This is a genomic window from Cobetia sp. UIB-001 (assembly GCF_044789135.1).
GTDB classification, from domain to species: domain Bacteria; phylum Pseudomonadota; class Gammaproteobacteria; order Pseudomonadales; family Halomonadaceae; genus Cobetia; species Cobetia amphilecti.
On sequence record NZ_CP058244.1, the window covers coordinates 3,914,200 to 3,971,870 of the forward strand.

Genomic DNA, 57,671 nt, shown 5'->3' on the forward strand with positions numbered 1-57,671 from the left:
GCGCTGGCCGTGATGGTCGAGGGCTATCTGGGCCTCGGTCTGCGTGACCGTGCCAGCGAGACGCTCAAGGTGCTGATCCAGAATGATCCGGACAACGAACGTCTGGATGGCCGCACCTTCGAGCCGCGTTACGTGAAGGCTGACGACCTGACGGTCTGACGACCGGCAGGCGTCACCATCGAAAAGCCCGTGATCATCGATCACGGGCTTTTTCGTGCTGCCAGCATGGCCAGAATCGTCGGATTCAGGCACTTTCAGCGTCTTGCGCAAAGAATCCGCAATCCGTCATTCGCCGGCTACCCAGCCATTGACGATCGGGTAGCGGCGGTCCCGCCCGAAGCCGCGCGGCGTGACGCGCACGCCTACCGGTGCCTGACGACGCTTGTACTCGGTACGGTCGACCAGACGCACCACGCGATAGACATCCTCTTCCTCGAAGCCTGAGCGGATGATCGCCTCGGCGCTCATGTCACCCTCGATGTAGTGGGTGAGAATCGCATCCAGGGTGTCGTAGTCCGGCAGCGAATCGCTGTCGAGCTGGTCTTCGGCGAGCTCGGCGGACGGCGGGCGCGTGATGACGCGCTCCGGAATCGCCGGGCCCATGGTGTTGCGCCAGTTGGCGAGACGGAACACCCAGCTCTTGTAGACATCCTTGAGCGCGTTGTAGCCGCCGACCATGTCGCCGTAGAGCGTGGCGTAACCCACCGCCATCTCGCTCTTGTTGCCGGTGGTCAGCACCATCAGGCCCTTCTTGTTGGAGATGGCCATCAGCAGCACGCCACGGCACCGCGACTGCAGGTTCTCCTCGGTGGTGTCGCGCTCGCTGCCGGCGAAGCTCTCCGCCAGGGTCTCGGTGAAGGCCTCGACCATCGGCGCGATGGGCATCACCTCGTAATTCACGCCCAGCAGCTTGGCCTGCTCGGCGGCGTCTTCCTTGGAGATGTCCGCGGTGTAGTGATACGGCATCATCACGGCATGCACGCGGTCCGCGCCCAGCGCATCGACGGCGATGGCCAGCGACAGACCGGAATCGATGCCCCCGGAAAGCCCCAGCACCACACCCTTGAAGCCGCTCTTGTTGACGTAGTCACGCAGCCCGGTGACCAGCGCACAGTAGAGCGACTCCTCCGGCGACAACAGCTCGGCGATCTCGCCACTCTGCGGCACCCAGTTGCCACCCTCTGCCTTGAGGAACTGCACCGGCATCAGGCCGACATCCCACCACGGCGCCTGCACGCAGGTCTTGCCGTCGGCATCGATGGCGGCAGAGCCCCCGTCGAAGACCAGCTCATCCTGACCGCCGATCTGATTGACGTAGACCAGCGGGCAATTGACCTCGGCTGCCCGCTCGGCGAACAGCTGATTGCGCTCGGCCGGCTTCTCCAGGTGATAGGGCGAGGCGTTGAGGCTGACGAGAATCTCGGCCCCGGCATCGCGCGCCTGACGGATCGGCGCGCCGTCCCACAGGTCTTCGCAGATGACGATACCCAAGCGGGCACCACGGCACTCGACCACACACGGCTCGCTACCCGGCGTGAAATAGCGCTGCTCATCGAAGACCTGATAGTTGGGCAAGGCCTGCTTGGCATACTCGGCGATCCACTCACCATCCTTGAGCACGCCGGCCAGGTTGTAACGCTTGCCGTCACGCATGCCGGGGTAGCCGACGATGACCATCACGCCCGGCGCGACCTTCTTCGCCATATGGGCGCGCGCCTCCTCGAGGCGGGATTCCATGGACTCGCGCAGCAGCAGGTCTTCCGGCGGGTAGCCGGTCAGACACAACTCGGGCAGCACTACGACATCGGCCTTGTGCTCAAGACTCGCTTCACGCACCGATTCGATGGCACGCGCAGTGTTGCCGGGAATATCACCGACCAGCGGGTCGAGCTGGGCCATCACCAGAGTCAGATCTTGCATGCGGTAAGGATCTCTCGATTGGCGGTTCGATAAGGGGCCAGTACACTGTGGCCAGACATCTGGCTCAGATCACTGAGCCGTGCACCGGCCCACCTGTCATCATGTTGGCCGCCATTGTCCCGCAAGGCCGCGCCGCTGGCAAAAGCCACGCGCGCCGCCTCATCTGGGAGTCATATAGGAATGAGCCTGTTGATCATCCGTCTGCTGGTTTTCGTCGCCCTGTTCTGGGCCGGCCTGCGCCTTTACCGCATGTATCGCCAATGGAAGCTGAGCCAGGACGACTACGGCAACGACAGCCCCGCCGAACGCGAGGCGCAGAACATGGTGCGCTGCGCCTACTGCGACCTGCATCTGCCGGAAAATGACGCCATCCGCCATGAGGCGCTGCACTTCTGCTGCCAGGAACACCAGCAGCACTTCCTCGACGAAGGACCGCGCAAATGATTCGCCACCGAGACGAGATGCTCGATGGCGAAAGACGGCAACCAATCCCTCAGGCCCAGCGGGTCTCACCGGCATCTGACGACGTATCCAGCGCAGCGATCTCGGCCAGCAGGGCCTCGGGCTGGTAGGGGGCGGGGTCGATGATCGGCGTACGCCCGAGCAGTTGATCCGCCAACAGACGGGTCGAGGCCGGCGCCAGTACCAGCCCATTGCGGTAATGGCCGGCATTGACGTGCAGGTGGCGGCGTTCAGGCACGGTACCGATGAAGGGCGTGCCGGACGGCGAACCGGGGCGCAGTCCCGCCCAGTGGTGCTCGACCTCACACTCCGCCAGCGCGGGGATGATCTCGCAGGCGCTCTTGATCAGTGACTCACGCGCCTCGGCGGTGGTCGCCTTGTCGAAGCCGACCTCCTCCAGCGTCGAGCCGGCCACGATGCGGCCATCGCCTCGCGGTATCACGTAGCGACCATTCTTGAGCACCACGCGCTCCACCAGTCCCTTGGGCGCCTTGAACAGCACCATCTGGCCGCGTACCGGCCGTACCGGCAGCGCAAGTCCTGCCTCACTCAGAATCTCTCGACTCCAGGCACCACCGCAGACCACGACCTGCCCAGCAGACAGCACCGAATTGGCGGTCTGTACGCCGATGGCGGTGTCGTCCTGCAGCAGAATGCCCTGCACCGCGACATTCTCCAGCAGGCGCACGCGCGGGTGAGCGTCGAGCGCGGCGCGCAGTGACTTGCCCAGACGCGGATTGCGGATGCTGCCCAGCGTCGGCATCCACAACGCCGACTCGCAACCGGGCGCGACCGCCGGAGCCTTGTCATAGACGAAGTCGGCGTCCACGCGCGTCAGCGGCTTGGCATATTCCCGGGACCAGGCCAGTGCCTGCTCGGCATCCTCGACATTCAGGTACAGCAGGCCCTGCTGGCGATATTCGGGGTCGATGCCGGTGGTCTCGATCAGGCGCTCGGCCAACGTGGGGTAGAAGCCTTCCGACCAGGCAGACAGGCGTGAGATCGGCGCGCTATAACGCCACGGATACAACGGCGAGACGATACCGCCGCCCGCCCATGACGCCTCACGCCCACACTGGCCTCGCTCGACCAGCGTGACCTCGGCACCGCCATCCGCCAGCTCCAGCGCGGTCAGCATGCCGATCACGCCACCGCCTACCACCACAAAGTCATTCACGCCTGTTCGCTCCTGCCATCAGCCCGGGAAAGGGATCAAGAATACGCCGCCCGCAAGGCGGTGCAAGCGAGCCGCGTGCAATCCAGCATTGCGCAGAGCCGAGCGCTTCACGGCTACCAGCAATCGCCATCGCCGGTCGTATCGCGGACACCGGTATTGGTGAGGGTCAGCGCGGGGCAGTCGGCATCGGCGCTTTGAGGCGCCACCGCGGTCGCGATGAGCGTGAAGCGCGTGGTCGTGGCGCCATCCTCCAGGCTCAGGGCGTAATAGCCTTCCGGCGACTCGGTGGCACGCCCCAGTCCTTCCTCATCACAATCACTGTCGCCGGCGATGCTGGTCGCGTAGCCACCGCAACGCGCCATGTAGCGCTCCTGGGCCTGGGCCAGTGACATCAGCGCCGCCTGCCCATCGGCACGACGCGAGCGGATCACCTGGTCCTGATAGCTCGGGTAGGCAATCGCCGCGAGAATGCCGACGATGACGATCACGATCATGATTTCCGTCAGCGTGAAGCCTGAGGCGAACCGACGCCGAGAAAGACGCGAACGGGAAGAGAGAAGACTGGCCATGAAGTGCTTCCTTGAAGAACGTGAATGAAGGGCTTGGGTGAAAGGCTTGGGAGAAAGACTTCAGTGAAAGACTCGGGCGCAAGACTCGGGCGAAAGACTCAGCCAAAAGGCATCGAGCAAGCCTGCCTGAAGGAAGTAAACCCTGATGAAAGGCAAGGCGCCGCCACCCGGGGAAGGCGTGGCGGCGCAGCGTGTCATCCTTGCCTCATGTCCGAGACGGGCTCAGCGCAGCTGATACCAGGAGACACGACCGGTGTCCGTCGAGCTGGACACGTTGAGATCATAGGAGGAGACACCACCCTCCTCGCTGCCCAGCGAACTGGTGCCCACGTAGACCGTATCGCCGACACTGACACTGGACGTCGGTGTACCGCTCAACTTGACGCTGACGATGACATTGCCGACGGCGACGGTGTCATCAACGAGGGTACCGACCAGGTCATCAGCGCTGAAGGCCTCATCCTGATTGAAATCGAAGATGGTCACGTAGCTGCCTTCGCTATCGTCGTAGGTCGGCAGACCTGTCTCGGTGTCCAGCGCGACCAGCCAGCCACCGCCGGTACTTTCACAGAAGTTGGTTCCAGTACTGGACGTGCTGGTGGAGAAGACCACCAGGTTGGAGAGCAGATTGGCCGGCTCGACCAGCTCTTCCTGCTCGGAGGCGTCCAGATCCAGATACCAGCCGAAGCGATCCGTGTCTTGATCCTCGAGCTGGCTGGGATAGTAGGCAAAGCTGTCGCCGCCAAGGGTCCGGCCTGTCAGCTCGCCGTTGGTGTAGCTGCCGCTGACGAAGTTGCGTGCCTCAAGGTCACTGCGCGTCAGGCTGGTATGACTGCCACCGGTATCCAGCACGGTGTAGAGGCTCTGCGTGACCCAGGCTTCATCTTCGGCGTCGGCGTACATGTCCTGGCCGGTCCCGAAGGACACCAGCAGATTGGGCGAGGTCATGGTGTGCGTCTCGCCGGAGTAGCGACTGAGTGTCGGCTTGACGGTGATCGGCTGCAGCGCGTCCGTCTGGCACTCCCCGCCGGTCAGGCTGGTAGCACAGGCCGTGAACAGGCGCGTGACATTCCACTTGCTGCTGTCGTCGTCACTGAGGTCAAACTTCCACAGTCGCCCCTGCAGGTCTCCGCCATAGGCGAAATCGACGGTGCCATTGCTGTCGAGGTCCGCGACCTGCAGGTTTGCCAATCCGCCGGTCACTCCGCTGGGGGACAGCTTGGCGATCACGCCGCCGGCATTGACTCCATCAAGCTCCAGCGCGAACAACGTCGGCGCGGCGTTCTCATCGGCCGTTTCCAGCCCGTTGCCGACCAGCACCGCGCTGTCGCCGTTGTTGAGGGTGACGATATGCGCGCTGCCGTAGACATGCCCCATGTCATCATCGTCGCTGGCACCGAATTCCCAGCGCACCACATCATCTTCATCAAAGTCTTCGCCTGCCACGGCCTTGGTGACATTGAGCGCGAACAGGCCGCGCCCACCGCCGGCGAGACCGGATACCAGCCACTCCTCACCATTCAGGCTGGCCAGACGCAGTTCACCGTCGACGTAGTAGCGATGCTGATAGCCCGGGTCCGTCAGATACCCCAGCCCTGCATCGTCCTCTTCGCTGTAGAGCAGTTCCGGAATATAGGCGAACTGTTCGTTGCCGGTCTTGAGGTCGAAGGCATGCAGCATGCCGTCGTTGGCCCCGACGAAGACACTGCCCTCTGTCGTCGAGTCTTCTTGAGTCACGACGACAGGCGACGAGCCGATGATGTCGCCCAGCTGGACGCCAGTGCGATTGCGCAGGCCATCACCTTCGTATTCATCGCTGCCCCGCAGCCACTCGATCGCCGCCTCCACATGGTCATCAGTGGAGTTGCCACCGACCTCCATGCGCGCGAGATCATTGCGCTGGCTGGAGCTCAGGCGGCCCGCGTTGTCGGTCGTGAACTCGACTCCGTTGCCGCCGGACATGGTGAAGACCGTCCGCGACTCAACACCATCCTTCTCTTCCAATGCCTCACTCAACTGGGTGGCAGCACTCCAGACCTGGTCGTCATCCTCGACATCCTTGCCCTCCTGTACCGACGAGGCCACCACATCCCCCGTCCAGGTCGAGGCGGAATAGCGGCTCTCGATCAGCTGGCTATCCGTCTCGACACTGGCCGTCGTCAGGTTGGTGGAGAGGCCGCTGACACTGTTGCCTACCGCGACGATCTCGGAGGCGATCGCCGCCAGGGCCGAGACGAGGTCCGTCGGACTGGAGGCATTGAAGTAGGAGCCCCCGCCATCGATCGCCGCCTGCTCCAGGTCATCAATGGTGCTGGAGCTGCTTTCGGTGACACGCTTTTTGCTGCTCCACTCATCACTGTCGGAGTCCACACCAAAGGCGACGGTATACGTCGTCATCACCTGCTTTTCATAGGTGCCACTGCCAAGGTTTTTGCGTAAATCAATATTGGCATAATAATAAGCGACATCCGCCAAGGTGGCATCGCCACCAGATCGGCCATTGCTTTGACGCCAGGTACGACCATCACCATTGGCATCACGAATATCTTTTTCAATCGCAGTGGAGTATGAAGAGTCCTCGGAATTCCAGAAACCATCGGTTATGAGGACAGTGAAATTCTGCTGACACATACCGCCTTCATCTGCAGAAATTATGGGGGAATCCCCGAGCCCCCTATAATCACCCTGGTAATATTTACCGGCACGATGAAGAGCCTCACGCAGTGGAGTTCCACGATAGGAATTATAATTGTATTCAGTATTCGGTATGATTTTGGAGCCAACGATAGCATCCTTCACTTCATCCAGATGATCATTACCACTGTCAGAGCTTGTTATTATTGAGACTATTGTTCCGATAGAATTGATGACCTCGCTTATCAATGTATCATATATATCATCAACTTCAGCTTGCTTGGCAGTAACAGAGTCTGGATTGATAGTCAAAAAGCCAGTGCGAAAATTAGTGCCTGCCAACAACTCCAAGGCAGCAGCCTTACCGACACCCAAACGATCACGATAGTAGGTAAACCAATTGGCGTAATTGATTTTTTCTTGTTCCGAAAGACTGTCACCTGAGAGTTTTACCTCAGTATCCGAATTACAGTTACTTCCAGTGTAGTAACGATAGTTCAAATCTGGATCGGTGAGATCAACCAGGTTACTGGTAACATCTCCTAAGTTGAAATCAACCCAGGTAGCAGTAGGATCCATATTGTCATAGCGTTCATCCCCATCCCCCTTTTTCCAAGGAAGATAAGTCTGATGAGGGTTATATGCTTGAGTATTTTGTGTGTAGCAGAAATACTTTCTATCCAAGTCAAGAGGTTTGAAAACAGTCTCACATTTCTTTTGTTTTCCCCACCACCTCTGTACCCACTCACACTCTTTCTGTTCGGCATAGACCAGGTCATATTTCTGAACAGAATCCCCACCCTCAAAAGTGTCTTCAAAAGACATCGAGCCCGAATCATCCAGCACCAGCAGGACGTTGGGAGTGACGCCGACACTCTGGGTGGTGGGCAACTGAAGTAGTGTGTCGCTGTCTGCCAGCACGGGCAATGCGACCAGCAGCCCGCCTGACAGCAAGGCCGGCAGGTGAATACGACGCAAGCCGCTGTGGCGGGGTGAGTGCTTCGATTTCATCGATAGATTCCCTTCAATCGGCCATCATGATTTCGCTTTGCACCACTGCCAGTGCACGCTTCTTGCTGTCGGGGTCACCTGCGCTCTCAAGACTCCAACCGGCGGCCGTGATGCGGAAGGCATTCAACAACTGACTGCTGCTCAGGTTGTCGTCATTCAGAACGCCTTCCGTCGTCTCCCCGAGATACTCGATGACATAGTTGCCGTTGTCCGCCGCATCACCGCTCAAGACCCCCTCTCCCTCCCAGGCGTCTGCCTGCAGAGGATCGAAGCCCAGCTCCTCCCCCGCCGTCACGTCGTAGAAGCCGTCCCCACCGAAATCATCCAGGGTCAGCTCCCCCTCGAGCAGACGACTCTCCGCCTGTTGCTGAAGGCTCTCAGCCTCCGCATAGGCGTTGTCGTAGAACTGGGTATTCATCAACATGCGGGTCTGCAACTGGGTATCTTCATTGCCCGTCACCGCCATCACGCCCACCACGATCAGCATGATCAGCACGACCAGCAATGCCATGCCTTGCTGGCGTGGCGGCCTGGGAGAACTTGCCTGGTTCATAGACCGATATTCCTCGGGCTCAGGGTGATATCGAAGGTGCGTTGCAACTCACCGTTCCCCTCTTCCTCGACATTGATCGTCGGCGGCGTCTTGAGGGTCAGGCTGATGTGGATCCGTCTGACGCTGCTCCAGTCGTTCGCGGCTTCCACTTCCGCCACGCTGCGCTCCACGGCAAAGCGACTCGCGCTACCGCTGCCGGAGGCCGTATCGAAGGTCAGGTCCAGCGCTTCGACGTATCGCGCCACTTCTTCGCCACAGCCTGCTGCCGGATCGCCAGCGACATCCTCGCCGTTCAGGCAGAGCCGAACGGGGGAGTCGTCATCGGCCTGTGACAGCAACAGGTACCAACGCTGCAGCGGATAGACATATGCCTGGGTCTGTATGGTGCCGCCATAGCCGTGCTCGACGGCGCTCGACAGATCAAGCGAGTTGTTGCCATCGCCCGAGAGGCGTGCGATATCGCCGCTCTCACAGTCGCTGATCAGCACGACGCTATCCGTCTCCAGCGTGCCGGAGGTGTAGTCCTCCAGGGTCAGCGAGGTATCGCCCTGGGCGACGCTCGCCCCGAGCTGCCAACCGCGCTGCGCTCCCAGCGCCGGTACCTGCAAGGCCAGACGGTCGTAGTTGATCCCCGCCACCGTGTCGGACTCGGCCGTCAGAGGAGAATCGGACAGCGCATGGCTGCCGGTACCATCACTGACACTGCTCACCGACGCACAACCGGAAAAGCCGGCATTGCGCACCAATGGCTGCAGGCGACGCGTGACGTGGCGCGCAGACTCCTGCAGGTAAGACACGGCAGAGGTCGTATTGAGGGTCGAGCGCGAGGCCAGAAAGTATTCCAGCGCCATGGCGGAGATGAACAGTCCCAGCACCAGCGCCAGCATCAATTCGACCAGGCCGACGCCCTGCTGGGCACGCCGTGAGGGAATCGAGCGCGGCGCCCGAGGCGAGCGCGACGCGAAGGCTCGCAGCGGGAGGGAGGCTTTCGACGACATCAGGGCACCACTCGTATCTGTAGGGTCTCGCTCAATGCCTGAGCATCGGCGTCCATGCTGTCTTCGTTCTGCCCGAGCTGCGCGGCACCGCTCCAGCCGAGGGTCAGGGTGAGAAGGTCACTGCCGCTGCTGGCGATGGACCCGACCGGCGCGTTCAGACTGCTGTCCTCAAGCCTGTCCGCCCACACCGCCACATCACGGGCCGCTAGCTCGGCAACACTGCAGGGACAACCGCCCGGATTTCCTGCCCCCGCAGTGGAAAGCCCATCGTAGTCATCCACGCCATCGGGATTGGCCTGAATGCGCTCTGCCATGCTGACCAGGAGAATACGGGCTTCGGTACGCGCGTAACTCTCGTTGTTGGCCTGCAGACTTTCCATCTGCATGAGCCCGAACCCCAGCAATGTCAGCCCCATCAACAGCAGAGCGATCAACGCCTCCAGCAGGCTGGTACCTTGCTGGCTACCGCTTGCGCGGGGCATGCCAAGCTCAGCAACTCTGGTCATCGCTGCCATAAGTCTCCGTCAATACTCGTCCGATGGGAGTCAATTCAAGCTGGCGATGGCCCTGCCCGCCCGACTGATCGCAGATCAACAACCAGGTGGAATCCGAGGTCGCGCCCTGATCATCGAAAGTCACGCCGGCAACACCCGCCTGCACGGTGATGGCGGCATCAAACACGCGCAACAGGTCATCGCCCAGCGACGCCCGTGCCTCGGCCTGACTGCCCTGCACCACCGCCCAGCCATTGCTCCAGCTGGTGGAATTCATGCAGGCGTCACCCTGCGCATTCAGAGGGCAGAGCGTGATGTCGTTGCCGCTGGCCACCGCCTCGCTACGCGCATAGTTGATGGAAGTCACGAGCGTCTCGGCCGTGCCGGTGACGGCGTTGCGCGCGACCACCCCCTGCCAGGCGGGGACGGCAATCGTGATCGTGATCACGAGAATGGCCAGTGTGATCATCAGCTCAATCAACGTGAAGCCTTGCTGGCGGCCCTGCTGACATCCATGCCGAAGTGCAGGAAAAAGCTGCATCGTCTTACCCCTGAAAGCCACGCAGGCCAAAGCACCCTGCAGGGCGTGAAATTGGGCAATTTAACGTCTATGAACCACAGATGGAATCATTATGTTACACAAGATTACCCATCATTCCGAAAACTCCCCATAATCACCGTTATTCCATATTTCTCGACTGAACCTCATCCACCAGACAAAAAAAGCCCCGATCATCGTAGATCGAGGCTTCAGGCGCTTGCCATGCAATGTCGGCTGTCAGTGACTACCAACAATCACTGCTATCGGTGTCTTCCGAGTCCTCAAGGACTGCCGCTCCCTTCACTCCCAACTCCGTGAGCGTAAAGGTGGCGCAGTCCGCATCATTGGCCTGACTGCCGATAGCAGTGGCAGTCAGGGTATAGCTGTCTGCATCCCCTGCGACGGCCAGGTTGTAGAAGCCTTCCTCGCTGACGGCATCTGCCTGGCCCAGCCCGATACCACCGCCACCGCCTCCAAGCGCATCTCCACAGCTGGTCGCCGCTGTCACGCTGGCCGTCGCGTATTCACCGCAGGTGGCCATGATGCGCTCCTGGGTCTGGGCCAGCGCCAGCAAGGCGGTGGTGGCGTCGGTACGACGTGAACGCTCCACCTGATCCTGATAGCTGGGATAGGCGATCGCCGCCAGAATGCCGATGATGGCCACGGCAATCATGAGTTCCAGCAGACCGAAGCCGCCTTGTGCCCGAGCCCCCCCTGTTCGCCTGATCATCAGCGCCCCCGACGCAGCAGCGTGATGTCGATGACCTGCTTCGGCTCACCACGTGGGTCGAAGCGCACCTCGACCTCCTGCCCCGGCGTGAGGTGGAAGGCCTTCAGCTCGCGCCCATTGCGATTGAGTATCCGGCTATCCGGCTGAAGCACGAACCCCATGTCGTCGACGAGCAGCTGATCCCCCTCTCGCTCGTCGATGACGCCGGTGACGCTCTGCTCCATGACCAGCGGAATCGGGGCATCTTCCGCCAGGGCCTGGGAGCCCCAGCTCGTGAAGAGCAAGCCCGCCGCCAGCATCAGTCCACTACCAGTCAGCTTGAGTCGTGATGTCTTCATGGTCTCTCTCCTAGCGCAGCTGATACCAGGCACTACGGCCTTCCAGCCCATCGATCCCGAAGTCCATGGCCATTTCGACCACCTGATTGGTGCCACCCTGACCGACATACTGGGTATCACCCAGGAATTTCGGTGAGGTGGGCTCGCCTTCTGTCTTGATCGAGAGTACGACCTGATTGTTGACGTTGTCGCTCGCGTTGACCTCGCCATCAGCGTTGTAATCAAAGACCTGCTGCACATTGTTGTAACTGCGTACCGGCTGCAGGCCGTTGCGCAAGCTGAGCGCATTCAGCCAACCACTGGCACCGCCAGTACAGGGGCCATTGGAGCCCGGGATGGTGGTATTGAAGACAATCAGATCACCACGGACAGCCGGGATGGTCACCAGACGCTCACCGGAGTCCGGTAGCTCCAGGTACCAGCCGTACTGCATACCATTGTTGTTCTGATTGGAATAATCGACGCCTACCCCCGTGACCGTACGCGCGTCACTCACGCCACTGATATTGGAGAAGCTTTGCTTTTCCAGCTGGCCATGATGACGGCGAGTCGAGGACCCGGTATGCAGCACGCTGTAGAAGGATTGCGTCGAGGTATCGACCGCATCCTGCAGCGTCAGCAATTGCCCGGTGCCCCAGTACACATTCAGGTACGGCGTATCGACGGTGCTGTTGAAGACACCGCTGCGTGCCACGGCTACCCGCGATGTGATGGGCTGTCGGGAAGCTGCCGGACAGATCGATGACGTGCTGTTCAAGGCAACGGCACATGACTGGAACAGACGCGACATTTCGCTGCTGCCGATGTTGCTCAGCGAGAACTCGCGCATGTCGAACACCCAGACATTGCCATGCAGGTCGCCGGCATAGACCCAGTCGGTGATGCCATCGGCATCGACGTCGGCCAGCTCAGGGCTCGACATGCCATTGCAGTCACTGCTGCCAGAGGTGCACGACCCACCGGCATTGCTGCCCTGTTGAGAATCCAGCAGCGCATAGTTGTCGGGATCTTCCAGGTCCACGATGAACAACTTGGCACGCCCATCGCTGTCGGCGTTGTAGCCATTGCCGAAGATGGCATACCACTTGCCGTCATCCAGACGCGCTACCTGAATATCGCTGAAGGTATAGCCGAGGTCCTCGTGCGTGAATTCCCACTGCACGATCTCGCCCGGCGAGGTGCCGTCGGATTCACCCAATGATTCGAAGCCTTCAGGATCGGTGATATCCAGCATGTAGACTGCCTTGCCGCCAGCGCCCAGCCCACCCAGCAGGACCGAGTGCCAACCGGGCGCATCCTCATCCCCCAACTGGACATGCACGTCACGCGCGACCGGAGTGGCATCGACATAGTACTGGTGCACATAGTTCTGATCAGCGAGCTGGCGAATACCGCGCCCGCTCTCGATGCTGAAGGCGGCATACGGCATGTAGGCGAACTTCTCTTCACCGGTCTCCATGTCGATGGCGTGCAGCATGCCGTCGTTGGCACCGATGTAGATCATGTTCTGGCGGTCCTCATACAGCGTCTTGAAGGAGCGGTACGAAGACACTTCCATGTCATTGCGATAGCTGGCCGAAGGCGGCCCGACGATCGCCGGCGAGGCATGCACGATATCCCCGAGATAGTTGTCGTCACGCTCGCGGAACAAGGTGCCTTCGTAGGCATCGTCACCCTTGAGATAACCGATCAGGTTCTCGAGATCCGACGTTCTGACGCCAAGATCAGCGCCATCCAGCTTCAGGAAGGTACCGGTAGTATCCAGGACGCGTCCCGTCAGCTGAGCCACGCCACTGGTGACGCCTCCGACCACTGAGCCGACACCGCCAAGAATGCCATCATCATCATCATCGTCGTCATCGTCGTCATCGTCGTCATCGTCGTCGTCATCATCCCGGACGGTTCTCCGCAGCGTTGCCAACAGCGTTTCTGACAGCAGGGTCTCATCGAGGAAGCCCACGAGGTCCAGTACCTGTTCGGCCTCCAGTGATCCGGCCTCCTCGATATTGAAGAAGAACGCCTTCTCATCCACTTCGGAGATCCCCGGGTTGTAGGTGATCACCTTGCGGCTGGAGCTACGGCTATCATCGTCACGCAACCACTCCGCGACGGACCAGTCCGAGGTGGCGCTCAAGGCGCCATTGGTGCCGATCTTGCGTGCAACGACATCGCCCGACCAATCGGCGGGATCATAGATGGTCTGAATCACATAAGCGCCTCTGGTCTGCCCACCACTGCTGATGTCCAGGCTACCGGTGCTGGCCGCGCGTCCTGCGATGGACTGCGCGATATTGTTCAGCGCATCAATCAATGCCTGCGGATTGGCGGCGCTGAGATATTCACCACGTCCGTTCCAGGCCGCATGACGCAGATCATCGATGGTGGTATTGGCATTGGCGGAAGGCTTCGGCCAGGTGAAGGCAGACTCGAGATCAGCAGGGTTCTCGGACAGCGAGCCATCCACACCGAAAGCGACGGTGTAGGTCACCATGTGCTGAGCAGAGTTTTCATCCACTCCCGGTATGGTAGGCACGCTGTCGATCAAGTCAGTCCGCAGGTCCTCGCGATAATATTTCATCGCGACATCGCCAAGCGTATTGGAATAGCTGTCACGGTGACTGGCACTGATGAAGTCGCCGCTGCCACCGTCGACGTTGCCGACACTGGGGCTGGAGCCATTCCAGTAGCCATCGGTCATCATGATGGAATAGTTCTGCTGGCACATGCCGCCCTCATCCGCACTCAGGATGGGAGCATTGCTTCCAGTGCTGGAATAATACTCACCGGCATTCTTGAGCGAGGTACGCAGAGGGGTGCCACCGGAGGGATAGGCGGTAAACAGCTCCTCCAGCAGGTCTTCACGCTCATCGACATCCGTCATGTCCGCAACGTTGCGGTTGTTGCGGCCCTGGATGGTGCGCAACCCCACCCGGGACTCGTTGGCGTTGATCACACCGGCCATGGCGGATTTGGCCACGGACATGCGGTCGCGGTAATACGTGAACCAGTTGGCGAAGTTGACTTGCTGAGCCGCGGACAGGTCTTCCACTTCAACGACATGATCTTCGTCTAGATACAAGCGCCCTGAATTGTTTCTATAGACGCCGCATTCACCATAGTCATAGTCCCCGTCGCCATTGTCGTCCCAGCGAACGTAGTAGACATCATCCTTCATCCTGGCCGAGCTGGTGGGCTCGTAAGGATCCTCACGGACATTCGACAGGCTCATGTTTTGATAGGCGATTCCCAGTCGGTCAGCCCCCGCCCACGGGGTGTAGGTCAGCGCCGGGTTGTAGGCCATGACATTGAAGCCCATGCAGGCCCCGACCGCCCCGCCAAGATCCGTATAGGAAACGATACGATCATCGGCATCATGGTTGTTCTCTATCCAGATCCCGCTCTTGGAATACACCCCGGTGTATCCCATCAGCGAGGAAGCCGGCTGGAGACTCCAATGTTCCACCCCCTTGTTGAGAGTGTCTTCCCAGGCCATGCTGCCCGAATCATCCAGAATGAACAGGATATTGGGCTGAACCCCGGTCGCTTCCGTGACCGGGGCGCGGGCGATTTCCCCGGGGGCCGCCAGACAGGGCAAGGCGACAAGGCACAGGGCACCACTCAGCAGATAACGCATATTCATGCTCCTCTCAGAAGTAAGGGCCCAGTTCCATCTCGCTTTGCACTACTGTCCAGGAGGCACCATTGCCGCCCCCCGTGCCCATCGCGTTGATACGGAAGGCATCCAGGCGCGTGCCCACCGCATTCACTTCGTTGCTGGCATTCAGCGGCGGCTCGCCGACCTTACCCAGATACTCGATCACATAGGCTCCGATGACCGCACCGGTATCACTGTCCAGCGTCTGGATACCGCTGGCTTGCCAATCCGCTTCCGAGAGCGGGTTGATCGGCGGTGCATCCTCGGGCAGTGCCAGCATCAGGCCGGCCGAGTCATCGAAGCTGTCCAGGCTCCAGGTGCCATCCTCCAGGCTTTCCTGCAGCGCGCGCTCACCGATGCTCAGGCTGGTTTCCGCGTTGTAATAGGACTGCTCGAAGTTGCGGCTGTTGACGGCCATGCGTGTCTGCAGCTGACTGTCCTCGACCCCGGTCACGGCCAGCAGGCCGATCACGACCAGCATGATCAACACGATCAGCAAGGCGACACCTTGCTGACGTGCTGGCCCCCGAGTGACCGCGCAGACTCTGGACGTTGAAGACGATGTATTCATCAGCTGCCCCTCAGTTGCAGATTGCGCGGTGTGAACGTGAGATTGAAGGTTCGCGTCAAACGCCCATCGTTATCCCCACCCGGCACCACTCCCGGCAGGCTCTCGAGCGTCAGGGCGATCTCGATACGGCGCACCTCATCCCAACGGCCTTCGCTGCGCACCGTGGCGGCCGGCACCTTGACGCGGTCGACACTGCCATTGCCGGTGGTATCCAGGCTGAAACTGACATCGAAGCCCTGTACGCCGGAGGCCAGTTCTTCGCGTGCGAAAGCGGCATCGATACGGTCGATATACAGTGCACGCACCGAAGAATCGTTGGCCTGGTCATCCAGCCGCAGCTCCCAGGCCTGCACCGGGTAGAGATAGGCATTCGAGGACTGAGAGCTGCCATAGGAACGTGACAGGGTGTCATTGGTTTCCACATTGCCCTGGGTGGTGCCCGACACCCTGAAGACATCGGTGCTGCTGCAATCACTGACCAGCGCATACTCGTTGGTCACGAAGGCATCTTCGCTACCGTTGCGCACGGACAGTGGGCCGCCCAGCGACGTCATGCTGCTGGTCAGCGTGGTTTCATCGCCGTCCTTGCTGGCAGCGACGAACGTCAGATTGAAATAGCTGAGGCCCCGCTGGGTACGCTGCTGACCACCGAAAGGCGCCGTGAGGTCATGGGAGGCATCCACCGAGCTGGCATTGGTGATATCGCGGCTATTGGCACAGCCTGCGTAGCCCACATTGCGCATCAGCGGCTGGAGCCGGAAGGACACGTAGCGGGCCGATTCCTGCAGATAGGAAAGCGCCTCCTGGGTGCTCACGGTACTGCGTGAGGTCGAGAACATCTGCACGGCCATCGCCGTGATCAGCAGCCCCAGCACCAGGCTGATCATCAGCTCGACAAGCCCCACACCCGCCTGACGCTTCATGCCATGAGGGCGGGTGGTGGCGGGGGCGAAGCGTCGGCGGACCGATGCAGGGGAACAGCGATTCATGGCTCTACCTCGAAACGATAGGTCTGCTGGTCAACTCCCCCGCTGATGGGGTCACTCCACTGCACCTGGACACTGACATCGTGAACGCCGATACCGGCGCCGCCGACAACACGCTCGTCGACGTCCACGCTGCCGACGCCGCTGGTCAGCGTGGAGCCGATGATGGCGTCACGCCAATCAATGATGTCCTGGTCCGCCAGCTCTGCGGGCACGCAGTCCGAGCTGCATCCATCCGCGGGCGCATTGGTGGTATCGGCATCATCATATTGACCGATGGCCTCAAGGTTGGCGCGGATACGCTCAGCCATGTCCAGCGACAGCAGTTGTGCCACGGTATTGCTGTAGCTGACGCGCTGATGTTGAAGCGTCTGAACTTGCAACAACCCCAGCCCCAGCAGGGAAACCCCCAGCAGCATGACCGCGACCAGCGCCTCGATCAGGCCGACGCCGCGCTGTGAATGCCGAGCGGAACGCCGCCGCTGCAGGCGAGACAGCAATGTCTTCCTCAGCGCTCGCGGCTGCAGGGCTTGCTTGAGGGATGTGGTCATCAACGATGCTGTCATGAGCAGTCCCCTCCTGATTCAAGGCGTACACGGCCTGAAGGCGCCACTACCACAGAGGTAGCATCGGATGCCGCACAGAACACCAGCGTACTGTTGCCACTAGTCAGCGTGCCGCGATCGTTGTAGGTGATCCTGGAGGCGCCGCCCGACTGGGCAACCGCATTGCTGTCCTGATGGATCCACAGGCGGTCGTCGAGGGTGAAGTTGGAAGTATTCCCGACATAGACGACCCAGCCATTCGCCCAGTCATCGTCGCAGGTCGTGGGGTTGGGGGTGGCGACGCTCGGCGCATAGGGACAGACACTCACATCCACACCGCGCGTGGTGGCGGTGCTGCGCGCCATGCCGAGCGCATGGGTCAGGGCACGCACATCGGACTCCACCTGAGAGCGCTGCACCAGGCCTTGCCAGGCCGGCACCGCCCAGGTCGCGATGATGGCAATGATCGCCACTGTCACGACCAGCTCGATCAGGGTGAAACCACGGGATTGGCGCATGAGAGATACTTCTCCTTGCCGCTGAGGGTCGACCGGCCGTGCCGGACTCGAGTCTGTCTTCTGGGGCCCACCATCACCAGCACCGACCTCCTCCTTCGGCACCGGTATTCATGTCCTGGTCCATCCACAGCACGCCGCAGTCATCATTGAGCTGTGCCCCTTGAGGCGTCGCCTGCAGGACGAAGGACGAGGCAGACAGACTGCGATACGTGATCAGGTAGCGAAGATTGCCACCGCCGTCCTCTATACGGCTGACGCCATCCGTCGGCTGGTCATCATCCCCCACGGGCGCCTCGGAGAAATTCTGGTAGTAGAAGCCATGCAGCTGTCTGGCCTGCTGCCCCAGTGCCTGCTGGGCATGCGAGCGCCAGCTGCGCTCCACATAACCGAGATAGGAGGGAATGGCGACCGCCGCCAGAATGCCGATGATCGCGACCACCATCATCATCTCGATCAGGGTGAAGCCCTTGGCCCGACGCCTGCCAGCTGCCCCGCGCCCCGGTCTCGGCTTGCGGCGTGCACCTGCACTGCTGACACCGGTGACCGAGAACAGTCGTGGCATGGGGAATTCTCCAGAGTACGAACCATACCTCTATTATGTATCATTTTGGTAACTGCGTATTACATTTTTTTTCAATACGCACCAGATTGATCAACGATCGTGCTCAAGAATGCCGTTGCTTATACAAGAAACTGCTGAATTGAATGGCAAAATGCGAATGGCGCGCATAAAAAAGCCGCGACAGGGTCGCGGCTTCTTCACTGGCAGAAACTTACAAGGCGTTACAGCTCGCGGATCTGATCCGAGGCGATCAAGCGCTCCTTGAGCTCCTTGGGCATGGAGAAGACGATGTTTTCCTCCTGGCCCTCGAGCTCCTCGGGCGCCGAGGCTCCCAGCGCCATCAGACGATCGATCACGCCCTGCACCAGCACTTCGGGGGCACTGGCCCCGGCGGTGATACCGATGCTGCCGATACCCTCGAGCCAGCTGGCCTCGATCTGCTGCGCATCGTCGATCAACCAGGCGGGAGTCTGCATGCGCTCGGCCAGTTCGCGCAGGCGATTGGAGTTGGAGCTGTTGGGGCTGCCGACCACCAGCACCACATCGCAGGCTTCTGCCAGCATGCGCACGGCGTCCTGACGATTCTGGGTCGCGTAGCAGATGTCATCCTTGCGCGGACCCTGAATCGCCGGGAAGCGTTCGCGCAGCGCGTCGATCACGCGCGCCGTATCATCCATCGAGAGCGTGGTCTGGGTGACGAAGGCCAGCTGCTCCGGGTCCTTGACCTCCAGACGCGCCACATCGGACTCGTCTTCCACCAGATGGATGGTGCCACCCTTGGTAGTGTCATAGCGGCCCATGGTGCCCTCGACCTCCGGGTGGCCCTCATGACCGATCAGCACGCAATCCTGGCCCTTGCGCGCATAGCGCAGGACTTCCATGTGCACCTTGGTCACCAGCGGACAGGTGGCATCGAAGACCTTGAGGTTGCGACGCTCGGCCTCTTCCTGCACGGCACGCGAGACACCGTGCGCCGAGAAGATGACGATGACGTCATCCGGCACTTCGTGCAGTTCCTCGACGAAGATGGCGCCGCGCTCCTTGAGAGAGTCGACCACGAAACGGTTGTGCACCACCTCGTGACGCACGTAGATCGGCGGCCCGAACACGTCGAGCGCCCCGTTGACGATATCGATGGCGCGATCCACTCCGGCGCAGAAACCGCGCGGGTTGGCCAGCTTGATCTGCATGACAGGCTCCGCTTGATGGCGAGGTACGCTCACGGGGAGCGCACCTCTGGAAAGAAGACTCAGTGCGTGGTCGCGGGAGCGACTGACAGTACCTCGACCTCGAAGGTCAGGGTACGCCCGGCCAGCGGGTGATTGAAGTCGACCTTGACGTCACGCTCATCAATCTCGCGGATGATGCCCGGCAGCTCCGAACCCGACGGCTCGGCGAAGGACATCACCATGCCGACCTCGATCTCTTCATCGAAGCTCTTGCGCGCCACGGTCTGGACGTTCTGCGGATTGTGCTGACCGAAGGCATGCTCCGGGGTGATCGTGAAGCTGCCGGTCTCGCCCGCCGCCATGCCCATGATCGAACGCTCGAAGCCCGGCGGCAGATTGCCGTCACCCACCTGGAAGGTGGCCGGTGTCTTGTCGAAGGTGGAGTCCACCTCGGTGCCGTCTTCCAGACGAAGACGGAAATGGAGGCTGACCTCCATGTTATCGGCGATACGATGCTCGCTCATGCTGACCTCGCTTGTGGCGCTCATTCGGAGCGGCCACGGAAAGATTCAAGAATCAGTGCCACGGCTCCCAGGCTGATGGCGACGTCCGCCACGTTGAAGGCCGGGAAGAAGGCATTGCCCCAGTGGAAGGACAGGAAGTCCACCACGTAGCCATGCACGACACGATCATAGAGATTGCCAAGCGCGCCCCCCAGCACCAGCGCGATGCCCAGCGCGGTGAAGGTCTCGTGACGCTTGAGGCGCGCAAGCCAGATGCTCAGGCCGATGGCTGCCACCACCGCAATGCCCGCAAACAACCAGCGCTGCCAGCCATCATGGCCAGCCAGAAAACTGAACGCCGCGCCGGTGTTGTGGAGCAGCGTCAGATTGAAGATCGGCAGCACTTCGTTGGCCTGACCATAGACCAGCGAACTGCTGGCCAGCCACTTGGTGGCCAGGTCCAGCACCACGATCACCAGCGACAGCCACAACCAGCGCAGCGGCGAGCGCATCGGCTCACTGCCGGCCGAGGGGGTATCCGTCGCGGGGCCTTGTGAAGAAGACGTCATGTTACCTTCCTGTCGTGAAATGAGTCTGCGACCGGCAAGACACGAACGCCGGGCCAGAGCCCGGCGTTCGATATCAGCGCTCAGCGGAGGCTGAACGATGCCGCGGTCGCATCAGCGATCAAGCGAAGTGACGCGTCTCGCCTTCGCCATCCGGCAGGTTGGTCACGCAGCGGCTGCACAGCGTCGGATGTTCCGGCAGGGTGCCGACTTCCGGACGGTGGTGCCAGCAACGCTCGCACTTGGCATTCTCGCTGACCTTGACCGCCACCTTGAGGCCGGACACTTCGGTCTCTTCTGCCTCACCGGCCGCCTCGAGAGGCGCCAGGGTCACGCCGCTGGTCAGCATCACGAAGCGCAGCTCGTCGCCGAGACTTGCCAGCAGCGTGTTGAGCTCGTCGTTGACGTAGAGAGTGACTTCCGCCGCCAGGCCATTCTTGACCAGACCGGCGTTGCGCGCGCCTTCCAGCGTCTTGTTGACCGCCTGCTTGACGTGCAGCACCTGCTCCCAGAACTCACGCCCCATGGCCGCATCATCCGCCAGAGTCGTCAGGCCGGTGTAGGCCGTCTCGAGGAAGATGGTGTCCTTGCGCGGGCCCGGGATGTTGGCGTAGATCTCTTCACCGGTGAAGGAGAGGATCGGCGCCATCCAGCGTGCCAGTGCCTCGATCACGTGATACAGCGCCGTCTGGCAGCTACGACGCGCACGCGAGTTCGGCTGCGTGGTGTACTGGCGGTCCTTGATGACATCCAGATAGAAGCCGCCCAGCTCACGCGAGCAGAAGGTCAGTACCTGCTGGTAGATGTCGAGGAAGCGGTATTCCTCGTAGGCCAGCTCGACACGTGCCTGCAGCTGGGCGGCACGATCGACCACCCACTGGTCCAGCGCCAGCATGTCGTCAAAGGCCAGCGCATCACGCTCGGGCTCGAAGCCGTTCAGATTGGACAGCAGGAAGCGCGAGGTGTTGCGGATACGACGATAGGCATCGGCGGTCCGCTTGAGGATCTCGTCCGAGACGGCCATCTCGCCGGAGTAGTCATTGGAGGACACCCACAGGCGCAGGATGTCGGCGCCGAGCTTGTCCATCACCTGCTGCGGCGCGACCACGTTGCCGACAGACTTGGACATCTTGCGACCCTGCGCATCCACGGTGAAGCCGTGAGTCAGCAGCGCCTTGTAGGGCGCGTGGCCGTCGATGGCACAGCCGGTCAGCAGTGACGAGTGGAACCAGCCACGGTGCTGGTCGGAGCCTTCCAGGTACAGGTCGGCACGCGGGCCTTGCTCGTGACCATGCGGATGCGAGCCACGCAGCACATGCCAGTGGGTCGTCCCGGAGTCGAACCACACGTCCAGCGTGTCAGTGACCTTCTCGTAGTTCTCGGCCTCATCGCCCAGCAGCTCCTGGCTGTCGAGTGACCACCAGGCATCGATGCCGTGCTCGGCGACGCGATCGGCGACCGCTTCCATCAGCGCCACGCTGTCGGGGTGCAGTTCCCCCGTCGCACGATGCAGGAACAGCGGAATCGGCACGCCCCAGTTGCGCTGACGCGAGATGCACCAGTCCGGACGGTTGGCGATCATGCTCTTCAGGCGCGCCTGACCCCAGGCCGGGATGAAGGCGGTGTCCTCGATGGCGGACAGCGCCTTGTCACGCAAAGTCACGCCGTCGGTGCCGGCAATGTCCATGCCGACGAACCACTGGGCCGTCGCGCGATAGATGACCGGCGTCTTGTGGCGCCAGCAGTGCATGTAGCTGTGGGAGATCTTCTCGTGCGCCATCAGCGCACCGAGCTCTTCCAGACGCGCGACGATGTTCGGGTTGGCCTTCCAGATGAACTGACCACCGAATTCCGGCAGGTCCGGCACGTACACGCCGTTGCCCTGCACCGGGCTTTCGATCTCGTCGAAGCTCATGCCGTAACGACGGCAGGTATGGAAGTCATCCTCGCCATAGGCCGGCGCGGAGTGGACGATACCGGTACCGGCGCCGGTCTCGACGTAGTCGGCCAGATAGACCGGCGACAGACGATCGTAGATCGGGTGACGGAAGTTGATCAGCTCCAGCGCCGCGCCGTTGACGGTCGCCAGCGTCTCGCCGCTCAGACCGAAGCGCGCCAGGCTGTCCTCGACCAGTTCCTCGGCCAGCACCAGCAGGCGCTCGCCGGTGTCGACCAGCGAGTAGACGAAGTCCGGGTGCACGTTGAGCGCCTGGTTGGCCGGAATGGTCCACGGAGTGGTGGTCCAGATCACGATCGCCGCCGGCTTGCTCAATGATTCGAGGCCGAAGGCCTTGGCCAGCGCCGCGCTATCGTCTGCCGCGAAGGCGACGTCGATGGCGTCAGAGGTCTTGTCGGCGTACTCGACTTCCGCTTCCGCCAGCGCAGAGCCGCAGTCGAAGCACCAATTGACCGGCTTCAGGCCCTTGAAGACATACCCGCCCTTGACCATCTCGGCCAGCGCACGGATCTCACCGGCTTCATTGGCGAAGTCCATGGAGCGATACGGGTTGCCCCAGTCACCGACGATACCGAGACGGATGAACTCGTGCTTCTGGCCTTCCACCTGCACGCCGGCGTATTCACGGCAGAGATGACGCGCCTTCTCGGACTCGAGGTGCTTGCCGTGGGTCGTCTCGACCTTGTGCTCGATGGGCAGACCATGACAGTCCCAACCCGGCACGTAAGGCGCGTCGAAACCCGCCATCGTCTTGGACTTGACGATGATGTCCTTGAGAATCTTGTTGACGGCATGACCGATGTGAATATTGCCGTTGGCATAGGGAGGGCCGTCGTGGAGCACGAAGCTCGGACGGCCCTTGCCTGCTTCACGCAGACGCGCGTAGAGGTCAATCTCGTTCCAGCGTGCCAGTTGGTCCGGCTCACGCTTGGGGAGATTGCCGCGCATCGGGAAGTCGGTATCGGGCAGATTCAAAGTGTGCTTGTAGTCGCTCATAGCCTTTCGGGTCAGCCGTCGTGGGGGCGGGAAGCCTGGGCTTCCCGAGCTGTGGAATCAGACACCTCAGCAGTGCCGTGTAAGGGTGCCGTCGGCGCATCCGTCATCAGTGCGCTCAGCGGACGGCTGGCCAGCGGCAGGTCAGCCATCGAGGTCATGCAATCGAGCAACGCCTGCTCATCACCGGCAGGCGTCTCGCCCGCGGCCAGCGCGAAGAAGCGCTTCGCCAGGGCGATGTCGGCGTAGATGGCGGCCTTGAGGGCTTCCAGGCCATCGAAGCGCTGCTCACCGCGCAGGAAGGCGCAGAAGCTGACGCGCATCGGCTGGCCATAGAGGTCTTCCGCGAAGTCCAGCAGATGGACTTCGAGCACCGGCCGCGGCGTGCCGACCGTCGGGCGCCAGCCGATGTTGGCCACCGCCGGACAGTCGCGGCCGTCGGCAAGGTGCGCCATCACCGCGTAGACGCCGGAGACCGCCAGCGGCGCATTCGGCAGCGGCAGGTTGGCGGTCGGCACGCCCAGCGTGCGGCCCAGCTGGCGGTCCGCGACCACGCGTCCCTGCCAGTGGTGGGCACGCCCCAGCAGCCGGGCGGCCAGCGCCATGTCGCCTGCGGCCAGCACCTCACGCACGCGGGTGCTGGAAACGCGCTCACCGGCGATCTCGAAGGTGCGGGTATGCTCCACCGCAAAGCCTTCGGCGGCGCCGATACGCTCCAGCAACGCGAAGTCTCCGGCGCGATCGCAGCCGAAGCGGAAGTCGTCACCGACCACCAGATGACGCACGCCGAGTCCATCGATGAGCACCTGCTCGATGAACTCACGTGCCGACAGCGAGCGCAGCGTCTCATTGAAGGGCAGACACAGTACGCGCTCGGCGCCATGGCTGCCCAGCAGACGCACCTTGTCCGCCAGACGCGTCAGCCGCGGCGGCGCCTTGTCACCCGCGAAGAACTCACGCGGCTGCGGCTCGAACACCACCACCGTAGCGGGCAGGCCATAGGCCGCCGCGCGCTCGCGAAGTTGCTCCAGAATCGCCTGGTGGCCGAGATGCACGCCATCGAAATTGCCGATGGTGGCCACACAGCCGCGACTGCCATCCTGCTTGCGCAGGCGGGCGAGATTGTGGAGTCCTCTGATCAAGTCCATGCGTGCATCACACAAGCCGCCGAAAGTGGTCGATTATAGCGAAGGGGCACGGCGCTGACAGCCACCGTTGCCCCGCCAGGGAGAAAACAGCTGGAACCGAGGGCCCAACCTGCGTGGCACCCGGGCAGCAGACTCAGCTCTGCATGCGGAAATGGCGCGGGCGGACACCGCACAGCCCCAACCACACCGCATAGGCCAGTACACCGCCGACGACCAGCGCTCCCATCATCGCACAGCGCTCCCACAGGCCCCAACCAAGCCAGGTGGTCCAGTCCGGTGACAGCCACATCAGGCCGCCGCCCATCAGGGCACAACCGCCGATCAGGGTCAGCGAATAGCGTCCCCAGCCGGGCTGGAAGCGCAGCACGCCGTCACGATACAGGCCACGTGCCAGCAGGCCCGCATTGAGGAAGGCCGACAGCGCCGTGGCCAGCGCGAGCCCCGCGTGCGCCAGTGGCACGATCAGCGCCAGGTTGAAGGCCATGTTGGCGACCATCGCGATGATACCGATCTTGACCGGCGTTTTCGTGTCCTGACGCGCATAGAAGCCCGGCGCCAGCACCTTGATCAACATGAAGGCCAACAGACCGAAGCTGTAGGCACGCAGGCTCTGGGCCGACATCACCACATCGTTATCGGTCATCGCGCCGTAGTGGAATAGCGTGATCAGCAGCGGTTCGGCCAGCACGCCGAGTGCCAATGCCGCCGGCACCCCGATCAACAGCACCGAGCGCAGCGCCCAGTCGAGCATCTTCTGGAAGTGCTCCAGTGATTGCTCGGCGTGGCGCTTGGAGAGCGCCGGCAGAATCACCGTCCCGATGGCGATGCCGATGATGCCCAGCGGCAGCTCGACCAGACGATCGGAGTAATAGAGCCACGACACGCTGCCGGTGACCAGGAACGAGGCCAGCACGGTATCCAGCAGCAGATTGATCTGCGAGACCGAGACACCGAACAGCGCCGGGGTCATCAACTTGAGAATGCGGCGCACGCCTTCATGGGCGAAATTCGGCCACGGCTTGGGCATCAGGCCGAGGCGCAGCAGGAACGGCACCTGGAACAGCAGCTGCACGCCACCTGCGATCAACACGCCCCAGGCCAGCGCCATGGCGGGTGTCTCGAAGCGAGGGGCCAGCAACAGCGCCGCGCCGATCAGACTCAGGTTGAGCAGCACCGGCGTGATGGCCGGCACCGCAAAGCGATTCCAGGTATTGAGCACGCTGCCCGCGAAGGCGGTCAGCGAGATCAGCAGCAGATACGGGAAGGTCAGGCGCAGCATGTCGCCGGTCAGCGCCAGCTTGCCGGCATCGTCACCGAACCCGGGCGCGAAGACCCACACCAGCCAGGGCGCACACAGCATCGCAAGCGCGGTGATCAACGCGAGTATGACGCCAAGACTGCCACTGACGGCGTCCAGCAACTCGCGGACCTCTTCCCGCGTCCGGCGAGTCGCATACTCCGACAGCACCGGAATGAAGGCCTGGTTGAAGGCACCCTCGGCAAACAGGCGGCGCATGAAGTTGGGGATCTTGAAGGCGACGAAGAAGGCGTCCGCCCCGCTGCCGGCGCCCAGCAGGGATGCGATGGTCACATCGCGCGCCAGTCCCAGCACGCGCGACAGCATCGTCATCACACTGACGATCAACCCGGAGCGCAACAGACCACCCCGCACCGGCAGGCTGTCGCCCGAGCGGGTCTCGCCCTGGGCACTCGCCTGTGAAGCGGACTGCGCGGCGGCCTCGGCCTTGCCGTCTTCTCCCCTGACTTCCTTCTCGCCTGCGGGCGACTCATCCTGCGGCTTGCTCACCCTGACACCCCTCTCGCTTCCCTGACCTGATACCGATGTCATCCACTCGACAGACAGACACAAAAAAACCGGCCGAAGCCGGTTTTTTCACACTCACACGTCTTAGACAGCCAGTGCCTTGACGCGAGTGTTCAGACGGCTCTTCAGACGAGCGGCCTTCTTCTTGGACAGAATGTCCTTGTCGGCGTAACGGTCGAGGACCTTCTGCGCGACATTGAAAGCGGCCATGGAAGCAGCGTGATCGCCAGTCTTGACGGTCTTCAGCACGTTCTTGATGCTGGTACGCACGGCGGAACGCTGTGCGGAGTTGTGCTGACGACGAACTTCAGCCTGACGAGCGCGCTTACGTGCTTGCTTGGAATTTGCCACTTTGATGCTCCTTATGAGTCCACCCGTAGGCGCGTACTCATGAACTTGAATTTGGAAGACGTTGTCGCACCGCGACAGCGAGTCCGATCATCTCTCGCCTTTCGACACTGAAGTGAAGACTTTCGAGAAATCAGCGACTTGACGTGGAAGCCCCGTCAAACCTTCGCCATCGGGGCGGACCAGCACCCGACAGGACGGCAGAGTCTAGCATGACCCGAGCGCATATCGCCAGTCTGAGCTTGCCTGCGCCGGCCCCAGGCACAGAGCCAGGAAGCAGGCCTCATGGGTGCTACAGCACGATGAGGTTGTCGCGGTGGATCAGTTCCGGCGCCTCGATATAGCCCAGCGTCGCCTCGATCTGATGGCTGGGCAGGCCGAGAATCCGCCCGGCATCTTCGGCGCTGTAATTCACCAGCCCCTTGGCGATGCGCTGGCCGGATTCATCGACACACTGCACCAGATCACCGCGCTTGAAGGCGCCCTCGATCTTCCTGACACCCACCGGCAACAGGCTGGAGCCACGCGTGGTCAACACATTGACGGCGCCGGCATCCAGCGTCAGGGTGCCGCGCACCTGCAGCTGCCCCGCGATCCAGCGCTTGCGCGCCGCGATCGGCGCATGCTCCGGCAAGAGGAGCGTGCCGAAGCGCTCACCGGAAGCCAGCCGGGTGATGACCTCGGGCTGACGACCAGAGGCGATCACGGTCAATGCGCCACTGCGCGCCGCCAGACGCGCCGCGCGCACCTTGGTCGCCATGCCGCCACGCCCGAGCACGCCGCCACCGCCGGCCACCTTGACCAGTATCGGGTCATCGGCCTGGGCTTCCTCGATCAGGCTGGCCGCCGGGTCATGACGCGGGTCGGCATCATAGAGGCCTTCCTGATCGGTGAGCAGCAACAGCGCATCGGCCTCGAGCAGGTTGGCGACCAGCGCGCCGAGGGTGTCGTTGTCGCCGAAGCGGATCTCGTCGGTGACCACGGTGTCGTTCTCGTTGATCACCGGCACCACCCGCAGGTCGACCAGGGTGCGCAGCGCCGAGCGTGCATTCAGGTAGCGCTTGCGGTTGGAGAGGTCATCGTGGGTCAGCAGAATCTGCGCCGTGGTCAGGCCATGACGATGGAAATGCTCTTCATAGCACTGGGTCAGACCGTTCTGACCGACCGCCGCTGCCGCCTGCAGCTCATGTACGCCGCTGGGGCGAGCCGACCAACCCAGCCGCGACATGCCGACCGCGATCGCCCCGGAGGACACCACGATCACCTCGACACCCCGCGCGTGCAGTGCCGCGATCTGATCGACCCAACGGCCGATGCCGGCATCATCCAGCCCGCGGCCGTCATCGGTCAGCAGCGCACTGCCGATCTTGACCACCACGCGTCGTGCATTGGCCAAGGCCTCGCGCCCCGTCTGAGTACCCAGTTCCGCCACTTCCGCCACCTTCTGCTCCGACACCGCGCTCTCTCCTGTCATGTAATCCCTCGCCCGGCAGGCTCTGCCTCCCTGCTTGCCATTGTCTGCTCCCGCCAGCCCGCTGTCATCACTCCTCGCCGGCCCCGACAACGAAAACGCCCCGCCGCGAGACCATGAGGTTCGGGGCGGGGCGTGAATCGCGAAGCGGGTCGCTCGTCACTCAGTGGCTGCCACGCAGGACAGCCACCGGACGAACTGAGACCTCAGGGCGCGTATTCGACTTCGACGTCGTAATCGTCGTCATTGAAGTCGTCATCGTCCTCTTCTTCGTCATCCTTCTTGCGCTTGCGACGTGTCAGGCGCTCTTCAGCGCGCTCCAGCGACTCGTTCTCCATGCGCGCCAGCAGGGCGGCATGTGCCTCGGCAGCTTCCGGATCTTCCGCCAGCTGCAGGCGTTGCTCGCCCAGCCAGCGGTGAGCGGCCTGTACCAGCTCCTGAGTGCCGATACCGCTGGCCGCGGAGACGACGAACAGCTCGCCCTCCCAGCCCAGGCGCTCGACGAGGTCCTTGACCATCGCGTCGCGATCGTCCTCGGGCAGCAGGTCGATCTTGTTGATCACCAGCCAGCGCGGCAGCTCCGTCAGTGCCGCGGAGAAGTTCTTGAGCTCCTTGAGGATCGCCTCGACCGCATAGGCCGGGTCGCTCTCGTCAAAGGGCGCAATATCCACCACGTGCAGCAACAGGCGCGTACGCGTCAGGTGCTTGAGGAAGCGCAGACCCAGGCCAGCGCCGTCAGCAGCGCCTTCGATCAGACCGGGGATATCGGCCATCACGAAGTGCTGGTGGCTACCGATCTTCACGACACCGAGGTTCGGCACCAGGGTGGTGAACGGGTAGTTGGCGACCTTGGGCTTGGCGGCGGAGACGGCGCGGATCAGCGTCGACTTGCCGGCATTCGGCATGCCGAGCAGACCGACATCTGCCATCACCTTCATCTCGAAGCGCAGGTTGCGACGCTCGCCCCAGGTTCCCTTGGAGGTCTGGCGCGGCGCGCGGTTGGTCGAGGACTTGAAGTGGATGTTACCCAGACCACGACGCCCGCCCTGCGCGACCAGCAACAGCTGACCGATTTCCGTCACGTCACCGATGATCTCGAGGGTTTCCTCGTCGATCACGGTGGTGCCGACCGGCACCTTGACGATCAGATCCTCGCCCGCCTTGCCTGCCATCTGGCGGCCTTGACCGGCATCGCCGCTCTCCGCCTGATAGTAGCGCTGGAACTTGAAGTCGATCAGGGTATTGAGCGAGTCATCCCCGATCAGGTACACACTGCCGCCGTGCCCGCCGTCGCCCCCATCGGGACCACCGCGCGGCACGTATTTTTCACGGCGAAAACTCAGGCAACCATTGCCGCCACGTCCGGCCTCTACAATGATCGACGCTTCATCAAGGAACTGCATGCTGCTCTCTCCTGACGACGACCCGGGCCGTCATGCGACAAAAAAGCCCCGCCTGAGCGGGGCTTCCTTGCAGACTGCCATGCGACACCGGGGCATCGAGCAGTCTGCGTAAGCTGTCAGACGTTTCAGGCAGAAACGATGCTGACGAACTTGCGGTTCTTCGGACCCTTGGTCTCGAACTTCACGTGGCCGTCGGCCAGCGCGAAGAGAGTGTGGTCCTTGCCGATGCCGACGCCAGTACCAGCGTGGAAACGGGTGCCGCGCTGACGCACGATGATGTTGCCGGCGATAGCCGCTTGGCCACCGAACAGCTTCACACCAAGGCGCTTGGATTCAGAATCGCGACCGTTGCGGGTAGAGCCCGCCGCCTTCTTATGTGCCATTGGATAATTCTCCTATGGTGGGTAGCGCTGCAATTAAGCAGAGATACCAGTGATCTTGACTTCGGTGAACCACTGACGGTGGCCCGCACGACGCATGGAGTGCTTCCGGCGACGGAACTTGATGATGGTGACCTTGTCGCCACGGCCGTGAGACACGACCTCGGCAGAAACCTTGGCACCTTCAACCAGCGGAGCGCCGACCTTGATGTCGTCGCCTTCAGCAACCATCAGGACTTCGTCAAACTGGATAGCTTCGCCAGTCGCGACTTCAAGCTTCTCGAGCTTCAGGGTCTGGCCTTCCTGAACGCGGTACTGCTTGCCACCGCTCTTGATAACTGCGTACATGATTCTCTCCATCGGACTCATCAAGGGTGTGCTCTTGGGTGGCCTGCTGCGAGTGGCGCCCCTTCTGGAGCCATCTGACAGGGAGCGGGATGAGTCACGGCCGCGTATTATAGCGCCACGTGCCGCGACCGACAAGCAATGTCAAGGTTTACGCGACCAATCGGCCGCCAGCCAGCGTCCTTGCGCGGGTGCACGCCTTGACGGCCATAGGGGTGCCCCATAGCATTACCGCCAAACGGCACGCCACGGCGGCCTCACCTCTCGCTACGGGCACGACGATCTCATGCAAGCCGACGCATCGACCCTTCACGCGGCAGTGGCAGATGACTTCGCCGCCGTCGACCGCACCATCCTCGCGCAGCTCGAGTCGCGCGTGCCGCTGGTCCAGACCATCGGTCAGTACATCATCCAGAGTGGTGGCAAACGCCTGCGCCCGGTGCTGGTGCTGCTGGCAGCCCGCGCGCTGGGCTATCAAGGCGAGAAACACGTTCATCTGGCCGCGCTGATCGAATTCATGCACACCTCGACCCTGCTGCACGATGATGTCGTGGATGAATCCAGCCTGCGGCGTGGCCGCTCCACCGCCAATGACACCTGGGGCAATGCGCCTTCGGTACTGGTCGGTGACTTCCTCTATTCACGCTCCTTCCAGATGATGGTCGAAGTCGGCTCGATGGACGTGATGGCGATTCTCTCCGCTGCCACCTGCACCATCGCCGAGGGCGAAGTCCTGCAGCTGACCAATATCGGCAATGCCGACATTGATGAAGCCGCCTACTTCGAGACCATCCACGGCAAGACCGCCATGCTGTTCGAGGCGGCCGCACATGCCGGCGCGATTCTGGCCAGGGAAACCGACGACACCGTCACCCCGGCACAGGTCAGCGCTCTGCAGAACTATGGCCGCTACCTGGGCCTCGCCTTCCAGCTGATCGATGATCTGCTCGACTATCAGGGCGATGCCGAGACCATGGGCAAGAACGTCGGTGATGACCTGGCCGAAGGCAAGCCGACCCTGCCGTTGATTCGCGCCATGCAGGTCGGCAGCCCGGCGCAGGCCAGTCTGGTGCGCGGCGCCATCGAGAAAGGTGGGCTGGAGCAGCTCGACGAGGTACTGGAAGTGGTGCGCCTCACGGGCGGCCTCGACTATACCCGCAGCCGCGCCCAGGAAATGGCCGACAACGCCCTGAACGAGCTCAAGGCGCTGCCGGAGAGCGAATTCCGCGACAGCCTCGAGCGCATCGCGCTGTTGAGCGTCGGCCGCCAGGCCTGATCGCCGCATGACGATGGCCTGCCTGGCAGGTCGTCAGTCAGTGGGTCCGTCAGTCCATCATGACAGCAGAAAACCGCCGCCAGCGTGGCGAGAAGCGCCGGCAGGATGAGGTGAAGAGAAGCGCGCTTCTCGACAGCGGAATTGCCCCTTGAGACTCAGATAAAACTTTTTGGCCTCAAGGGCTTGCAAAGCAAAGCTGCCTGCGTATAATTCACCTCCGTCGAGACAAGCTCACGACGCATCGGAGTATAGCTCAGCTTGGTAGAGCGCTGCCTTCGGGAGGCAGAGGTCGTAGGTTCGAATCCTGCTACTCCGACCAGACATATGAAAAAGCCGCTGATCACTGATCAGCGGCTTTTTTGATGCTGGAAGGTTTTTCCTGCCTCACAAGCCTACTTCTGCTTGCTCGCGTCTGCGACGCACTCCCCAACGCGCTACATCCCTCAGGGTGCCCCATGCACACACTGCGTGTTGCCTTGCTGTGCCTGCTGCTGACCTCACTGCTCTCCGCCTGCGCCAGCCCACGTGCGCAATGGGAAAAGCCCGGCGCCAACAGCACACAAGCCCACAATACCTATGCGGGCTGCCAGTACGAGCTTGGCCTGACCGACAAGTCCGCCAACGAGAAGCAGACACTGCTGAAATACTGCATGGAGCGCGACGGCTACCGCCTGCAGAGTTACTGATTCATAGCGCGCACTGAGCCATATCGAGCGGCGAGTCAGTCGGACATCCAGCTGTCACTCGCCTTGCGGGCCCGCTCGCGACCAGCACGTTCACGGTCGCGGCGGGCCTTTTGCTTGAGATAGTAACTGCGCAGCGCAAGCCCGAGGCCAAAGGCCAGCATCAGGGCGAACACCAGCCCCTGCCAAGGCCGGGCGGCATCGCCAAGCCAGGTCTCCAGCGCGACGATGGCGATCAGGCCGCTGGCCTGACTGGCAACGGCGATCGCACGGCTACGGTCATAATGATGTGACAGCATGGGGATATCCTTGCAGCGTCCTCGACGGCAGAGCAATGCTCAGCGCGAGGCGTGGATGTCGAAGTCCGTCGATTATCGCATACTCGAGCCTCGCGACTGCAGCGCCTGCCGAGCGCTTGCCAAGCGCTTGCCACATACAGGCCGACAGGCATTGCTGCCCTGAACGCTCCCCGGACACCGCCAGAGGATAACCGCATGGATGCCATCGCCCTGGGCCCTGCCCTGATTTCCGTCGAACGCCTCTATGCCTTCGTGGCAGCCCTGGTGATGCTGATCGAGTTCTCGCTGCTGATTCGTCTGCTGGCACGCATGCACGCCAGGGGCACAACCGCGCCCGCTCACGATTCTCCCCCGCTGAGCCCCTCGCGCTGGTTCAATCGCATGCTGGTCAGCTGGGTGATCGGTGCGCGCCTCACTCATGTCGCGCTGCACTGGGCAAGTTATCAGCAGGCACCACTGGATATCCTCAAGCTGTGGCAACCGGGCTACCACCTGTTCGGCGGCATGCTGGCCGCGACCCTGGCCAGCCTGTGGCTGCTGCGCCGGCATGGCGCGATTCGCCAGGTCATCGCGCTGGGCAGTCTGACCCTGGGGTTGACCGCCTTCCTCGGCCTCAAGCAACTCGACCCGCTGGGCAACGACTCCGCCATCGAGGCGATGCCTGCCATCACCCTCAATCATCTGGATCGCCGCCCCGTCGCGCTGAATGATATCCAAGACGAGCGCGTGATCGTCAATCTATGGGCCACCTGGTGCCCGCCCTGCCGGCGCGAGATGCCACTGCTGGCAGAGGCTGATCAGAGACCCGGCGTCACCGTGGTACTGGCCAATCAGGGCGAGCAGGCACTGGCGGTGACCCGCTTTCTGCAAAGCGAACAGCTGACGCTCGAGTACGCGCTGCTCGACCCCGCCATGCAACTGATGGCGCTGGCCGAGGCGCAGGGACTGCCCGCGACCCTCGTCTTCGATGGCGACGGACAGCTGATCGAGCGTCATATCGGCGAGCTGAGCCGCGCCCAGCTGGACGCCCTGCTACCGGCGTCACGGCCATAGTGCGACACCCTGGTGGCCTCGCTCGGTGCGACAAAGACGCTCGCCGCAAGAAAAGGCGCTTAAGCCACGGCGTCTGATCCGGTAAGATACCGCGCCCCTGTATTCCCGATTCCCGTCTTTGTCCTACCCCGAGGCTTCATGAGCGACTTCATTCCCGGTCAGCGCTGGATCAGTGACGGCGAGGCTGATCTCGGCCTTGGCACCATCCTCAATGTCGACTTCCGCACCGTCACCGTGCTCTTTGCCGCCAGCGAAGAAACCCGCACCTACAGTCTGCGCGAAGCGCCCCTTACCCGGGTGGCCTTCGGCAATGGCGACCGCATCCAGTCCGACGATGGCGAATGGCTGATCGTCGATGACTTCAAGGAAGTGCGCGGCCAGATCGTCTACATCTGTGAGCGCAGCGGCGAGCATGCCGGCGAGCTCATCGAGCTTCCCGAAGCCCGCCTGAACGACAAGATGCAGTTCAATCAGGCGCGTGATCGCCTGCTGACCGGCCAGGTCGACCGCAATGACTGGTTCGACCTGCGCTACCGCACCCTGCGCCACTTCCATCGTGTCGAGCAGAGCCCGGCGCTGGGCCTGTCCGGCCCCAAGGTCGATCTGGTGCCGCACCAGCTCTACATCGCCGATGAAGTCTCGCGCCGTCACGCACCGCGGGTACTGCTGGCCGATGAAGTCGGCCTCGGCAAGACCATCGAAGCCGGCCTGATCCTGCACCGCCTGCTGCTCAGCGGCCGCGCCAGCCGAGCGCTGATCCTGGTACCGGCGAGCCTGACTCACCAGTGGCTGGTCGAGATGCTGCGCCGCTTCGCGCTGGATGTCTCGCTGCTCGACGAGGAGCAGTGCAAGGCCTACGGCACGCGCAACCCCTTCGAAGGCAACCAGATCATTCTGGCCAGCCAGGACTGGCTGTTCGCCAACCCGTCGCGTCAGGTCCAGGCTGCCGCCTGCGACTGGGACATGCTGATCGTCGATGAGGCCCACCACCTCGACTGGAGCGAAGACAAGGTCGGCCCGGGCTACGCCTGTGTCGAATCCCTCGCTCGCCAGACCGCCGGGGTGCTGCTGCTGACCGCCACACCGGAGCAGATGGGTCTCGAGAGCCATTTCGCGCGCCTGCGCCTGCTTGACCCGGAGCGCTACCACGACATCGAGCGCTTCAAGGCCGAGGAACAGGGCTATGTGGCCGTCGCCAGCGCCATCGATGCCCTGGAAGCGCTGCCCGCCGACCAGTCCGGTCTCGACAGCCTCGCCAGCGTGCTGGATGACAGCGACAGCCGCGCCCTGCTCGACACCCTGATGGACAGCGATGCCGACGATGCCCAGCGCGACAGCGCGCGTCGACAGCTGCGCGACCAGCTGCTCGACCGCCACGGCACCGGCCGCGTGATGTTCCGCAACTCACGCACCCATGTCGCCGGCTTCCCCGAGCGTCGCCTGCACGTCCACGAGCTGGAGCTGCCCTCCTCCTACCGTCGCGTGGTGCGCAAGCTGGAGCGTGACGAGGACTATCTCGATGACCTGCTGATCGAGACCGGCATGAACCACCCCGAGGTGGTGCTGTTCCTCGACGAGATGTATCGCGCCCTGCCCGATGACCGCATGAACGCGGAACCCTGGTGGCAGATCGACCCGCGCGTCATGTGGCTGCTGGAAACCCTGACCGACCTCGGCAACGAGAAGGCACTGGTGATCTGTCATACCGCCGATACCGCGCGTGAGCTGTCCGAAGGCCTGCGCGTGCTGGGCGGCGTGCATGCGCCGGTCTTCCATGAGGGCATGAGCCTGGTCGAGCGCGACCGTGCCGCCGCGGCCTTCGCCTCCGAAGAGGAAGGCGTGCAGCTGCTGGTGTGCTCGGAAATCGGCTCGGAAGGTCGCAACTTCCAGTTCTGTCACCACCTGGTGATGTTCGACCTGCCGGTACACCCGGACCAGCTCGAACAGCGCATCGGGCGCCTGGATCGCATCGGTCAGCAGTTCCCGATCGAGATCCACGTGCCGGTCTTCGAAGGCTCGCCGGGTGCCCAGCTGCTGCGCTGGTACCGTGACGGCATGGACGCCTTCAGCGCGCCGCACGGCATCGGCAGCGAGCTCTACGCCCAGTTCGGCGACGAGCTGGAAGAAGCCCTGCTCGACAGCGAAGAGATCGACAGCATCATCGAGCAGACCCGCGAGCGCTTCGACGCCCTGCAGGAAGAGCGTCAGTCCGGCCGCAACCGCCTGCTGGAACTCAATGCCTGCCGTCACGAGCGCGCCGAGGAAGTCATCGCCGCCATCGAGACGCTGGACAATGACAAGGCGCTGCCCGGCTATCTGGAGCGCGCCTTCGACATCTTCGGCATCGAGAGCCGGGACCTCGGCGACGGCATCACCTATCTGGCACCGGGCCCGCACATGCTCGATGGCCTGCCGGGGCTGGTGAAGGGCGAGGAAGGCTTCAGCGTCACCAGTGACCGCGCCACCGCGCTGTCACGCGAAGACGTGCAGCACCTGTCGTGGGAGCACCCGCTGGTACGCGAGATGCTGGTCCGCATCCTGGACGGCTCGATGGGCAACACCGCGCTGGCGCTGCTCAAGCACCCGGCGATTCCCGGTGGCCGCCTGATGACGGAAGTGGTGTTCCGCACCCAGTCCACCGCGCCGCGCGGCCTGCGTCTGGGCCGCTTCCTGCCGCCGACCGCCATCCGTGTGCTGTTGGATGAAACCGGCAGCAACCTGTCCGACAAGGTGTCCTTCGGCGGACTGGCCAAGAACCTCAAGCCGGTCAAGAAGGCGGTCGCGCGCGACCTGATCAAGCAGAGCCACGCCACGCTGCGCAAGCTGATGAGCGATGCCGAGCAGGAAGCCGAGCGCGAACTGCCGACCATCGTCGAGCAGGCCCAGCAGCAGATGCGCGAGCAGCTCAGTGCCGAACTGGCGCGCCTGGAAGCCCTGGCCAGCCACAACCCGGCCGTGCGCGAGGAAGAGCTCGAAGCGCTGCGTCAGGAACGTGCCGCGCTGGATGGCGCCATCGAGACCACCCGTCTGCGTCTGGACAGCGTGCGCGTCATCGTCACCGTGGATGCCCACGAGCGTTGAGCTGACCGCAGGCGTCAGTGATGAACCTGAAACGCCCCACCTGCCATCGGCAGGTGGGGCGTTTTGCCGTGTGCGCCAGCGACAATGGCCCGCTGGACTTGCCAGATCGACCAGCGGCCGCGACGATGCCATCGCTTGCGTGCCACGATTCGCGGCCCATCACGTACGCTTTATCACTTCCGCTTCACCCCTATCGTTTCATCCTATCGTTTCATTACTACAGAGCACCCTCATGGCGAGATCATATCCAGAGAGCGACGAGGCAGCGTCAGGGCAGAGCTGGCAGGGAGAGCGCCTGGCCGAGGAAGGCGAGCGTGTCGCGAAGGTGGGGCTGTCGCTGCTGGCCGCAGGCGATGATTGGTGGGCCATCGACAAGCCGGCCGAGCTGCCCTCGGTGCCGGGGCGTGATCCCTCGCGCTTCGACAGTGTCCATTCGCGCCTGTGCCAGCTGAGCGACGACACCCGCGCCGTGCACCGTCTGGATGTGGCAACTTCCGGTGTGCTGCTGGTGGCGCGCAACGTCGAGGGCCAGCGGCGGCTGTCGCGGCTCTTCCAGTCGCGCACCATCGAGAAACGCTACCTGGCCGTGGTGGCAGGTCATCTAACGCCCACCGAGGGCAGCATCGCCCTGCCGCTGCGCTGTGACTGGCCACGCCGCCCGCGTCAGATCGTCGACTTCACGCATGGCAAGTCGGCACTGACGCATTATCGGGTCGAGCAGCATCTGACGCTCGAAGGCCAGCGCCCGGATGGTACGCCTCAGACCCTCGCCGCCAGTCGTGTAGCGCTGACACCGCATACCGGGCGCTCACACCAGCTACGCCTGCATATGCTGGCGCTCGGCCATCCGATCATCGGCGATGGCTTCTATGCGCGCGGAGCGGCACTCAATGCCAGCCCGCGCCTGTTGCTGCATGCGGCGCGCCTGATGATTCCGCCAGCCAGCGACAGCGATGCGCCGCCACTGGTACTGGAAGCGCCGCTGCCCTTCTAGCGGCGCCTTGCTGCCAAGGCTCACTTGCGTGACAGGATATCGGCGAAGGTCACGTCGAGGGTCGGGTAGTCGAAGGTGAAGCCGGCAGCCAGCAGACGCGCCGGCACCATGCGGGCGCCTTCCAGCAGCAGGGTACTCATTTCCCCCAGCCCCAGCTCAAGCGCCTTGGCCGGCAGCGGCAGGATCGCCGGACGCCCCAAACCGCGAGCCAGAGCATGGGTGAAGCCCATGTTGGTGACCGGATGCGGCGCGCTGGCATTGAAGGCACCGCTGAGACTGTCATCCGCCAGCAGACGCTCGATGATGCGAATCATGTCGTGGCGGTGAATCCACGGCATGTAATGGCGCCCATCACCCAGCCGTCCTCCGAGCCCGAGCTTGAAGGGCGTCAGCAGCTTGGCCAGCGTACCGCCATCGGCCTCCATCACCAGGCCAGTGCGGATGATGGCCAGTCGCACGCCGTATTCGGTGACGGGCATGGCAGCCGCTTCCCAGTCGCGACACAGGCGATGATTGAAATCGTCGTGGGGCGTCGCCTGCTCGTCGATCTCGACATCGTCCGGCTCGCCCGCCTTGGGCTGTGCGCCGTAATAGCCCATCGCCGAGCCGGACACCATCACCTGCGGCGGATGGCCTTCGGCGGCCAACTGCTGACACAGCATCACCAGATGCTCGGTGGTCTCCAGCCGCGAACGGCGCAGCTCACGCTTGTGGTCCTCACTCCAACGCCGCCCGGCTATCGACTCCCCCGCCAGATTGACGATGCCCTCAGGCTGCCAATCCTTGAAGGCCAGTGACGAATCCGCCGCGACCACCGTCAGCCCCAGGTCGGCAAACTGGCGCTCAGCACGCTCCGGGCGGCGCGATACGACCGCCAGCGAGTGGCCCGCAGCGGCCAGTGACTGACACAGCGCCTGGCCGACGAACCCCGTTGCACCTGTTATCAATATTCGCATGTTGCCCTCCTCGGCGATGAAGCATCGAGTGTGCCGACTTCCGCCATAAATCTATACTCATATTGTACAATTATGCGCAAGAAGTTAACTTTAGCGTATCTGCTGTCGGGTCACATGACGACCCGCCCCCCCCTGAACACCGCCCGCGCAGGAGTCGCCTCCAGATGCCAGTATCGTCCATCGCCATCATCGGTGCCGGTATCGCCGGATTGTCAGCCGCCACCCGACTGGCCGCACAGGGCCATGCGGTGACGATATTCGAGAAGGCACGCGGCCCCGGCGGACGCCTGGCCAGTCGCCGAACGAGCGAAGGCCCCATCGACATCGGCGCGCAATACTTCACGGCGCGTGATCCACGCTTCCAGTCCGCGCTCGAGCAGTGGCGGGCCGCAGGCGTCGTCGCAACTTGGGGTGAGAGGCTGTTGAGCCTCGGCAAGTCAGCGTCTGACGAGAGCCAATGGCAGCGGCTGCGCGATGATTCCACCCGCTACGTGGCCAGTCCGCGCATGAGCGCCCTGAGCCGCCACCTCAGCGAACAGCTGCCGGCCCACGCCAGCCTGCACAGCGAAACGCGCATCACGCGCCTGATCGCGGGCGATGGCACAGCGCCAGGCAAGCGCTGGCGGCTCGAAGACAGCGACGGTGATCAGCACGGCCCCTTCGATCACGTGGTGATCAGCGCACCAGCGCCGCAGGCACGCGCCCTGCTGAGCACGGCCGGCACCGACGCCCAGGGGGTGGCGCTCGCCGCGGACTCGCTTGCCCCGGCACTGAGTGAGGCGCTGGCGCAGGTGGAGATGGCGCCGACCTGGACATTGATGGCCACTCTGGAGACGCCACTACCCGCGCTGGGGGGCGACGCTGACTGGCAAGGGTTGCTGGTCAGTCGCGGTGATGATGGTCCGCTGCGCTGCGTGATGCGTCAGCATTCGCGCCCCGGCCGCCAGGCACCGACGCATGCACGGGAAACCCTGAGCCTGCTGGCGACCGCCGGCTGGAGCCGAGCGAATCTTGAGAAGTCGCCACAGGAGGTCGCGACCTTGCTGTGGCAGGCCTTCGAGGCACTGCCGGAGCTCCGTGAGCTGGCGCCGGGCTGGAGTCAGGGCAAGGTCACCCTCACGGCGCATCGCTGGCGCTACGCTCACCCGACTCAGATACTGCCGCAGACCTCAGCGGCAACCGGCCACAATGGCCATGACCAGAAGGGCTATGTCCACAATGTCTATGACCAGAAGGGCTATGGCCAAGGGTCATCCGGGCTATGGCTGGCCGGAGACGCCCTGCGTGGCCCGCGCGTCGAGGACGCCTGGCTGTCAGGACACGAGGTAGCCGAACAGCTGCTCAACACCCTCGCCGACAGCTGATACGCTGCCGCGACCCCTCATCGCTCACAGGATAGCTGCATGACTACGCCCACAGATCACGACAACGCCTTGATTCTATTGGCCCATGGGTCACGTGACCCGCGCTGGCGCGAGCCCTTCGAGGCACTGGAAGCCACACTGGCTTCCCGCCTCAAGCGCCCGACGCGTCTGGCCTATATGGAACTGTGCGATCCGCTGCTGACCGACACCATCGATGCCCTGGCGGCAGACGGTGCCGCGCGTATCGACATCCTGCCGCTGTTCTTCGCGGCCGGCCGTCATCTGCGTGAAGACGTGCCCGCCATGCTGGAAGACTCGCAGCGCCAGCACCCCGACTGCCCCATCAGTCTGCTTGACCCGGTGGGTGCACATCCGGCCTTTGTCGAGGCCTTGATCCAGATTGTGGAGCAACAGGACAACGCCTAGACGGCCGATTTCATGACGGGACCTTCGGCGTCAAAGGCGCTGTGATGCACCTTCAAAACATGCGCACCGGGGATGCGACGCAGCTTGCCTCTTGTCAGGCTCTGGCGGCTGCGCCATCCTGATGCCCACATGTACAGCTAGTGCACAAGATGCATTGCCGGTATCCCACAGCGCCCCAAGTGACGACACTTCAACTTTACCCTGTGTGTCGTCCTCACCTGTGCTTCACCCGGGATGCCTCGTCACCGCCAGAGGTAACACCATTCATGACTGACAAGGCCACGGAAACTGCCAGTTCGCCGCTGTTTCCGATCCGCGAAGTCTCTCGCCTGACCGGCGTCAATTCGGTCACGTTGAGAGCCTGGGAACGCCGCTACGGACTGATCGAGCCCCGCCGCACGCCCAAGGGGCATCGCCTGTATGCCCGCGAGGACATCGAGCGGATCGAACACATCCTGCAGTGGCTCAACCGCGGAGTACCTGTCAGCCAGGTACGCGAGCTGCTCGACCAGCCGCAGCCGGAAAGCACGCCGATGCCGGACGAAGGCAGCTGGAGTGGCCAGCAGCAGCTGGCGCTGGCCGCCATCGACGCCCAGGACGAGGCGCGCCTGGCCGAGCTGTACAACCAGAGCCTGGCGCTGTACCCGGTCAGCAGCGTGGTCGAGCGCCTGTGGCGTCCGCTGCTCGAGCAGCTCGAGGAGCGCGGTACCACCACCTTCGGCACCCGCCTGGCCCAGTGCTTCTTCGAGAGCTTCCTGCGCTCGCGCATCGGTGCCCGACTGGTGTTTGCCAATCAGGAGCGTCACGCCCCGCATATCACGCTGACTCGCCTGCCGGAAGAACCGGGCCTGAGCTGGCTGCTGCTGTTCGCGCTGGTCGCCAGCGACGCCGGCTATCACGTCAGCCTGCTGGATGGCCCACTGCCGCTGGCGGAGCTGCCGCTGGCCGCAGAGCGCCTGCAGGCACAGGCCGTGGTACTGGTCGGCACCCAGGCCGAGCGCTCGGATGTCATGCGCCGTCAGCTGCCGCGGGTCGCAGAACAATTGAGCGTGCCGCTGGCCATCGCTGGTCCGGCCGCCCAGATTCGCCAGCAGGAGCTGGTAGACGGGCCCATTGAAGGCCTGGGGGCCGACCCGATTCAGGCGGTCGCTCGCCTGAGGTCCTTGATGGCACGTTGATCGCAGGCTCCTGCTCGGCATTGGTTTCACCGATCGCCAAGGAGCCCCGATGTCATCTGACTCACCATCCGCCTCTTCCCCCGCCTCCGCGCCAGCGGGGGCTCCCCTGCAGCTGGTCTGGCTGCGCAGTGACCTGCGCGTACACGACAACACTGCTCTCTCGCAGGCCGCCGCTCGCGGCCCGGTCGTGGCCGTCGTCGCCCCCTGCCTGGCGCAGTGGGTCGAGCACGGCCACGGTGCCAACAAGCTCGACTTCCTGCGCCGCGGCCTGCATGTCCTGCAACAGGCACTCGCCGGCTATCACATCCCGCTCAAGGTGCTCGACTGCGACACCTTCGCTGAGGTACCCGAGGCGCTGGCCGCGCTGTGCGACGAGCTTGGTGCCCAGGCCCTGCACTTCAACGACGAATATGCCGTCAATGAGCGTGAGCGCGACCGGCGCGTGCGTGAGCGCCTGGCCGAGAGCGACGTCCGCCTGCATCGCTACACCGACATGCTGGCCTTCACGCCCGGTGAGCTGCTGACCGGCAAGGGCGATTACTACGGCGTCTTCACGCCCTTCTCCAAGCGCTGGCACAAGGAAGTCGATTCCCGTCGTCTGGCGCTGAATGGGGCACCTCAAGTGCAAGCCACGCCCCGTGACGCCAAAGGGCGCGAGATCCACGGCGATGCCATCCCGCCACTGCCCGAGACACTCAAGGGCGAGCCGGCGACAGCGCTGGACGCCGAGCTGTGGCCGGCCGGCGAAGAGGCCGCGCAGGAGCGGCTGGAACGCTTCCTGACCTTCCGCGCGCGCCGCTACCACGAACAGCGCGATATTCCCGCCACCCGTGGCACCAGCGAGCTCTCGCCCTATCTGGCGCTGGGCATGATCTCGGCCCGCCAATGCTACGCCGCCGTACTGGCAGAGAACGGCAGCCTCGCCGATGGCGATGTCGGCCTGACCAGCTGGGTCAACGAGCTGATCTGGCGTGAGTTCTACCAGCACATCCTGGTCGGCTTCCCGCGCGTCAATCGCCACCGCCCCTTCCAGCGCCACACCGAGGCCCTGCAGTGGCGCGATGACGACGCAAGCTTCGCCGCCTGGTGCGAGGGCCGCACCGGCTACCCCATCGTCGATGCCGCCATGCGTCAGCTGGTGCAGACCGGCTGGATGCACAATCGCCTGCGCATGGTGACGGCGATGTTCCTCACCAAGCATCTGCTGATCGACTGGCGACGTGGCGAGGCCTTCTTCATGACCCATCTCGTCGATGGTGAGCTGGGCGCCAACAATGGTGGCTGGCAATGGGCGGCCTCCACCGGCACCGATGCCGCGCCCTATTTCCGCATCTTCAATCCGACCACCCAGGGCCAGCGCTTCGACAAGGACGGCGAGTTCATCGCGAGCATGGTGCCGGAACTGGCCGAGCTACCGGCCAAGCGGCGCCACCAGCCCAGTGCGGATGACTGCCAACAGACGGGCTATCCACGACCGATCGTCGACCACAAGGCCGCCCGCCAGCGGGCGCTGGATACCTTCAAGGCGCTGTCAAAAAGCGAATGACCCCTCAAGCGGCCTGCTGATCTTCAGCAGGCCGCTCTTGTATCCCTCCCCTTCAGGAGCATTGCCATGCAATCGCTACCCGACGAGATGAGCCCGGCCCTGACTCGGGTATGTCGTCTTTACGAAAAGCTGGACAAAACCTCTACAGAACTGCTCAAATCAGTCTACAGTGACGATATCGTCTTCCGCGACCCCCTGCATGAAGTCCGCGGCCTGACGGCACTCAACGCCTATTTCTCAGGGTTGTACATGAATGTCGCCGCCATCGACTTCGTCTTTCATCACCCGCTGGGGCCGATGCCTGCGCAAGCCGCCGGCCCTGCGGATGAAGGCAATGCGGATGAAGGCAATGAACAGGGACTCGCCTGGCTCAGCTGGACGATGACCTATCGCCATCCCCGTCTGAACGGGGGCAAGGACATCAGCGTGCAGGGCGCCTCACGCCTCGAGTTCCGAGACGGGAAGGTTATCCAGCACCGTGACTTCTTCGATGCCGGCGAGCTGCTCTACGAGCAGGTGCCCGTACTGCGCAACGTGATCGGCCTGCTGAAACGTCGCATGGACTGAGTATCAAGAGGGTTGAGCCCTGGCGACATCCATACGGACACGCCCGGCGTTCTCTGAGTCAGTGCCATCCAGATTCTCTAGGCCAGGCAGGCAAGGCGCAGACACGTACAGGCACGCCAGACACATACATGCCAAGGAGGGGAAATGGCCAGTCATGGTTCGAGCACCACATCGACGATCGCAAAGGCTCGCAAACGCATCTGGCTGACCGGCGCCAGCTCCGGCATCGGCGAAGGGTTAGCGCGCCGGCTGCTGGCGGATGGCCACCGGGTCGCCCTCAGCGCGCGCTCCGCCGACAAGCTTGAGGCCATCGCAGCCGATGCCGAGCAAGGCCCAGGGGAAGCGCTGGTCGTGACCCTCGACCTCACCGACCGTGAGGCCATCCGCGCGGCGGCCAGCCAGATAGAGGCCCGCTTTGGTGGACTCGACCTTGCACTGCTCAACGCTGGCACCTGCGAATATCTGGATGCACGGGAATTCGAGGCAGACCTGGTCCACCGCGTGTTCGCGACCAACTTCCAGGCCGCCGTGGATGTGATCGAAAGCGCCTTGCCGCTGCTGCGCATGGCAACGGCAGACGGCGGTGAGCGGCCGCAGCTGGCAGCGGTCTCCAGTGCCTCGGCCTACCTGCCGCTGCCACGCGCGGAGGCGTATGGCGCCTCCAAGGCCGCGGTGAGCTACTTCCTGGAGTCGCTGCGACTGGACCTCGACAACCAGGGCATCGATGTCAGCGTGATTCACCCCGGCTTCGTCAAGACGCCGCTGACCGAGCGCAATGACTTCCCGATGCCGATGCAGGTCACTGTCGAGCAGGCGGTCGAGGCGATCGTGGCGGGGCTCGCGCGTCATCGGCTCGACATCCATTTCCCGCGCCGCTTCACGCTGCTGGTCAAGTTGCTGGGCATCCTGCCCGCCCCCTTGCGACGCAGCATCGGTCTACGCATGACCCGCGACTGAGTGCGCGGCAGACAAGACCGGCGAGACCTGCCCGCGCCGAATACCCGGCAACGCTTCTGCTCATGACGACATGGTGCGTTCTTCTTCTGGAGTGGCATGAACACGACAACGACCTACGCGACAGCGCCTCTACCCCGCCAGCGGATTGCCGTCATCGGCAGCGGCATCAGCGGCATGTCAGCGGCCTACTACCTGAGTCGCAAGCATGAAGTGCATGTCTTCGAGTCAGCCGAGCGCCTGGGCGGCCACACCGCCACCATGGATGTGCAGTGCGCCGATGGCAGCGACTGGGCCATCGACACCGGCTTCATCGTCTTCAATGACCGCACCTACCCGCATTTCCAGCGCCTGCTGGAACGTCTCGACGTGGCCTATCAGCCCACCGAGATGAGCTTCTCGGTGCACACCACCGCCGAGGACTTCGAGTACAACGGCCATACCCTGCTGTCGCTGTTCGCCCAGAAGCGCAATCTGCTGCGCCCGCGCTTCTATCGCCTGCTGCGCGACATCCTGCGCTTCAACAAGCAGGCTGCCGCCGATCTGGACGACGGCAAGCTCGCCGAGGGCGCGACCCTGGGCAGCTACCTGGATGCCAATGGCTACTCGCAGGTATTCCGTGAGCATTACCTGCTGCCGATGGGCGCGGCGATCTGGTCCGCCAGCATCGCGGACATCGCGCAGTTCCCGCTGCTGTTCTTCGTGCGCTTCTTCCGCCATCACGGCCTGCTGTCGGTCAATGACCGCCCACAGTGGTTCACGCTGGTCGGTGGCTCGCGCGCCTATATCGCACCGCTGACCGAAGGCTACGCCGAGCGCATTCGCCTCAACAGCAAGATCACCCGGGTCCTGCGCGACGCCGACGGCGTGACGCTTGAGCATGCCGATGGCCGCCGTGAACGCTTCGACCAGGTGGTGATGGCGTGTCATGCACCGCAGGCACTGGCGCTGCTCGGCGATGCCAGCGAGCAGGAGCGCGCGGTGCTGGGAGCGATCACGACCCAGCGCAATGAGGTGGTGATGCATACCGACACCTCGCTGCTGCCCAGGCGCAAGGCGGCCTGGGCGAGCTGGAACTACCGCCTCGACGGGCGCGACGACGCCCAGCGGGCCAGCGTCACCTACGACATGAACATCCTGCAACGCCTTGATGAGCGCGAGCACCCGCCCCGCGAGACCTTCTGCATCACGCTCAATGACAGCGACGCGATTGATCCCGCTCGGGTGCTGGGCCGTTATGCCTATGACCACCCGCGCTTCACGCTGGCCGCCGAAGCCGCCAAGGCACGCTTCACGCAGATTTCCGGCGCGCAGGCCAAGGCGGAGGGCGCGGTGGGTCGCACCCATTTCTGTGGCGCCTGGTGGCGCAACGGCTTTCACGAGGATGGCGTATGGAGTGCGCTGCGGGTCGCCGAGGCACTGGGTGCGCGCGAGGCAGACGATTGAAGGCGCCCGCCAGCCGCATCGGCTATGGCACGCTGCGCCACCGTCGCCACGCGCCGCGCCAGCATGCCTTTCGCTATCGCGTCGCCATGGCGTGGCTGGCACTGGATGAGTTGCCGGCACTGATGGCCGGCAAGCGTCTGGTGAGTGCCAGTCACGCCGCGCCACTGGCCTTTCGCGACAGTGACCATCTGCCGGCCGCGGTCCACGACATTGCCGATGGCCCACTCGAGGAACGGGTGCGCGCCGCCTGCCAGCGCGAGCTTGCCCGCAGTGGCGATCACGCGCCGCTGCCGCAGGGGCGCATCTTTCTGCTGACCCAGCTGCGCCACTTCGGGATCGGCTTCAATCCGATCCGCGTCTATTACCTCTATCACGCCTCAGGCCAGCTGGGCGCCGTGCTCGGTGAGGTAACCAATATCCCCTGGGGGGAGCGTGTGCTGTATGCCGCCCGCACGGACCCGCAGCGACGCATGCAGGCGGCGCAGTTCGACAAGCGCATGCATGTCTCGCCCTTCATGCCGATGGGCATGCGCTATCACTGGCGCTTCAACGACCCCAGCGCAGATGAGCTGTTGCTGCACATGGAAAACCACCCCCTCTCCGGGGATACGGCGCGGATAGCACAGCACTCGCTGTTCGATGCCAGCCTGAGCCTGCACTTGGAACCGGCGACCCCGCGCGCCTTTCATCGCCTGCTGCTGCGTTTCCCCTGGATGACGCTCAAGACGGTCGCAGGCATTCATTTCGAGTCGCTGCGTCTGGCGCTCAAGCGCGTGCCGATCTTCGACCATCCGCGCTCGCCGTCTTCATCATGAGGAACTCATCATGAGCCAATTCGAACCCGCTCCCCCCACACTGGCCACGACCCGGGCACCGGCGGACCGCCTGACTCGGCTGCTGCGGCCACGCCTGCTGCGCATGCTCGACAAGCTCGAGGGTGGCAGCCTGACGGTGCTGGAAGGTCGTGAGCGCCACGTACTGGGCAAGGGCGGCGCGCGTAACGTCACGCTGCGTATCCATGACTCACGCGCGTGGCGGCGCATGGCGCTGGGTGGCACCGTCGCGGCGGCGGAGGCCTACATGGATGGCCAGTGGGAGACGGATGATCTGGTCGGACTGGTGCGCCTGTTCGCCTACAACCTCGAACAGGTCAATGACTCGGTGGACAGCGGGACGTCGCGCCTGTCCAAGTGGGCGCTGAGCGTCGCCTACGCGCTGGCACGCAATACGCTGGCGGGTTCGAAGCGCAACATCTCGGCGCATTACGATCTCGGCAACGACCTCTTCGAGCTGTTCCTCGATCGCGAGCACCGCATGTATTCCGCGGCGGTGTTTCCCTATCCCGAGGCCAGCCTGGAGGCGGCCTCGACCCACAAGCTGGAGAAGCTGTTCAACCTGCTGGAACTGGGGCCACAGCATCACCTGCTGGAAATCGGCACCGGCTGGGGCGGGCTGGCGATTCATGCCGCAAGAACACGTGGCTGCCGCGTGACCACCACGACCATTTCCGATGAGCAGCACGCCTATACCAAGGCGCGTATCGCCGCGGAAGGGCTGGAGGATCGCATCACGCTGCTCAAGGAAGACTACCGGGCACTGGAAGGTCGCTTCGATCGCATCGTCTCGGTGGAGATGATCGAGGCGGTCGGCCATCAGTATCTGCCGACCTACCTGAAGACCCTCGAGCGCCTGCTCGAGCCGGCAGGCCTGATCGCGCTGCAGGCCATCACGATTCGCGATCAGCGCTTCGTGGCCGCCAGCCGCGAGATGGACTTCATCAAGCGCTACATCTTCCCCGGCGGCTTCCTGCCGTCCCATGCGGCGATTATCAGCGCCATGCAACAGGATACCCAGCTGAACCTGTTGCAACTCGAGGATATCGGCCTGCACTACGCCGCCACGCTCAAGGCCTGGGGGCAGCGCTTCGAGGCGCGTCTCGGTGAGGTCTATGCGCAGGGCTACGACGAGCGCTTCGTGCGCATGTGGCGTTACTACCTGGCGTACTGCGAGGGGGGCTTCCGCGAGCGCACCATCGGCACCTGTCAGCTGCTGCTGGGGGGGCCGGGGGCACGTCCGGTCCAGGCGGGACTTCAGGATTGGGACGCCTGAACATGCTGTCCGAGCGCTATGGAGCACTGCTCAATGCCGGGCTCTTTCAGCTCGGCTGGTTCTGCTGCGTCTTGGGCGGCTCGACGGTCGCCCTGCTGGCCACGCCGCTGATACTGGCCATGCATCTGTGGCTGATCGTGCCGACGAGTGAGCGCCTGCGCGAGCTGCGCTGGCTGGCCGCCTTCGTGGCGCTGGGCATGGTGGTGGATGGCAGTCTGTCACTGGCCGGTGGCTACACCATCACCTCGGACACGCCTGACTGGGCGCACTGGCTGCCCCTGCCTGTCTGGATGTGGTGTCTGTGGCCGCTGTTCGCCAGCACGATCCATCATGCGCTGCGCTGGTTGTGGCAGCGGCCCCGGCTTGCGGCGGCTTGCGGTGCCATCAGTGCGCCGCTGTCCTATTACGGCGGGGCGCAGCTCGCCAGTGTGACCCTCGCCGACTGGCTGCTACCGGCGCAGGCGCTGACCTGGGGCGGCCTGTGCCTGGGTATCGCACGCCTGCAGGGGCATGCCGAGCGCGCCTGAGCGCCTCAGGCGGCCTTGATGGCCAGATTGCCGGCCTCGTAGCCATTGAGTCGCTCGATGACCTCCCCCGCGGGTGCCGGCCGCGAGAAGTAGAACCCCTGGATCCAGCCGCAGCCATTCGATACCAGATATTCACGCTGTTCGGCGGTCTCGACGCCTTCCGCGATCATCTCCATGCCCAAGCCCTTGGCCATCGCCAGCACCGCCATGGTGATGGCGGCATCCGCACGCTCGCCGGGCAGACTGCGGATGAAGGCGCGGTCCAGCTTGAGCTTGTCCACCGGCAGGTCCTTCAGATAGGCGAGTGACGAATAGCCGGTGCCGAAGTCATCCACCGCGATCTGGTGGCCGCGAGCGCGTAGTGCCGCCAGGCGCCGTGAGACGTCACCGGCACGCTCATCCAGCAATACCGATTCCGTCAGCTCCAGCCCGATGGAGCTGGCAGGCACGTCATACTCCATCAACAGGCCCGCCAGCGAGGCCTCAAAGCCACCCTGGATCAGCTGCAAGGCCGAGACATTGACCCAGATGCACAGGCGATGACCGGCCCGCCGCCAGCTGGCCTGCTGCTGTACCGCCTCGCGCAGCACCCAGTTGCCCAGGCGCAGCATCAGGCCATGGCGCTCGGCCAGCGGCACGAATTCGGCCGGAGAGATGGCCCCTCGCAGCGGGTGCTTCCAGCGCAACAGCGCCTCGACACTCGCGACCTTGCCGGTGCTGGCGTCGTGCTGACATTGATAGTGCAGCTGCAATTGCCCCTGGCTCTCGATGGCGACCCGCAGGTCATTCGCCAGCCCTAGTTGCAGGTCACCGCCCGCATCCAGTGCGGGCTGGAAGCGCATGTCGGTATTGCGGCCATGCCGCTTGGCGGCATACAGGGCGCTTTCCAGACGCTGCATCAGCACATCGGCGTCAGCGCCATCCTCCGGCGCGCGGCAGCTGCCGATCGACAGCGCAAGGTGCAGCGCCTGATCGCCGATCTCGAAGGGCTTGGTCAGCACCTGACGCAGCTCATCCACCCAGGCGGTATGCTCGCCACCCGCCGTAGAGCGCAGAATCACGAATTCGTCGCCGCCGATGCGCCCGACCACGCCGCCACGCGCCAGCGCCGTCAGACGCTGGGAGAACTGCTGCAGCAGACGATCGCCCCCTTCCGCGCCCAGGGCATCATTGATGCTCTTGAGCGCATCGATATCGATCAGTGCCAGGTCCATCGCCTCCCCGGCGCGCAGGCCATTGAGGCGACTGACCAGCAGGTCGCCCAGCCGACGGCGATTGGGCAGGCCCGTCAGGGCATCTTCCAGCCCCAGGCGCTGCAGGTCCTGCTCGCGCGCCTTGTGGCGGGTGATATCGGTAAAGAGAGCGACATGGAAGACGTCGCCGCCCTGCTCGATACGGCGTGCCCGCAGCCACTCGGGGTATTCATCCCCCTGCTTGCGCCGATTCCAGACCTCGCCCTCCCAGTGGCCATTGACCTCGAGCGCCTGGCGATAACGGGCGTGAAATTCCTCGTCATGGCGCCCGGAAGACAGCAGGGAAGGGTTGCGACCAATGATCTCTTCCGGTGCGTAACCGGTGATATGACTGAAGGCGGCGTTCACGGCCAGCACCCGATTGTGGCGATCACTGATCACCAGACCATCACTGCTCAGGTGCACGGCGGCTTCCAGCAGCTGACGATGCAGCAGCTGGCGACGACGCTGGCGCGCGATGTCCAGCCCCGCCAGAACGGCAGGCAGCAACGCGGCAAGACGCAGCTCGAGCCCCGGCAACCAGGGCAGCGCTGTCAAGGCAACGAGCGCCCCGATGATCAGGGGCCGATTGAAGTGGGCTTGCGGCCACATAAGCAGCTCTCGGTGGAAGGGGTCATCGGGGATGATCCTGCATTTGCAGGCAGCAGGCCACTCTCGGCACGGCTCCAGCGGATTGCGACCGATGCCGGCAAAGGGGATCCCGCGCGAATCACACACTAGCTCCTATCGACCACTTTCCCCCCAGCTGTAGGACTTATTTGCACCCGCCCTTGCTGCCCTTTAGTCTGGCCCCCACGTGCATTCAGGGGTGCCAGCCATTAGACTAGCCCCATTCAGGCGCTCAGGTGCCTCGTACGGCATTACCATCCCGCTACTCGGAATGACTCAGTGACCAAGCAACACTCCTTTACTCGCGACGAGCTGCTGGCCTGTGGCCAGGGCGAACTCTTCGGCCCGGGCAATGCGCAACTGCCTGCTCCCAACATGCTGATGCTGGATCGCATCACTCACATCAGTGAGGAAGGCGGTAGCCACGGCAAGGGTCAGCTGATTGCTGAGCTGGATATCTCTCCGGACCTGTGGTTCTTCGACTGCCACTTCCCGGGTGATCCGGTGATGCCGGGCTGCCTGGGCCTCGATGCCATGTGGCAGCTGGTGGGCTTCCACCTCGGCTGGCTGGGCAATCCGGGCCGTGGCCGCGCGCTGGGCTGCGGCGAGGTCAAGTTCTCTGGCCAGGTGCTGCCGACCGCCAAGAAAGTGACCTACACCATCAACATCAAGCGAGTCATCACTCGCAAGCTGATCCTCGGCATCGCCGATGGTACAGTGACAGTTGACGGTCGCGACATCTATCAGGCCAACGACCTGCGCGTCGGTCTGTTCACCTCCACTGCGAACTTCTGAACGGGAGGCTCCCATGCGTAGAGTGGTAGTCACCGGGCTGGGCATTGTTTCCTGCCTGGGCAATGATCGCCAGCAGGTCCTGGAATCGCTCCGCGAAGGACGTTCTGGTATCCGCCGCAAAGAGGAATACGCCGAGCTGGGCTTCCGTAGCCACGTGGCCGGCGTTGTCGACATCAATCTCGAGGACCACATCGATCGCAAGCAATTGCGCTTCATGGGGGATGCTGCGGCCTATGCCTACATCTCCATGGCGCAGGCGATTGCCGATTCCGGTCTCACCGAAGAGCAGGTTTCCCACGAGCGTACCGGCCTGATCGCCGGTTCCGGTGGCGCTTCCTCCGCGAACCAGGTCGAGGCCGCAGACGTGATGCGCGCCAAGGGCCTGCGTCGCGTCGGTCCCTACCGCGTCACTCGCACCATGGGCTCGACCGTCTCTGCCTGTCTGGCCACGCCGTTCAAGATCAAGGGTATCAACTACTCGATCTCCTCGGCCTGTGCCACGTCTGCCCACTGCATCGGTAGCGCCGTGGAACAGATCCAGCTGAACAAGCAGGACATCGTGTTTGCCGGTGGTGGTGAAGAAGAGCACTGGACCCTGTCCTGCCTGTTCGACGCCATGGGCGCCCTGTCCACCAGCTACAACGACACGCCGGAAACCGCGTCGCGTCCCTACGACAAGACCCGTGATGGCTTCGTCATCGCAGGTGGCGGCGGCATGCTGGTGCTCGAGGAGCTGGAACACGCCAAGGCACGTGGCGCGAAGATCTACGCCGAAGTGACCGGCTATGGCGCGACCTCCGATGGCCACGACATGGTGGCACCGTCCGGCGAAGGTGCAGCACGCTGCATGCGTCAGGCGATGGCGACCGTGAATGGCGATATCGACTACATCAATACCCACGGCACCTCGACGCCGGTGGGCGATGTGGCCGAGCTCAAGGCCATCCAGGAAGTCTTCGGCGCCGCCAGCCCGGCAATGAGCTCGACCAAGTCGCTGACGGGTCACTCTCTGGGCGCCACTGGCGTGCAGGAAGCCATCTACTCCATGCTGATGATGGAGAACGACTTCATTGCCGCGTCTGCCAACGTCAGCGAGCTGGATGACCGCGCCGAAGGCCTCGACATCGTCACGACCCGTCGTGATGGCGTCAAGATCGACCGTGTGCTGTCCAACAGCTTCGGCTTCGGTGGCACCAACGCCTGCCTGATTCTGGAACGCTTCCAGGACTGATGCAGCACGCGTTCAGCAGACATGCAGTCTGCAAATATGCGCTGGTGTGAGACACGAAAAGGCCGCCCTTCGGGGCGGCCTTTTTGGTGGCTGTCCGGTGCTCGCTGGCGGGCACCGGATGCATCAGACGAGCAACAGCGAAAGCGTCAGACAGTCAGGCACCGACGCTATCGGCCGCCGCTTCCTCTTCCAGCGGCGGACGCTGGACGCTGGAGATTTCCTGCAGCTTGGTCTCGACCCAGGCCTCGACATCGGCGATCACCGCATCCGGCTTGCGCCCCGCCGTCTCGATGGCCGGGCCATAGGCGACATGGATGGTGCCCGGGCGCTTGATCCAACTGTCATTGGGCCAGATCTCACCGGCATTGTGCGCCACCGGCACCACCGGCACGCCGGCACGGCAGGCAATCGCGGCACCGGACTTGTTGAACTTCTTGCGCGTCCCCGGTGCGATGCGCGTGCCTTCCGGGAAGATCAGCACGGTAAAGCCGTCCTTGAGGCGCTGAGTGCCCACTGACAGCACCTGCTTGAGCGCCTTGGACGGCTGGGTGCGATCCAGCGGAATCGGTTCCAGCAGCTTCAGTCCCCAGCCGAAGACCGGAATCTTCAGCAGCTCCTGCTTGAGCACGGTGCATAGCGGGCGCTTGGCCACCTGCAGGTAGATGGTTTCCCACTCGCTCTGGTGGTTGGCCAGCAACACGCAGGCCCCCTCAGGCAAGGCGTCACGTCCAGTCACCTGCACCTTCACGCCGCAGGTCAGTCGGAACCACCACAGCACGATATGGTTGTAGCTATGCAGGACGCGGTAGCGCGCCTGTAGCGGAAGGCAGGCCGCCAGCGGCACCAGCACCACGGCGCTGAGCAGCAACGCCATGAAATAACCTACATAAAACAGCACGCTACGCAGCGCATTCACAGGCACAGTCTCCACAGGTCAGATCGAATCAGGGCGAGATGAGCCGGAGGCGCGCTGCGCGATCCAGTCATCCATCAGGCGGGATAGTTCGAGGCGCCACGGCTTCTGATGCACACCGAAGGTGTCCAGCACGCGACGGCAGTTGAGCACACGCCGCAGCGGCGTACCGGCGTTGAGCGTCAGTGCCTTGAGCGGGCCCGCGGCCACCGTCTCGCCCAGCCCCTCGAGACGGGTGATCAACTGGGTACGCACGACACTGACGAAGGCGTAGGTGCTGATGGGCTCGGTGCCGGCCAGATGGTAGGCCCCCCAGGCATCCGCACCGCAGCGCTGTTGCTGGAGCATGCCGATCAACGCCATGGCCACGGCATCGACACTGGTCGGGCACAGGATGACGTCCTCGGCGGCACGCACCTCTTCACCCGCCAGCAGACGCTCGATCAGCGTCGGCAACCAGGCATCACGCCCTTCCGGACCGAACAGCGGGCCCAGACGCACGATCAGGTGATCGGGCAGTTCGGCACGGATGCGATCACCGGTTGCGATGACGCGGCGCAGCGCCGTATCGATCGGCGAGGGCACCTCGTCCTCGTCGAGCAAGCCTTCGCCGCCCTGCTCGAACATCTGGTCTGCCACGCACCACACCAGCGGTGTGCCGGTCTCGATGCAGGCGGCCAGCACTTGCTCCACCGCCTCGGCATGCGCCATCACCTCGGCAGGTGCGGAATCGGCCGGGCGTGCGAACGGCGGCACGATGACGACATCCGCCTGGCTGGCGCGGATGTCATCGGCACCAATACGGTCAGACTCGACGGCGTTGAGCTCAAGATCGGCGCGCGTACCGGCCACACGAATCAGACCCAGGCCAAGACAATGCCCGGCATCTAGCAGCAAGAGTTTCACAGGCAGGCTCCAGCAAACAGGCGCATCGCCGCAAGAGGCGACGATGCAAAGGTGTCATTCTATCAACCTTGCAGACTGGCTGCAGGCCCGTTGTTGCGTGGAGTGATGGGGATCAAAGGGGCGCCGATCGGGTGAGGACGGCCGATACCGTAGCCTTGCACGAAGTCGACACCGATCAGCTCGAGGGCGGGGATCAGCTCAAGACGCTCGACATATTCCGCCACCGTGATGATGCCCATCTGGGCACAGATGCCACAGATGGCGGAGACGATGGCGGCGTCGAGGCTATCGCGAGTCAGGTTGCGCACGAAGGCGCCGTCGATCTTGAGCTGGTTGACCGGCAGCTCCTTGAGGTAGGCAAAGGACGACATGCCGCTGCCGAAGTCGTCCAGGGCGAAGCTGCAGCCGAGCCGGCGCATGCTGTAGATGAACTCGCGCGCCTGGGCCAGATTGCTGATGGCCGCCGTCTCGGTGATCTCGAAGCACAGCCGCTGGGGCATGACGGAGCTTTGCGTGACCAGCGCCGCCAGCTGATCGCGCATGCGCAGGTCACCCATGCTCTGGCCGGAGAGGTTGATCGCCAGCACGGCATCCGATTCGATGCGGCCATCATCGGACTCCAGCACCTGCAGCGCCTGGGTGACGACCCAGATATCAATCTCGGGCATCAGGCCGAATCGCTCCGCCGTCGCCATGAAGTGCGCCGGGGCCAGGTGCTCGCCCGAGTCGTTGACGTAGCGCAGCAGCACCTCATAGTAGGGCTTGCTGGTGGCATCACTCAGCGAGCGGATCGGCTGGATGTACAGCGTGAAGCGATCATTCTCCAGCGCCTCGTGCAGCAGCGGCAGCCATTGCACCTCGCGCTGGGCGCGCTCGAACCCCGCATCTCCATCATGGTAGGCATGCACCTGATTGCGCCCGCTCTGCTTGGCCATGTAGCAGGCCCCATCCGCCTGACGCAGGACCTCGGAGGCCTGGACACCACTTTCGACCGGCGCGACCCCGATACTGACGCCCAACTGGAATGGCCGCCCCTCATCGTAGTAGCGATAGGCACTGACGGCCGCGCACAGCGCTTCGGCACGCTCGATGGCCTGCTCGCGAGAACAGCGATAGAGCAGCACGGCGAACTCATCGCCCCCCAGGCGCGCCAGCACATCCGTTTCCCGCACCTGCGCTCGCATCAGCGCGGAGAGCTCGCGCAATACGGTGTCTCCAGCCGCGTGACCGCAGGTGTCGTTGACCACCTTGAAGAAGTCGAGATCCAGGTACAGCAGCTGGTGAAAGCCGCCATCGGCCAGCGCCGCGGTGAGAGAGTCATCGAAGGCAGTGCGATTGTGCAGGCCGGTCAGGCTGTCGTGATGTGCCTGGAAGTTGAGACGCCGAATCATGGCCTGGCGATAGCTGATGTCGCGGAAGACCAGTACGGCCCCCTCGACATCCCCACTGCGACGGCGCACGGGCGAGGCCTTGAGCTCCACGGCACATTCACTGCCATCACGTGCCACCAGCAGCGTCTGGCTGGACATGTGCACCACTTCGCCACGCTGCAAGACCCCTTCCAGCTGGCTGGCGACCGACTGCAACGTACCTTCATGGCGCAGCTGCAAGATGCGCGCCCAGGGACGCCCGCGGGCCAACGACGGGTCCCAGCCACACAGTTCGGCAGCGATGGGATTGATGTGCTGGATATGGCCCTCGCGATCGAGGCTGATCACTCCTTCATCGATGGAATCCAGCATGACCGCCACCTGATCGCGCTCATGACGCAGCTCCCGGGTCCGATACTCCAGCAGGCCATCCAGACGCGAGCGGTAATGGCGACTGCGACGCATGCGCTGCTCGGCACTGATGGCCAGGAGTGCCAGCCCCAGCACGGCCAGGGTCGCGATCGCGATGGCCAGGGCCAGCCACAGATTCTGCCCGGAGTTCATGCCCGCCCCGGCGGGAGAGATGATGGGCGTGGTCAGCGGCATCATCTCCATCGCCGCCATGCCGATGTAATGCATGCCGGCGATCGCAAGTCCCATCGCGCCGGCCGCCAGGGCCTGATAGATGCGATTGGGGCGGCGCTGGCGCAAGAAGAAACCTCCCAGCCACAGGGCCGCCGTCGCGGCCACCACCGCCACCACGATGGACACTGCGAACAGCAGCGGGTCATAGCGGTATGGCATGTGCATCTGCATCGCCGCCATGCCGGTGTAGTGCATCGTGGCGATGCCGCCGCCCATGATGGTCCCGCTCGTCATCAACAGCATCGGCGTCAGGCGTGGCAGCGTATTCACCCAGAGCGCCAGCCCCGAGGCCAGCATTGCGATCAGCACCGACAACGCCGTCAGGCCGGGCGCATAGGTGACCGAAGCCGGGCTTTCATACGCCAGCATGCCGATGAAATGCATGGCCCAGACACCCAGCCCCATCGCCACGGCTCCGCCCACCAGCCAGCCGAGGCTGGTGGCGCGCGAAGGGGCCAGCGCGACCTGACGAATCAGCTGCAGCGCTGCATGTGAAGCCAGCACGGCGACCACGATTGACAGGGCGACCAGTGGGTAGGAATAACTGCCATGCATGAATAACCTCAATCATCAGGGGCATGCCACAGTCGGCAAGATAGGGGCGGAAATCCGACAACGGCGTCATGTCGCCAGCACTCCCTCTGGAGTACCACGACAGGCTTCTCAGGCCATGGATTGCCACCCGACAACACTGGCAGTCCAACGGCGAGATACCAAGAGAATACGGCCATGAAGCGTTTTTGCACAACGCTCGTTTGCAACGCATGTATGAGCCGCAATGGAGTGGCGCTCAACCTCCCTTACGCGCGGCACAAGCCACTGGATGTCGCGCTCGGAATCATTTCTCATGATCAGCAATAATCCATGAAAAACAGATACTTACATAAACAAAAACGCGGACATCTCATGCTTGATTCAAAAAAAAGCCCTCGCTGAACGAGGGCCTTTTCTTCGTTATCGCTTGCGCGCTCTATCGGCGCACAGACGAAAAACTTTATTCAGAACGGGATTTCATCATCGAAATCATCGAAGCTGCCCGCGGGCGGCGCACCGAAATTGTTGTTCTGGGAGTTGTTCTGCTGCGCAGGCTGCTGGCCACCGAAGTTGTTGCCCTGCTG

The 57,671-nt window shown here is 63.3% G+C and carries 53 protein-coding genes and 1 tRNA gene (2 of these 54 only partly in view); 20 read left to right on the forward strand and 34 right to left on the reverse strand.

Annotation, left to right across the window (positions count from 1 at the left end):
- A protein-coding gene (locus HA399_RS16160) for an outer membrane protein assembly factor BamD (protein ID WP_054556941.1) crosses the window boundary here: on the forward strand, positions 1-159 show its 3' portion. Its footprint begins 645 nt before the window's first position; the window shows 159 of its 804 coding nt (coding positions 646-804); the start codon falls outside the window, past its left edge; it ends in the stop codon at positions 157-159.
- 126 nt (positions 160-285) lie between these two features.
- Here HA399_RS16160 and HA399_RS16165 read toward each other — a convergent pair whose 3' ends face one another.
- Positions 286-1,920: an NAD+ synthase gene (locus HA399_RS16165; RefSeq protein ID WP_404325501.1), complete on the reverse strand. Its 1,635-nt coding sequence runs from the start codon at positions 1,918-1,920 to the stop codon at positions 286-288.
- A gap of 180 nt (positions 1,921-2,100) precedes the next feature.
- On the opposite strand from HA399_RS16165, the gene HA399_RS16170 reads away from it, so the two are divergent.
- On the forward strand, positions 2,101-2,364 hold the full coding sequence (locus HA399_RS16170; protein WP_043337174.1) for a PP0621 family protein: 264 nt from the start codon (positions 2,101-2,103) through the stop codon (positions 2,362-2,364).
- Between the two features lie 49 nt (positions 2,365-2,413).
- On the opposite strand, the gene thiO is transcribed toward HA399_RS16170, so the two are convergent.
- The 26 genes from thiO to rplU form a co-directional block, all read right to left on the reverse strand.
- Positions 2,414-3,559, reverse strand: coding sequence for a glycine oxidase ThiO (gene thiO, locus HA399_RS16175; protein WP_404325502.1), 1,146 nt, complete (start codon positions 3,557-3,559; stop codon positions 2,414-2,416).
- A 113-nt stretch (positions 3,560-3,672) separates the two neighbouring features.
- Positions 3,673-4,128 (reverse strand): type IV pilin protein, encoded by a 456-nt coding sequence (locus tag HA399_RS16180; RefSeq protein ID WP_404325503.1) that lies wholly within the window; start codon positions 4,126-4,128, stop codon positions 3,673-3,675.
- Between the two features lie 222 nt (positions 4,129-4,350).
- The gene (locus tag HA399_RS16185) at positions 4,351-6,525 is read right to left on the reverse strand and encodes a pilus assembly protein (protein ID WP_404325504.1); all 2,175 of its coding nucleotides are present in this window, start codon (positions 6,523-6,525) and stop codon (positions 4,351-4,353) included.
- 1,261 nt (positions 6,526-7,786) lie between these two features.
- Positions 7,787-8,326 carry a hypothetical protein gene (locus HA399_RS16190; RefSeq protein WP_303570889.1) on the reverse strand — a complete coding sequence of 180 codons (540 nt, stop codon included), beginning with the start codon at positions 8,324-8,326 and terminating at the stop codon, positions 7,787-7,789.
- On the reverse strand, positions 8,323-9,324 hold the full coding sequence (locus HA399_RS16195; RefSeq protein ID WP_404325505.1) for a PilW family protein: 1,002 nt from the start codon (positions 9,322-9,324) through the stop codon (positions 8,323-8,325). The genes HA399_RS16190 and HA399_RS16195 overlap by 4 nt, the downstream gene beginning before the upstream one ends.
- A complete protein-coding gene (locus HA399_RS16200) occupies positions 9,324-9,806 on the reverse strand; it encodes a hypothetical protein (protein WP_404325506.1) in 483 nt (160 codons plus the stop codon). Before HA399_RS16200 ends, HA399_RS16195 begins: the two co-directional genes overlap by 1 nt.
- 7 nt (positions 9,807-9,813) lie before the next feature.
- Positions 9,814-10,359, reverse strand: a complete 546-nt coding sequence (locus HA399_RS16205) for a GspH/FimT family pseudopilin (RefSeq protein ID WP_082388836.1) — start codon at positions 10,357-10,359, stop codon at positions 9,814-9,816.
- Between the two features lie 244 nt (positions 10,360-10,603).
- Complete coding sequence (locus tag HA399_RS16210; RefSeq protein ID WP_404325508.1) at positions 10,604-11,032, reverse strand: type IV pilin protein; 429 nt, start codon at positions 11,030-11,032, stop codon at positions 10,604-10,606.
- 56 nt (positions 11,033-11,088) lie between these two features.
- Positions 11,089-11,427 (reverse strand): hypothetical protein, encoded by a 339-nt coding sequence (locus HA399_RS16215; RefSeq protein ID WP_043335952.1) that lies wholly within the window; start codon positions 11,425-11,427, stop codon positions 11,089-11,091.
- Between the two features lie 10 nt (positions 11,428-11,437).
- A complete protein-coding gene (locus tag HA399_RS16220) occupies positions 11,438-15,061 on the reverse strand; it encodes a pilus assembly protein (RefSeq protein WP_404325510.1) in 3,624 nt (1,207 codons plus the stop codon).
- A gap of 13 nt (positions 15,062-15,074) precedes the next feature.
- Positions 15,075-15,581, reverse strand: a complete 507-nt coding sequence (locus tag HA399_RS16225; protein WP_052384819.1) for a hypothetical protein — start codon at positions 15,579-15,581, stop codon at positions 15,075-15,077.
- A 71-nt stretch (positions 15,582-15,652) separates the two neighbouring features.
- Positions 15,653-16,642, reverse strand: coding sequence for a prepilin-type N-terminal cleavage/methylation domain-containing protein (locus HA399_RS16230; protein WP_348471597.1), 990 nt, complete (start codon positions 16,640-16,642; stop codon positions 15,653-15,655).
- Entirely contained in the window at positions 16,639-17,205 is a 567-nt protein-coding gene (pilV, locus tag HA399_RS16235; RefSeq protein ID WP_404325512.1) for a type IV pilus modification protein PilV, read from the reverse strand. Before pilV ends, HA399_RS16230 begins: the two co-directional genes overlap by 4 nt.
- Positions 17,202-17,702 carry a GspH/FimT family protein gene (locus HA399_RS16240; protein WP_347421810.1) on the reverse strand — a complete coding sequence of 167 codons (501 nt, stop codon included), beginning with the start codon at positions 17,700-17,702 and terminating at the stop codon, positions 17,202-17,204. Before HA399_RS16240 ends, pilV begins: the two co-directional genes overlap by 4 nt.
- A gap of 73 nt (positions 17,703-17,775) precedes the next feature.
- The gene (locus HA399_RS16245; protein WP_404325513.1) at positions 17,776-18,264 is read right to left on the reverse strand and encodes a type IV pilin protein; all 489 of its coding nucleotides are present in this window, start codon (positions 18,262-18,264) and stop codon (positions 17,776-17,778) included.
- A 221-nt stretch (positions 18,265-18,485) separates the two neighbouring features.
- Complete coding sequence (gene ispH, locus HA399_RS16250; RefSeq protein WP_404325515.1) at positions 18,486-19,454, reverse strand: 4-hydroxy-3-methylbut-2-enyl diphosphate reductase; 969 nt, start codon at positions 19,452-19,454, stop codon at positions 18,486-18,488.
- A gap of 59 nt (positions 19,455-19,513) precedes the next feature.
- Positions 19,514-19,957, reverse strand: a complete 444-nt coding sequence (gene fkpB, locus HA399_RS16255; RefSeq protein ID WP_043335961.1) for an FKBP-type peptidyl-prolyl cis-trans isomerase — start codon at positions 19,955-19,957, stop codon at positions 19,514-19,516.
- A gap of 20 nt (positions 19,958-19,977) precedes the next feature.
- On the reverse strand, positions 19,978-20,505 hold the full coding sequence (gene lspA / locus HA399_RS16260; RefSeq protein ID WP_054556926.1) for a signal peptidase II: 528 nt from the start codon (positions 20,503-20,505) through the stop codon (positions 19,978-19,980).
- A gap of 118 nt (positions 20,506-20,623) precedes the next feature.
- Positions 20,624-23,455 (reverse strand): isoleucine--tRNA ligase, encoded by a 2,832-nt coding sequence (ileS, locus tag HA399_RS16265; RefSeq protein ID WP_131432822.1) that lies wholly within the window; start codon positions 23,453-23,455, stop codon positions 20,624-20,626.
- Positions 23,456-23,466: 11 nt separating this feature from the next.
- The gene (gene ribF, locus HA399_RS16270; protein ID WP_153636667.1) at positions 23,467-24,600 is read right to left on the reverse strand and encodes a bifunctional riboflavin kinase/FAD synthetase; all 1,134 of its coding nucleotides are present in this window, start codon (positions 24,598-24,600) and stop codon (positions 23,467-23,469) included.
- 133 nt (positions 24,601-24,733) lie between these two features.
- A complete protein-coding gene (gene murJ, locus HA399_RS16275) occupies positions 24,734-26,230 on the reverse strand; it encodes a murein biosynthesis integral membrane protein MurJ (protein ID WP_234368289.1) in 1,497 nt (498 codons plus the stop codon).
- 279 nt (positions 26,231-26,509) lie between these two features.
- Complete coding sequence (rpsT, locus tag HA399_RS16280; protein WP_043335965.1) at positions 26,510-26,776, reverse strand: 30S ribosomal protein S20; 267 nt, start codon at positions 26,774-26,776, stop codon at positions 26,510-26,512.
- Positions 26,777-27,065: 289 nt separating this feature from the next.
- Positions 27,066-28,247, reverse strand: coding sequence for a glutamate 5-kinase (gene proB, locus HA399_RS16285; protein ID WP_347421813.1), 1,182 nt, complete (start codon positions 28,245-28,247; stop codon positions 27,066-27,068).
- Between the two features lie 203 nt (positions 28,248-28,450).
- The gene (gene cgtA, locus HA399_RS16290) at positions 28,451-29,647 is read right to left on the reverse strand and encodes an Obg family GTPase CgtA (RefSeq protein WP_043335967.1); all 1,197 of its coding nucleotides are present in this window, start codon (positions 29,645-29,647) and stop codon (positions 28,451-28,453) included.
- Between the two features lie 125 nt (positions 29,648-29,772).
- Positions 29,773-30,030 carry a 50S ribosomal protein L27 gene (gene rpmA / locus HA399_RS16295; protein WP_043335969.1) on the reverse strand — a complete coding sequence of 86 codons (258 nt, stop codon included), beginning with the start codon at positions 30,028-30,030 and terminating at the stop codon, positions 29,773-29,775.
- Between the two features lie 33 nt (positions 30,031-30,063).
- Positions 30,064-30,375 (reverse strand): 50S ribosomal protein L21, encoded by a 312-nt coding sequence (gene rplU, locus HA399_RS16300; protein ID WP_043335971.1) that lies wholly within the window; start codon positions 30,373-30,375, stop codon positions 30,064-30,066.
- Between the two features lie 283 nt (positions 30,376-30,658).
- On the opposite strand from rplU, the gene ispB reads away from it, so the two are divergent.
- From ispB to HA399_RS16315, 3 genes are all read left to right on the forward strand, one after another.
- Positions 30,659-31,648 (forward strand): octaprenyl diphosphate synthase, encoded by a 990-nt coding sequence (ispB, locus tag HA399_RS16305; protein WP_107335841.1) that lies wholly within the window; start codon positions 30,659-30,661, stop codon positions 31,646-31,648.
- Positions 31,649-31,890: 242 nt separating this feature from the next.
- Positions 31,891-31,967 (forward strand) — tRNA-Pro (locus HA399_RS16310).
- Between the two features lie 136 nt (positions 31,968-32,103).
- Positions 32,104-32,334 carry a hypothetical protein gene (locus HA399_RS16315; RefSeq protein WP_404325516.1) on the forward strand — a complete coding sequence of 77 codons (231 nt, stop codon included), beginning with the start codon at positions 32,104-32,106 and terminating at the stop codon, positions 32,332-32,334.
- A gap of 35 nt (positions 32,335-32,369) precedes the next feature.
- Here HA399_RS16315 and HA399_RS16320 read toward each other — a convergent pair whose 3' ends face one another.
- The gene (locus HA399_RS16320) at positions 32,370-32,630 is read right to left on the reverse strand and encodes a hypothetical protein (protein WP_043335981.1); all 261 of its coding nucleotides are present in this window, start codon (positions 32,628-32,630) and stop codon (positions 32,370-32,372) included.
- 195 nt (positions 32,631-32,825) lie between these two features.
- Here HA399_RS16320 and HA399_RS16325 point away from each other — a divergent pair, with 195 nt between their 5' ends.
- The 3 genes from HA399_RS16325 to HA399_RS16335 all read left to right on the forward strand — a co-directional run bounded on the left by HA399_RS16325 (position 32,826) and on the right by HA399_RS16335 (position 37,758).
- Entirely contained in the window at positions 32,826-33,683 is an 858-nt protein-coding gene (locus HA399_RS16325) for a prolipoprotein diacylglyceryl transferase family protein (protein ID WP_404325517.1), read from the forward strand.
- Between the two features lie 138 nt (positions 33,684-33,821).
- Positions 33,822-36,764 carry an RNA polymerase-associated protein RapA gene (gene rapA / locus HA399_RS16330; RefSeq protein WP_107335838.1) on the forward strand — a complete coding sequence of 981 codons (2,943 nt, stop codon included), beginning with the start codon at positions 33,822-33,824 and terminating at the stop codon, positions 36,762-36,764.
- Positions 36,765-36,996: 232 nt separating this feature from the next.
- Positions 36,997-37,758, forward strand: coding sequence for an RluA family pseudouridine synthase (locus HA399_RS16335; RefSeq protein WP_404325518.1), 762 nt, complete (start codon positions 36,997-36,999; stop codon positions 37,756-37,758).
- A 20-nt stretch (positions 37,759-37,778) separates the two neighbouring features.
- Here the strand turns inward: HA399_RS16335 and HA399_RS16340 are convergent, their stop codons facing one another.
- Positions 37,779-38,714 carry a TIGR01777 family oxidoreductase gene (locus tag HA399_RS16340; protein WP_404325519.1) on the reverse strand — a complete coding sequence of 312 codons (936 nt, stop codon included), beginning with the start codon at positions 38,712-38,714 and terminating at the stop codon, positions 37,779-37,781.
- A 164-nt stretch (positions 38,715-38,878) separates the two neighbouring features.
- Here HA399_RS16340 and HA399_RS16345 point away from each other — a divergent pair, with 164 nt between their 5' ends.
- From HA399_RS16345 to HA399_RS16390, 10 genes are all read left to right on the forward strand, one after another.
- Positions 38,879-40,078 carry an NAD(P)/FAD-dependent oxidoreductase gene (locus HA399_RS16345; protein WP_404325520.1) on the forward strand — a complete coding sequence of 400 codons (1,200 nt, stop codon included), beginning with the start codon at positions 38,879-38,881 and terminating at the stop codon, positions 40,076-40,078.
- A 39-nt stretch (positions 40,079-40,117) separates the two neighbouring features.
- Positions 40,118-40,504, forward strand: a complete 387-nt coding sequence (locus HA399_RS16350; protein WP_192839454.1) for a sirohydrochlorin chelatase — start codon at positions 40,118-40,120, stop codon at positions 40,502-40,504.
- 266 nt (positions 40,505-40,770) lie between these two features.
- Complete coding sequence (locus HA399_RS16355; protein ID WP_404325522.1) at positions 40,771-41,682, forward strand: MerR family transcriptional regulator; 912 nt, start codon at positions 40,771-40,773, stop codon at positions 41,680-41,682.
- A 49-nt stretch (positions 41,683-41,731) separates the two neighbouring features.
- Positions 41,732-43,228 carry a deoxyribodipyrimidine photo-lyase gene (phrB, locus tag HA399_RS16360; protein ID WP_404325523.1) on the forward strand — a complete coding sequence of 499 codons (1,497 nt, stop codon included), beginning with the start codon at positions 41,732-41,734 and terminating at the stop codon, positions 43,226-43,228.
- Positions 43,229-43,294: 66 nt separating this feature from the next.
- A complete protein-coding gene (locus HA399_RS16365; RefSeq protein ID WP_348472992.1) occupies positions 43,295-43,795 on the forward strand; it encodes a nuclear transport factor 2 family protein in 501 nt (166 codons plus the stop codon).
- 144 nt (positions 43,796-43,939) lie between these two features.
- Positions 43,940-44,752, forward strand: a complete 813-nt coding sequence (locus tag HA399_RS16370) for an SDR family NAD(P)-dependent oxidoreductase (RefSeq protein WP_404325525.1) — start codon at positions 43,940-43,942, stop codon at positions 44,750-44,752.
- A 96-nt stretch (positions 44,753-44,848) separates the two neighbouring features.
- Complete coding sequence (locus HA399_RS16375; protein WP_404325526.1) at positions 44,849-46,195, forward strand: NAD(P)/FAD-dependent oxidoreductase; 1,347 nt, start codon at positions 44,849-44,851, stop codon at positions 46,193-46,195.
- Positions 46,192-47,010, forward strand: coding sequence for a DUF1365 domain-containing protein (locus tag HA399_RS16380; protein ID WP_404325527.1), 819 nt, complete (start codon positions 46,192-46,194; stop codon positions 47,008-47,010). Before HA399_RS16375 ends, HA399_RS16380 begins: the two co-directional genes overlap by 4 nt.
- A 10-nt stretch (positions 47,011-47,020) precedes the next feature.
- Entirely contained in the window at positions 47,021-48,304 is a 1,284-nt protein-coding gene (locus HA399_RS16385) for a class I SAM-dependent methyltransferase (RefSeq protein WP_404325528.1), read from the forward strand.
- Complete coding sequence (locus HA399_RS16390; RefSeq protein ID WP_404325529.1) at positions 48,292-48,831, forward strand: DUF2878 domain-containing protein; 540 nt, start codon at positions 48,292-48,294, stop codon at positions 48,829-48,831. Before HA399_RS16385 ends, HA399_RS16390 begins: the two co-directional genes overlap by 13 nt.
- Before the next feature lie 5 nt (positions 48,832-48,836).
- Here HA399_RS16390 and HA399_RS16395 read toward each other — a convergent pair whose 3' ends face one another.
- Entirely contained in the window at positions 48,837-50,675 is a 1,839-nt protein-coding gene (locus HA399_RS16395; protein ID WP_284893584.1) for a bifunctional diguanylate cyclase/phosphodiesterase, read from the reverse strand.
- 297 nt (positions 50,676-50,972) lie between these two features.
- Here HA399_RS16395 and fabA point away from each other — a divergent pair, with 297 nt between their 5' ends.
- Both fabA and fabB read left to right on the forward strand, forming a co-directional pair.
- The gene (gene fabA / locus HA399_RS16400) at positions 50,973-51,488 is read left to right on the forward strand and encodes a 3-hydroxyacyl-[acyl-carrier-protein] dehydratase FabA (RefSeq protein ID WP_043334808.1); all 516 of its coding nucleotides are present in this window, start codon (positions 50,973-50,975) and stop codon (positions 51,486-51,488) included.
- 13 nt (positions 51,489-51,501) lie between these two features.
- Positions 51,502-52,719, forward strand: a complete 1,218-nt coding sequence (gene fabB / locus HA399_RS16405; RefSeq protein ID WP_043334810.1) for a beta-ketoacyl-ACP synthase I — start codon at positions 51,502-51,504, stop codon at positions 52,717-52,719.
- A gap of 154 nt (positions 52,720-52,873) precedes the next feature.
- On the opposite strand, the gene HA399_RS16410 is transcribed toward fabB, so the two are convergent.
- The 4 genes from HA399_RS16410 to ssb all read right to left on the reverse strand — a co-directional run.
- A complete protein-coding gene (locus tag HA399_RS16410; protein WP_348473006.1) occupies positions 52,874-53,635 on the reverse strand; it encodes a lysophospholipid acyltransferase family protein in 762 nt (253 codons plus the stop codon).
- Positions 53,636-53,653: 18 nt separating this feature from the next.
- A complete protein-coding gene (locus tag HA399_RS16415) occupies positions 53,654-54,538 on the reverse strand; it encodes a sugar nucleotide-binding protein (RefSeq protein ID WP_404325530.1) in 885 nt (294 codons plus the stop codon).
- A gap of 62 nt (positions 54,539-54,600) precedes the next feature.
- Positions 54,601-57,108, reverse strand: a complete 2,508-nt coding sequence (locus tag HA399_RS16420) for an EAL domain-containing protein (RefSeq protein WP_404325531.1) — start codon at positions 57,106-57,108, stop codon at positions 54,601-54,603.
- Positions 57,109-57,551: 443 nt separating this feature from the next.
- Positions 57,552-57,671 carry the 3' end of a single-stranded DNA-binding protein gene (ssb, locus tag HA399_RS16425; protein WP_131432841.1) on the reverse strand. Its footprint extends 537 nt past the window's final position, so the window shows 120 of its 657 coding nt (coding positions 538-657); its start codon lies off the right edge, out of view; the stop codon is at positions 57,552-57,554.

What these genes read in the sequence shown, in the direction of transcription:
- ileS (WP_131432822.1), bottom strand. Translation starts at nt 23,455, where the DNA reads ATGAGCGACTACAAGCACACTTTGAATCTGCCCGATACCGACTTCCCG.
- HA399_RS16355 (WP_404325522.1), top strand. Translation starts at nt 40,771, where the DNA reads ATGACTGACAAGGCCACGGAAACTGCCAGTTCGCCGCTGTTTCCGATC.
- lspA (WP_054556926.1), bottom strand. Translation starts at nt 20,505, where the DNA reads ATGACGTCTTCTTCACAAGGCCCCGCGACGGATACCCCCTCGGCCGGC.
- HA399_RS16335 (WP_404325518.1), top strand. Translation starts at nt 36,997, where the DNA reads ATGGCGAGATCATATCCAGAGAGCGACGAGGCAGCGTCAGGGCAGAGC.
- pilV (WP_404325512.1), bottom strand. Translation starts at nt 17,205, where the DNA reads ATGACAGCATCGTTGATGACCACATCCCTCAAGCAAGCCCTGCAGCCG.
- proB (WP_347421813.1), bottom strand. Translation starts at nt 28,247, where the DNA reads ATGACAGGAGAGAGCGCGGTGTCGGAGCAGAAGGTGGCGGAAGTGGCG.
- HA399_RS16395 (WP_284893584.1), bottom strand. Translation starts at nt 50,675, where the DNA reads ATGTGGCCGCAAGCCCACTTCAATCGGCCCCTGATCATCGGGGCGCTC.
- cgtA (WP_043335967.1), bottom strand. Translation starts at nt 29,647, where the DNA reads ATGCAGTTCCTTGATGAAGCGTCGATCATTGTAGAGGCCGGACGTGGC.
- rapA (WP_107335838.1), top strand. Translation starts at nt 33,822, where the DNA reads ATGAGCGACTTCATTCCCGGTCAGCGCTGGATCAGTGACGGCGAGGCT.
- HA399_RS16170 (WP_043337174.1), top strand. Translation starts at nt 2,101, where the DNA reads ATGAGCCTGTTGATCATCCGTCTGCTGGTTTTCGTCGCCCTGTTCTGG.
- fabB (WP_043334810.1), top strand. Translation starts at nt 51,502, where the DNA reads ATGCGTAGAGTGGTAGTCACCGGGCTGGGCATTGTTTCCTGCCTGGGC.
- ribF (WP_153636667.1), bottom strand. Translation starts at nt 24,600, where the DNA reads ATGGACTTGATCAGAGGACTCCACAATCTCGCCCGCCTGCGCAAGCAG.
- HA399_RS16210 (WP_404325508.1), bottom strand. Translation starts at nt 11,032, where the DNA reads ATGATTGCCGTGGCCATCATCGGCATTCTGGCGGCGATCGCCTATCCC.
- ispB (WP_107335841.1), top strand. Translation starts at nt 30,659, where the DNA reads ATGCAAGCCGACGCATCGACCCTTCACGCGGCAGTGGCAGATGACTTC.
- rpmA (WP_043335969.1), bottom strand. Translation starts at nt 30,030, where the DNA reads ATGGCACATAAGAAGGCGGCGGGCTCTACCCGCAACGGTCGCGATTCT.
- HA399_RS16320 (WP_043335981.1), bottom strand. Translation starts at nt 32,630, where the DNA reads ATGCTGTCACATCATTATGACCGTAGCCGTGCGATCGCCGTTGCCAGT.
- HA399_RS16345 (WP_404325520.1), top strand. Translation starts at nt 38,879, where the DNA reads ATGCCAGTATCGTCCATCGCCATCATCGGTGCCGGTATCGCCGGATTG.
- HA399_RS16230 (WP_348471597.1), bottom strand. Translation starts at nt 16,642, where the DNA reads ATGAATCGCTGTTCCCCTGCATCGGTCCGCCGACGCTTCGCCCCCGCC.
- HA399_RS16375 (WP_404325526.1), top strand. Translation starts at nt 44,849, where the DNA reads ATGAACACGACAACGACCTACGCGACAGCGCCTCTACCCCGCCAGCGG.
- HA399_RS16200 (WP_404325506.1), bottom strand. Translation starts at nt 9,806, where the DNA reads ATGCCCCGCGCAAGCGGTAGCCAGCAAGGTACCAGCCTGCTGGAGGCG.
- HA399_RS16205 (WP_082388836.1), bottom strand. Translation starts at nt 10,359, where the DNA reads ATGCAGCTTTTTCCTGCACTTCGGCATGGATGTCAGCAGGGCCGCCAG.
- HA399_RS16315 (WP_404325516.1), top strand. Translation starts at nt 32,104, where the DNA reads ATGCACACACTGCGTGTTGCCTTGCTGTGCCTGCTGCTGACCTCACTG.
- HA399_RS16350 (WP_192839454.1), top strand. Translation starts at nt 40,118, where the DNA reads ATGACTACGCCCACAGATCACGACAACGCCTTGATTCTATTGGCCCAT.
- HA399_RS16180 (WP_404325503.1), bottom strand. Translation starts at nt 4,128, where the DNA reads ATGGCCAGTCTTCTCTCTTCCCGTTCGCGTCTTTCTCGGCGTCGGTTC.
- fkpB (WP_043335961.1), bottom strand. Translation starts at nt 19,957, where the DNA reads ATGAGCGAGCATCGTATCGCCGATAACATGGAGGTCAGCCTCCATTTC.
- HA399_RS16325 (WP_404325517.1), top strand. Translation starts at nt 32,826, where the DNA reads ATGGATGCCATCGCCCTGGGCCCTGCCCTGATTTCCGTCGAACGCCTC.
- HA399_RS16365 (WP_348472992.1), top strand. Translation starts at nt 43,295, where the DNA reads ATGCAATCGCTACCCGACGAGATGAGCCCGGCCCTGACTCGGGTATGT.
- murJ (WP_234368289.1), bottom strand. Translation starts at nt 26,230, where the DNA reads ATGACGATGCTGTCGCGCGTGCTGGGACTGGCGCGCGATGTGACCATC.
- ispH (WP_404325515.1), bottom strand. Translation starts at nt 19,454, where the DNA reads ATGCAGATCAAGCTGGCCAACCCGCGCGGTTTCTGCGCCGGAGTGGAT.
- HA399_RS16245 (WP_404325513.1), bottom strand. Translation starts at nt 18,264, where the DNA reads ATGCCACGACTGTTCTCGGTCACCGGTGTCAGCAGTGCAGGTGCACGC.
- HA399_RS16195 (WP_404325505.1), bottom strand. Translation starts at nt 9,324, where the DNA reads ATGTCGTCGAAAGCCTCCCTCCCGCTGCGAGCCTTCGCGTCGCGCTCG.
- HA399_RS16215 (WP_043335952.1), bottom strand. Translation starts at nt 11,427, where the DNA reads ATGAAGACATCACGACTCAAGCTGACTGGTAGTGGACTGATGCTGGCG.
- rplU (WP_043335971.1), bottom strand. Translation starts at nt 30,375, where the DNA reads ATGTACGCAGTTATCAAGAGCGGTGGCAAGCAGTACCGCGTTCAGGAA.
- HA399_RS16185 (WP_404325504.1), bottom strand. Translation starts at nt 6,525, where the DNA reads ATGACGACGTATACCGTCGCCTTTGGTGTGGACTCCGACAGTGATGAG.
- HA399_RS16240 (WP_347421810.1), bottom strand. Translation starts at nt 17,702, where the DNA reads ATGCGCCAATCCCGTGGTTTCACCCTGATCGAGCTGGTCGTGACAGTG.
- phrB (WP_404325523.1), top strand. Translation starts at nt 41,732, where the DNA reads ATGTCATCTGACTCACCATCCGCCTCTTCCCCCGCCTCCGCGCCAGCG.
- HA399_RS16190 (WP_303570889.1), bottom strand. Translation starts at nt 8,326, where the DNA reads ATGAACCAGGCAAGTTCTCCCAGGCCGCCACGCCAGCAAGGCATGGCA.
- HA399_RS16165 (WP_404325501.1), bottom strand. Translation starts at nt 1,920, where the DNA reads ATGCAAGATCTGACTCTGGTGATGGCCCAGCTCGACCCGCTGGTCGGT.
- HA399_RS16420 (WP_404325531.1), bottom strand. Translation starts at nt 57,108, where the DNA reads ATGCATGGCAGTTATTCCTACCCACTGGTCGCCCTGTCAATCGTGGTC.
- HA399_RS16370 (WP_404325525.1), top strand. Translation starts at nt 43,940, where the DNA reads ATGGCCAGTCATGGTTCGAGCACCACATCGACGATCGCAAAGGCTCGC.
- HA399_RS16385 (WP_404325528.1), top strand. Translation starts at nt 47,021, where the DNA reads ATGAGCCAATTCGAACCCGCTCCCCCCACACTGGCCACGACCCGGGCA.
- HA399_RS16340 (WP_404325519.1), bottom strand. Translation starts at nt 38,714, where the DNA reads ATGCGAATATTGATAACAGGTGCAACGGGGTTCGTCGGCCAGGCGCTG.
- HA399_RS16220 (WP_404325510.1), bottom strand. Translation starts at nt 15,061, where the DNA reads ATGCGTTATCTGCTGAGTGGTGCCCTGTGCCTTGTCGCCTTGCCCTGT.